The sequence below is a fragment of the Bacteroides sp. An269 genome, assembly GCF_002159755.1.
Taxonomy (GTDB): domain Bacteria; phylum Bacteroidota; class Bacteroidia; order Bacteroidales; family Bacteroidaceae; genus Phocaeicola; species Phocaeicola intestinalis.
Genome location: NZ_NFJG01000021.1, coordinates 1 through 46,593 on the forward strand (window position 1 = coordinate 1; position 46,593 = coordinate 46,593).

Sequence of the window (46,593 nt, forward strand, 5' to 3'; positions counted from 1 at the left end):
ACGAAGAACAGGAGCGAAAAAGACCAAAAAATCGCCCAAAGCACACACGAAAACGGATACATCAAGCCAAGAAAAACTTTTTGGAGAAATTCAAAACAGCTTCTAAGAAGATTGTTAGATGTAATCATAAAATGGAAGAATCTTGCATACGGGTTTTGTGATGTATGCAAGATTCTTCCTTATTTTTCTCAAATCCCGTGTGCGTTCGCTTCTTTGTTGATTTTCTTAATCAATCCCTGCAATACGGCACCCGGTCCGCATTCTACGAATTCGGTGGCTCCGTCGGCAATCATGTTTTGTACGGTTTGCGTCCAGCGTACCGATGCGGTCAATTGGGCTACTAAGTTGGCTTTGATTTCAGCCGGGTCTGTATGCGGTCTGGCATCTACGTTCTGGTAGATGGGGCATTTCGGCGCATGGAATTCCGTGGCGTTGATAGCCGCTTCCAGTTCTACTTTAGCCGGGTTCATCAACGGAGAATGGAAAGCACCGCCTACCTTCAGCGGAAGGGCACGTTTCGCTCCGGCTGCTTTCATCAGTTCGCAAGCCTTGTTGATGCCTTCGATAGAACCTGAGATGACGATTTGTCCCGGGCAATTGAAGTTGGCCGCTACACATACTTCGCCCTCCTGGCTTACCTGTGCACAGATTTCTTCCACTTTCTCGTCGGGCAAAGCGATGATAGCCGCCATGGTAGAGGGTTGCATTTCGCAAGCCTTCTGCATCGCCATGGCACGGGCATATACCAGCTTCAATCCGTCTTCGAACGACAAGGCTCCGGCAGCTACCAGTGCCGAGAATTCGCCTAATGAGTGTCCGGCGGTCATTTCGGGCTTGAACTCATCGCCTAAACACAATGCCGAGATAACCGAGTGCAGGAATACGGCAGGCTGGGTCACCTTGGTCTGGCGCAAATCTTCGTCAGTGCCGTTGAACATGATATCCGTAATGCGGTATCCTAAGATTTCGTTCGCTTTCTCGAATAATTCTTTCGCCAGTGGAGAGGTCTCGTAAAGGTCTTTTCCCATACCTACGAATTGTGCTCCCTGGCCGGGGAATACAAATGCTTTCATATCGATTGTTTTTTAAGTTAATGTTTGGGACAAAGATAGTGATTTTAATGAAGAATGAAGAAGGAAGAATGAAGAAACAACGTTCGGCGTTTGCCAATTCCGTGCGGAGAGGGAATACATAAGCCAATTCTTCATTCTCAATTCTTCATTCTCAATTCTTCATTCTCAATTCTTCATTTACCCTTAGGGGAACCGGTGCAAAGAAATGGTTCAGCGGTCCGTGCCCTTCTCCGATATGCACGTCTTTTCCCGACAAGATACCTTGATAGACGTATGCCTTGGCTTTCCGGACCGCTTCTTCCAAGGGTTCTCCCAAGGCAAGATACGTGGCAATGGCAGAGGAAAGGGTGCATCCGGTGCCGTGCGTGTTGCGGCTTTCGATTTTGGGTGAAGAAAACAGGTGAGGCCGGTCTTCTCCTTTTATATATAGCACGTCGCACATCTCCGCCTCGTTCAGGTGTCCGCCTTTGACCAGGACCGCCTGGCTTCCGAAGGCGAGCAATTCTTTTGCGGCTTTTTCCATGTCGGGTATCGTGGCGATGCGTTTTCCCGTCAGCACTTCCGCTTCGCTCAGATTGGGCGTGATAAGGGTGGCGAGGGGCATCAGCAAGGAGGTCAGTGCCTCGATGGCATCGTCTTCTATGAGCTTGCACCCGCTGGTTGAGACCATGACGGGGTCGAGCACGATGTATTTATAATAAGGTGTAAACCTGTGCAGGGATTCGGCTATGGCACGGATGGTTCCGGCGTCATTCAGCATGCCTATCTTTACGGATATAGGTGGGATATCCGTCATAACCGCTTGGATTTGCCCTTGGATATAGGTGGGAGGCACGGCGTGGATGCCTGTTACTCCGCACGTGTTCTGTACGGTGATGGCGGTTATGGCGCTTGCCGCATAGGCTCCCAAGGCAGAAATGGTCTTGATGTCTGCCTGTATGCCGGCTCCTCCGCTGCAATCGGAACCGGCGATGGTCAATATGCATGGGTAGTGTTTCATGTCTTTGGTGTCTGGATGATTCAGGTTGCAAAGGTAGGAAATTTCCCGTTATCTTGTTCGGACCTGCTTTAAAACGTCTGTCTGGGTGTGTGATATGTCTTATGCGGTTAGGTATGTTTTATATTCCGCCAGCCGGAACGTATATTCCACGGGCTGGAACGTATGTTCCATGGGCTGGAATGTACGTTCCAGCCCATGGAATATAAAAACAAGACGGCTTTGCCGGGAAATATAGCCTGTTGGGGGGGATAAACAGAGCCGGCTGAAAAGCAGGATGCAAGGAGCCGGAAGCGGTCTTTTACCCTTTTTGTATCTGATACGATAAAGCAATGCATGGTTGTTGTATGATGTACGAAAACTATTTGTTTGAAGAATAATGTTTAATAACATGATAAATAATTTATGTATTTGTGTACAACGTATGCAAAAAGTGCTTATATTTGCAGTGTTCAAAGAAAAATACTCATGGAAAAGCAAACCGGAAATAACCAGATAATAGACGTTCACGTGTCGGTCGACTGCGTGGTGATAGGTTTTGATGGTGAGCAGTTCCGTGTGCTTTTAGTCCGGCAGATCGGCAAGGGTGCAGGGAGTGGATATAACGACATGAAGCTTCCGGGGAGTCTGATTTATGCTGATGAGGATTTGGACGATGCAGCCAAACGGGTGCTTACGGAATTGACGGGTTTGAAGAATATCCGGATGAATCAATTCAAGGCTTACGGTTCGAAAGACCGTACGTCGGATCCACGGGATGTGTTGTGGCTGGAACATTTTCACCGGATAACGAAAAATAAGGTGGGACGGATTGTAACCATTGCCTATTTGTCGTTGTTGAAGATAGACCGCCGTAGCACGAATCTTTCGGCTACTTATGATGCTTGCTGGATGCCGGTATCAGAGGTGAAGGGTTTGGCTTTTGATCATTTGCGTGTCCTCAAAGATGCGCTGGTGGTTCTCCGCCATTATGTGGAAAGTTCGCCTTCGGTGATGTTTGACTTGCTTCCCCGTAAATTTACGGCAGCCCAGTTGCGCGTGCTTTATCAGCTGGTGTATGATAAAGAGTTTGATGTGCGTAATTTCCATAAGAAAATCGCTTTGTTGCCGTACGTGGTTCCATTGGAGGAAAAGGAAAAGGGAGTTGCGCATCGTGCCGCACGGTATTATCGTTTTGACAGGAAGATATATAATAAACATAAATAAACGTACTGTACTATGTATTTGTTAGGGTATGATATTGGTAGTTCTTCGGTGAAAGCCAGTTTGGTAAACGCCGGGACAGGTAAATGTGTGGCTTCGGCTTTCTATCCGAAAACGGAAGCGGAAATTATCGCCGTTCATCCGGGATGGGCTGAGCAGAAGCCGGAAATGTGGTGGGCTAACTTGAAGTTGGCTACAGAAGCTATTATGAATGAAAGCGGGACAAAGAAAGAAGAAATTGCCGCTATCGGCATTTCTTATCAGATGCATGGCTTGGTTTGTGTAGACAAACAGCAGCAAGTGCTTCGTCCGGCTATCATTTGGTGCGATTCGCGCGCTGTTCCTTATGGGGAGAAAGCTTTTCAGACATTGGGCGAAGAGAAGTGTCTTTCGCATTTGCTGAACTCTCCGGGTAACTTTACCGCTTCGAAATTGGCGTGGATTAAGGAGAATGAACCGGATGTCTTCTCGCAGATTTATAAAATCATGCTGCCGGGCGATTACATTGCCATGCGTCTGACTGGTGAAATCTGTACTACCGTTTCTGGTTTGTCGGAAGGTATGTTTTGGGATTTCCAGGCAAACGATGTCGCTCAGTTCCTGCTTGATTATTATGGTTTCGACCGTTCGTTGATAGCTGATATCCGTCCTACTTTTTCCGAACAAGGAAGAGTGACCGCCGTTGCCGCCGCCGAATTAGGATTGAAAGAAGGAACTCCGGTGACCTACCGTGCGGGCGACCAGCCGAATAACGCACTTTCTCTGAATGTTTTCAATCCGGGTGAGATTGCCTCTACCGCAGGTACATCGGGAGTCGTTTATGGTGTAAACGGTTCGGTTAATTACGATCCTCAATCACGTGTGAACACGTTTGCTCATGTAAATCATACGGCAGACCAGACTCGTTTGGGCGTATTGCTTTGCATTAACGGTACGGGTATACTGAATTCATGGGTGAAGCGTACGGTAGTACCCGCAGGTGTTTCGTATGCTGAAATGAACGACCTTGCTGCTCAGGCACCGATTGGGGCAGGTGGTATCAGTATCCTTCCTTTCGGTAACGGAGCGGAACGTATGCTTCAGAATCGGGAAACAGGATGCTCTATCCATGGCATTAACTTTAATCTGCATACGCGCAACCATATCATCCGTGCGGCACAGGAAGGTATTGTCTTCTCGTTTAAGTATGGCATCGACATCATGAGGAATATGGGAATGGATGTACAAAAAATCCATGCCGGGCATGCCAATATGTTCCTTAGCCCGATATTCCGCAATACGCTGGCTGGAGTGACCGGTGCGACTATTGAACTTTATGATACCGATGGTTCGGTAGGTGCAGCAAAAGGTGCAGGTATGGGCGCAGGCATTTATAAGAATAATGATGAGGCGTTTGCTACCTTGGATAAGCTGGCTGTCATCGAACCGGATGCGGCTAATAAATCGGCATACGAAGATGCCTACCAACGTTGGCTGGAATGCATGCATAAGGTAGGTTTTTGAGTTTTTTAGTTCTTTAGTTTTTTAGTTTCTTAGTTTAATGCTTCTTTGGGCATTATGTGTGCATTCGTTGGTATCATCATCGTAGAGACGATGTGCACATCGTCTCTACAGAAGGTGCGAAAACACAAGGAGGCTAAAAACTCACAAACTTAAAAACTCACAAACTTAAAAACTTAAAAACTTAAAAACTTAAAAACTCACAAACTTAAAAACTCACAAACTTAAAAACTCAATACATTAACTTTTAAACAAATAAAACTATGGCAACAAAAGAGTATTTTCCTGGTATTGGTAAAATCAAATTCGAAGGTGTAGAAAGCAAGAACCCGATGGCTTTCCGTTATTATGATCCTGAAAAAGTCGTAATGGGTAAGAAGATGAAAGACTGGTTGAAGTTTTCTATGGCATGGTGGCACACTCTTTGTGCAGAAGGTGGCGACCAGTTCGGTGGTGGAACAAAGAAATTCCCTTGGAAAGGAAATCCTGATAAGGTACAAGCTGCCAAAGACAAGGTGGATGCCGGTTTCGAATTCATGCAGAAAATGGGCATCGAGTATTATTGCTTCCACGATGTAGACCTTTGCGATGAAGCCGATACAATTGAAGAATATGAAGCTAACCTGAAAGAAGTGGTGGCTTATCTGAAGCAGAAACAAGCTGAAACTGGCATCAAACTGTTGTGGGGTACGGCTAATGTATTCGGTCATGCACGTTATATGAACGGTGCTGCTACCAATCCGGATTTTGATGTTGTAGCACGTGCTGGTGTTCAAATCAAGAATGCCATTGATGCAACAATCGAACTCGGCGGTAGTAACTATGTATTCTGGGGCGGACGTGAAGGCTATATGTCATTGCTGAACACCGACCAGAAACGTGAAAAAGAACACTTGGCACAAATGCTGACCATCGCTCGCGACTATGCACGTGCTAAAGGTTTTACCGGTACATTCCTGATTGAGCCGAAACCGATGGAACCGACCAAGCACCAGTATGACGTGGATACTGAAACCGTAGTAGGTTTCTTGAAGGCCCACAATCTGGACAAGGACTTCAAGGTAAATATCGAAGTAAACCACGCTACATTGGCTGGTCATACCTTCGAACATGAATTGTGCGTAGCTGTAGACAACGGCATGCTGGGTTCTATCGACGCCAACCGCGGTGATTACCAGAACGGATGGGATACCGACCAGTTCCCGATTGACAACTACGAACTGACCCAGGCCATGATGCAGATTATCCGAAACGGCGGTCTGGGCAACGGCGGTACGAACTTCGACGCCAAGACCCGTCGCAACTCTACCGACCTGGAAGATATCTTCATCGCCCACATCGCAGGTATGGACGTAATGGCACGTGCTCTGCTGAGTGCAGCCAAATTGCTGGAAGAATCTCCATACAAGAAGATGCTGGCAGACCGTTACGCTTCGTTCGATGCTGGTAAGGGCAAAGAATTTGAAGAAGGCAAGCTGACGCTGGAAGATGTTGTGGCATACGCCAAGACCGTAGGCGAACCGAAACAGACTAGCGGCAAGCAAGAATTGTATGAAGCTATTGTGAATATGTATTGCTGATAGTTGAATGAAGAATTAAGAATGAAGAGTGAAGAATAGGCGGATGTACCCCCGGTTCTTCATTCTTCGTTCTTCGTTCTTCATTTTTTTTGTTCTTCATTCTTTACCTTATTTGTTTTTATATCATGGATTACGCCGAAAAAGGAAGTAAAACTTATCTTTTTACGATTGTGCTTGTAGCCGTGTTGGGAGGGTTGCTGTTCGGATATGATACAGCAGTCATTTCGGGTGCGGAAAAAGGATTGCAGGCATTCTTCTTGGGAGCGGAAGATTTTGTATATACGGATGGATGGCACGGCTTTACATGTGCCAGCGCGCTCATTGGCTGCATTATCGGCAGTGCTGTTTCTGGTTATATGGCTTCGAATTGGGGCCGGAAAAAATCGTTGATATTTGCCGGTATCATGTTTTTTATTTCTGCATTGGGCTCGATGGTACCTGAATTCTTGTTTTTCGAGCATGGGGTGCCGACTTATCCGTTGCTTATCGCTTTTAATATTTATCGTGTCATAGGAGGAGTAGGGGTAGGGCTTGCTTCTGCAATTTGTCCGATGTACATCGCTGAAGTGGCTCCGTCTAATATCCGAGGTACATTGGTATCGTGGAATCAGTTTGCCATTATTTTTGGTCAGCTGGTCGTATATATGGTGAATTTCTTTATTCTGGGCGATCATACCAATCCTGTTATAGAATCTATCGGTCAGGGCATCAATGCTGTGGCTCCAGGAAGTGATCCGTGGACCATATCTACCGGATGGCGTTATATGTTTGGTAGTGAAGCTGTACCGGCAGGGTTATTTGCCTTACTGATTTGTTTTGTGCCCGAGACTCCGCGTTACCTCGTCATGGCTGGAGAAGATGACAAAGCACTTTCCGTGCTTTGTAAAATCAATGGAAAGACGGAAGGGAATAACATTCTGAACGAGATAAGAAATACCATTACGGAAAAAACCGAGAAAGTATTTACTTACGGTGTACTTGTTATTTTCGTCGGTATTATGTTGAGTGTGTTCCAGCAGGCTGTAGGTATCAATGCTGTGCTTTATTATGCTCCGCGAATTTTTGATGACATGGGTATGGCGAATCCTATGATGCAAACCATTATCATGGGTATTGTCAATATTCTGTTTACGCTTATTGCTATCTTTACGGTTGAAAAATGGGGACGTAAACCCTTGCTTATCACAGGTTCTATCGGGATGGCTATCGGTGCCTTGGGGGTAGCGTTTACTTTCGGACATGCCGGTGTGGAGCTGGTGACGATGTTGAGCATCATGGTTTATAGCGCTTCATTCATGATGTCATGGGGACCTATTTGCTGGGTGCTCATTTCAGAAATATTTCCTAATACGATTCGGGGAGCTGCTGTAGCCATTGCCGTGGCTTTCCAATGGATATTCAATTGGATTGTGAGTGCTTCGTTTGTCCCCATGTTCAATATGCAGACAAGCAATGACCCTGATTTCGGACATTGGTTTACTTATGGTCTTTATGGGGCTATCTGTATTATAGCTGCGCTGTTTGTATGGAGGCTGGTTCCGGAGACCAAGGGAAAGACACTGGAAGATATGAGTAATCTTTGGAAACGGAAACGCTGATTTCGGCTTTTCCGGACAGGAAATAATCTCAAGGAGTTAGAAGTCTTTACATTTTACTTCTAACTCCTTTTGTTTTTTTCAGGTGAAATGCTTTTATGGCATCGTTTCTGTTATGATAAAGAAGGAGCAGTCAGGTTCTTATGTTTGATAACACTTTGCGTTGGAAAAAGAGATAAAAAATTGTTGAATATGGCCTTAATGAAATTAAAATACATATATTTGCAACTGAGATTTAAAATAATAAATTCAGTATGAATTCGAATAACAATCATGTCGTCATTATGGCAGGAGGAGTGGGAAGTCGGTTCTGGCCGATGAGTACTACTGATTTCCCCAAGCAGTTCATTGATGTTTTAGGATGTGGAAAGACGTTGCTTCAGCTTACGGTTGAACGTTTTCGTGATGTGTGCGGAGTGGAAAATATGTGGATTGTCACATCGGCGGCTTATGCAGAGCTGGTGAAAGGACAGCTTCCAGATATTAATCCCGAGCATATTTTATTAGAACCTTGCCGTAGAAATACGGCTCCATGTATAGCGTATGTGAGTTGGAAAATCAAAGCGAAGAATCCCAAGGCAAATATAGTGGTTACTCCGAGTGATCACATAGTGATGGATTTGCGTGAGTTTGTAAGGGTAGTCAATTCTGCTTTGAAGTTTACGGCCGACTCTGATGCCATTGTCACTCTGGGTATGCAGGCTACGCGTCCTGAAACAGGATATGGATATATTGAAGGTGATCTTTCTATGGCATGTCCTTCCAATAAAGAAATCTACCGGGTAGATGCATTCAAGGAAAAACCGGATTTGGAAACGGCCAAACGATACTTACAACGGAAAAATTATTTCTGGAATGCCGGTATATTCATTTGGAATGTCAGCACCATCGTCAATGCTTTTCGGGTGTACCAGCCTACTATGTCGAACATTTTCGAAGGATTGCTGCCTTATTATTATACAGAGGTGGAACAGGAGAAAATAGACAAGCTTTTCCCTACGTGCGAAAACATTTCTATCGACTATGCCATCATGGAAAAAGCAGAAGAAATTTATGTGTTCCCGGCTTCATTCGGTTGGAGTGACTTGGGTACATGGGGATCGTTGCACGATAACTTGCATAAAGACGCTCATAATAATGTATGCATCGGAGAAAACATTCATTTGCACGAAAGCCGTAATTGCATTGTACATACTACCGAAGAAAAGAAAGTGGTGGTACAAGGACTTGACGGTTACATCGTTGCTGAAAAAAATGACCGTCTGCTGATTTGCCGCTTGAGTGAAGAACAGCGCATCAAGGAATTTGCTGTAGAATAAAAAAACACTACGGATTACACAGATAAAAAATCTGCTTATGAGATTTTATCCGTGTAATCCGAGTGATGGATTTAGCCTTTCAGGGCGGCAAGGGCTGCCTCGTAATCAGGCTCTTGGGTGATTTCAGGTACCAGTTCGGTATAAACTACTTTGCCTTCCGGATTGATGATAACCACCGCCCGTGCCAGTAGTCCGCACAATACACCGTCAGTCATCAGTACGCCATATTTTTCTCCGAAATCGGACGTATAGCGATAGTCTGATAGTGGAATGACGTTCTCAATGCCTTCTGTCGTGCAGAACCGTCCTTGGGCAAAAGGCAGGTCTTTCGAGATTGCCAATACAATGGTATCACTCATTTGGGCTGCCAGTTGGTTGAATTTACGTACCGATGCTGCGCATACTCCTGTATCCATGCTGGGGAAGATGTTCAGCAGGGCATATTTCCCTTTGGTGTCTGCCAGGGTGAAACTACTTAAATCCCCTTTTACCAGTGAAAAATCAGGAGCTTGCGTTCCTGTTTTTACAAATTCACCTGCCAGGGTGACAGGGTTTCCTTGAAATGCTGTTTTTGCCATATTTACTTTGTATATCAATTAAACTTCTATGTAAAGTTAACAAAAGAACCTCGATTTTGGTTGTGCAAGTTTATGCTTTTTGCTATTTTTATGTTTTTCGAATAGTTCTTTTTATTCTCCTTCTACTTTACATTCATGAAAATGCATTTCGTGTTCGGCTTTTTCACGTGGAAAGGCAAAGTAGGTACAGACGGCTTGTGTGCATACTTCGCCTGCTTCATTGGTGAGGGTTGCTTCGATGGTGATAATGTTTCTTCGTTGCTCACGGATGGAAGCGCGGATGGTAAGCAGCTTGTCAGTGGTATGTACTGGTTTCAGGTAACGGGTTTCCATTTTTGAAGTGACGCCTGCGGTTTGTAGTTTACGCATGACGACCCATCCGCATGTTTCGTCGAGCAATAAAGCCTGGATGCCTCCATGCAGTGTGTCCAGCCATCCCTGGTATTTTTCATCAGGTTTCCAGTAACTGACGATACTGTCTCCATCTTCATAAAATTCCATTTTCAGTCCTGAAGGATTTTGCGGAGCACATCCGAAACAGTTATATCCCTTCATGCCTTCCCATGGGTTGATAATTTTTTTCATAACTTTGTCAATTGATGATATAATCTGTGCAGGCGCGGTCTTGTCTGTATCCATTCAGGATTCCGGCAGCAGCCAGGTGGTCGGGGTGAATTGAATAGGCTTTCATATCTTCCAGTGTGTCAAATTCACTTTCCAGGCAGATGTCCCATTTTTCATCCGGATTGATGTTCAGTCCTACAAAGATGTGCCGGATAGTCGGTATGTGGGCCGGTAAGGCTTCGATGGCTTCCTTGAAGCGGTGCATAACGTCTTGTTTTTCGGTTTGTGTCAGTGTCTCTTTCAGCTTGAATAATACAATATGTTTTACCATGATGTAAAAGTTTTAAAATTTATGCTTGTGTCTATTGCTACAAATGTAAGTATTTTCCGGATTACGGCGATTGTTTCAAGGGGCTTTTTTCATTTCGGATTTATGGATTTTATTTTTCATGGATGTCCTCATTCAGCCAATGTCACATTCTTGTAAATTCAAGGTATAAAATATGCTGAAAAAACGTTTTTTTGATGCGGGCAGGAGAAAAATGTGTATATTTGTGCAAATTATCCACATCTAAAAACCAGTAAAGCATGATTATCATCGGTATTGCCGGAGGAACAGGCTCCGGAAAAACAACAGTCGTAAAAAGTATAGTCGATAGTTTGCCTGCCAACGAAGTGGCATTATTGCCTTTGGACTCGTATTATAAGGACAGCAGCCATGTACCTGTAGAGGAACGCCAGAACATAAATTTCGACCATCCTGATGCATTCGATTGGGAACTTTTGTCGAAACAGGTGGAGATGCTCCGGCAGGGAAAAGCGATAGAACAGCCGGTTTATTCTTATCTGACTTGTACACGACAACCTGAAACCATTCATATAGAACCGCGTAAAGTGGTGATAATCGAAGGTATTCTGGCATTAAGTGATAAGCGCTTGCGGGATTTGATGGATTTGCGGGTGTTTGTGGATGCAGATTCGGATGAACGGTTGATCCGGGTTATCCAGCGGGACGTGATTGAGCGCGGACGTACAGCCGAAGCCGTGATGGACCGGTATGTAAAGGTGCTGAAACCGATGCATCAGGAGTTTATTGAACCAGCCAAGCAATATGCAGACTTGATTGTTCCACAAGGTGGACACAACTGGAAGGCTATCGAGATACTGAAGCTATATATAGAAAAAATCATTGGCCGATGAAAACAGTTGTTTTCTGGAGTTGGATAGGACTGATATGTTGGCTGTCGGTAGCTTGTAGTGGCAGGCAGTCGGCAGGAGGTGAGGCGAATGTTGATTTGCCTGTCATTAAAGAACGTGGAGAACTGGTGGTGCTTACTGCCAACAGTTCTACTTCCTATTTCAATTATCGGGGCGAACCGATGGGATTTCAATATGAGTTGGCACAGCAGTTCGTGCAGTCGCTGGGATTGAAAATGAAGCTGAAGGTGGTGAACAATCCTTCGGAAATGGTGCGATGCCTGCTGGAAGGTAAAGGCGACCTCATAGCTTATAATCTGGATATTACACAGGCGTGGAAAGACAGTCTGATTTATTGTGGTGAGGAGAATATTACGCATCAGGTCGTAGTACAACGCAGAGGTAGAGATGCAGTGAAAGATGTGACCCAGTTAATTGACAAAGATGTGTATGTAAGTCCCGGAAAGTACTATGAACGTCTGGTTCATTTGAATGAAGAGCTGGGAGGAGGCATACGTATTCATTTGGTAGATGCTGACAGCTTGTCGACCGAGGATTTGATTACGCAGGTGGCTGAAGGTAAGATAGATTATACCGTAGCTACCAATGAAGTGGCAAAGATAAACCGTACATATTATTCTAACTTGGATATCAGGCTGGTGGTCAGTTTCGACCAGCGTGCTTCGTGGGCAGTACGTAAAACATCGCCTTTGCTTGCCCAGGCAGCAGATAAATGGCACAAGGAAAATATCAATTCACCGGAATTTAAGGCAAGTGCACGCCGTTATTTTGAACTTAACAAGCAGCCGGTGCATGGTTCTATTCTCTCGGTGAAGGATGGAAAGATATCGCATTACGATGATTTGTTCCGTAAGTATGCTAAAGAAATCGGATGGGATTGGCGGTTGCTTGCAGCATTGGTTTATACGGAATCGAATTTCAATCCGGATGTAGTGTCGTGGGCCGGTGCTAAAGGACTGATGCAGCTGATGCCTGTTACGGCTCATGCTATGGGGATTCCAAGGGGCAAGGAGCAAGACCCGGAAGAGAGTATCAAAGGAGGGGTAAAGTATATAGCCCAGTTGCAGAATATTTTCCGGAAGGTGGATGACAAGGATGAGCAGGTGAAGTTCGTATTGGCGGCTTACAATGCAGGAGCAGGACACATAACCGATGCCATGGCTTTGGCGAAGAAATATGGAAAAGACCCTTATCGGTGGGAGCACCATGTAGACCATTATATCTTGCTGAAGAGCAATGAGGAATATTATCAGGATCCGGTTTGTAAAAACGGTTATTTCCGTGGTACGGAAACTTATAATTTTGTGCGTGATGTAATGGGGCGTGCCGACCTTTACAAAAAGAAAATCAAAAGGTAAACATCATTTGAATTGTTCGATGATTTGGTTTAGTTCATGGATGTTCACAAATCCGCTTTGTCTCCATAGCTGTTTGCCGTTTTTGAATATCATAAGTGTAGGCACAGAGTGTACTGCATAATGCTGGGCTATTTGAGGATTCTTGTCGATGTTTATTTGGATAATCCGGATGGCATCTCCTTGCATTGCTTTCAGTTGTTTCAAGATAGGTGTCATAGCCTTGCAAGGTGTACACCATTCTGCGTAGATGTCTACCAGTACAGGAGTGGATGATGTAACTAAATCTGCAAACGTTTCCATAATCGTAATGCTTTTAGTGGGTCATAGTCTGATTGGGCGAATGTATCTGTTATTATAACATTTCCGGCTCTTGTTTTGTTCGGTAGGAACCGGGGATTTTTTGATAAAGATGAGGCACGGCCCGGAAAGAGAATGTTTTTCTTTCCAAGTCGTGCCTCGTCTTTGTATATAAAAAGGTTTATTTCTTGCTCGGATTGTAACGGGCGTTCAGTCCTTCAACAATTTCATCGGTGATGTTGAATGCGTCGTCTGCATACAGCAGATTGTCGAATCCGGTATTGCTGATGATCAGGCTATATCCTTTGTCTTTGTTATAGATTTTCAGGAATGAATTGATGGAGTCGCGCAATTGCAAGCTGTTCTTTTGGTTTTCTGTCTGTAGTTCGTTGGTTAATTTTTCTTGCAGTTCTTGCAATTTCTGCTGTTTTTGGACAATACGTACTCTTTCTTGTTCGGCACGCTCTTGACTTACAAAACCATTGTTTTCCAATTTGCGTTGGAATTCGCGCATATCGTTGTCCAAATCTTTGGCTTTTTCGTTCAAGGTAGTACGGATATTTTCCTCCTTCTGAATCATCTGTTCGTTCAGGTCGTTCCAGAACTTGTATTTAGTCAGCAATGAGTCTATTTCGACGTATGCTATTTTCATACTTCCCGGTACGGTAGCTGTAATTTCCGTCGAGTTTCCATTCTCTGCTTTCTTGTCAGTGCATTGTGTGAACATCAGCGCAAGAGCCAATGCCAAAAATCCATTCAGGACATACTTCATTTTTTTCATCATGTTTTTTTCAGTATCTTAGTTATTAATTGTTTTCCTGTTCTTTTCCGTTAGGCATACGTTCGGCAATGGCATGCGGATTCGTTTGCCTTGCCTCGCGATCTTGCGATTGTACGCACCCGATACCCTTCCTACGCAACGCCTTGTTGCCGCTGACGTGGGTATTAGGGAATCTTCCGTTTTTTGTAAAGAGTATCTTTACAGAGAATAGTGCTATGCTGATAGCAACTATTAACACAGTAAAGAGGATAGTCTTAAGCATTTCTATTAATTTTGTGCTGCAAAGATATACTTTTTGTTATCGAAATTGGATGTTTGTCCTTGAAAAAAGCGGGGAGTATCCTCATTAATTCGTATTTTTAACTTATTTTTACGGAAGTAGAAAAATAAACACTTGATTTATGGAGAAAAAAGATTTGAAACCTGTTATTGTCTTCCAATATTTTGAAGAAGTGTGCCAGGTGCCTCGTCCTTCCAAGAAGGAAGAAAAAATAAGAGCTTATCTGTTGGATTTTGCCCAGAAGCACGGGTTGCATGCCCGGACCGATGATGCTGGAAATGTATTGATAGAGAAGCCGGCTTCGCGGGGCAAGGAGAATTTGAAAACGGTAATTCTCCAGTCGCACATGGATATGGTGTGTGAGAAAAACAAGGATACACAGCATAACTTCGAAACCGACCCGATAGAAACATATATTGACGGGGAATGGTTGAGAGCCAGAGGAACCACGTTGGGAGCCGATAATGGAATCGGAATGGCAGCCGAACTTGCCTTGCTGGCTTCGGATGATGTGGAACACGGACCTGTACAATGCTTGTTTACGGTGGACGAAGAAACAGGACTGACCGGTGCTTTCGCTTTGAAAGAAGGTTTTATGAAAGGGGATATCCTGATAAACCTGGACTCGGAGGATGAAGGGGAGTTATTTATCGGTTGTGCCGGAGGGGCGGGTACAACAGCGGTATTTCCTTGCCCGATGACGCATGCACCCGAAGGATATTTCTTTTTCCGTGTAGTTGTAAAAGGACTTACTGGAGGTCATTCAGGGGATGATATAAATAAGAACCGTGCGAATGCTAACAAACTGTTGAACCGTTACTTGGTGCAACTGATGCGGAAATACGACCTGCGTCTGTGCGAGATAGACGGAGGGAATCTGCATAATGCCATTCCGCGCGAGGCTTATGCTGTATGTGCAGTCCCGATGGAAAACAAGGAGTCGGTGCGTGTGGACCTGAACGTGTATTTGTCGGAAGTGGAAAACGAATATGCTGTAACTGAACCTAATTTGCAGATGGACCTGGAATCGGAAGCACCTCGTGCGGAAGTGATGGAAGTTGCTGACATGAAGCGTTTCTTGCTTTCTATTTATGCTGTGCATAATGGAGTGTATGCCATGAGCCAGGACATTGCAGGATTGGTAGAGACTTCGTCTAACCTGGCTTCGGTGAAACAAGGAAAAGGGGAACTGACAGTGGTGACCAGTCAGCGCAGTTCCATCCTTTCTTCGCGTGAGGATATGTCGATGATGGTAAGTGCAGCATTTTTGCTGGGTGGTGCTTCTGTTTCAACAGGTGACGGATATCCGGGTTGGAAACCCAATCCTTCTTCAGAAATATTGCACATTGCCGTAGAGAGTTACAAGCGCTTGTTTGGAACAGAACCGAAAGTAAAAGCCATTCATGCCGGATTAGAGTGCGGATTGTTTTTGGAGAAGTATCCTTCGTTGGATATGGTATCGTTCGGACCTACTTTGCGTGGCGTGCATTCGCCCGATGAGCGCATGCTGATTCCTACAGTAGATAAGTTCTGGCGTCATCTGCTGGATGTTTTGGCACATATTCCTGCGAAATCTTGATAAAAAATGATTGCACACCCATGGCACAGGCACACGTAAGTTCATATAGGTTTACCGGATGCCGTATCGGCAGGAAAGTAAGTAGAATCAGTGGCTTTTTATGTTTGTCTGTGTTAGGTGTGTGCTTTTTCTGTTTGCGGGTCAGTGCACAGGAATCTTTTCGGGTGATGCACTATAATGTAGAGAATTTCTTCGATTGCCGTGATGATTCCTTGAAACAAGACGAAGAATTCTTACCACATGCCGTCCGTGGATGGAACTGGAACCGTTATCATGCAAAGATGAATAAGATAGCCAAGGTGGTGTTGGCTGCTTCGAGTAATCAGGTTCCTGATTTGGTAGGACTGTGTGAGGTGGAAAATGCCTATTGCCTGGATGGACTGACCAGGTATTCGCCTTTGCGTGATGCCGCTTATCGGTATGTGATGACTGATTCGCCTGATGAACGTGGCATTGATGTAGCTTTGCTTTATCAGCCTGCTACGTTCCGGTTGCTTGGTATGCAGTGCATCCGTATTCCTTCTTTCCGTATCGGGCGAAAGCCTACCCGTGACTTGTTGCATGTAAGCGGGCGTGTCATTTCAGGCGATACCCTTGATGTATTTGTTTGTCATTTTCCTTCCCGTTCTGGCGGAACAAGGCAAAGCGAACCATACCGTTTGTTTGTTGCGGATGTATTGCGTCATACGGTCGATTCGTTGCTCTCCGTACGTCAATCCCCTTACCTTATTATAATGGGCGATTTCAATGATGAACCGTCCAGCCGTTCAATATCCCAAGTGCTGGGGGCACAAACGCCAGAAGAGGAGAATGATGTCTCATCTTTTCTTCTTTATAATTTAATGGCGGGAAAAGAACCCGGAACTTATCGTTACCGTGGAGAATGGGGAGTACTCGACCAGTTCATCGTTAATGGCAGTATGCTTCTTCCTTCAGCCTCACTTCATACCGGTACTGCGGAAGCCCATGTGCTTGACTTTCCTTTTTTGCTTGAAGAAGACGAACGATATGGAGGTATTACTCCTTTTCGCACTTACAAGGGGATGAGGTATCAAGGCGGATACAGCGATCATCTGCCCGTATGTCTGGATATCCGAATCAGATACTGATTCCCATAATATAGTCGTTCATATAAAAGCCGTTGCCGATGTGCGTGTCTTCTTCACGTACTTTTTCCATTCCCATGTGTTGGTAAAATCCAAGAGCCGGATTTTCCCGGTTTACGTTCAATTCCATTCGGCAGGGAGCCGGATGCAGTTCCTTGATACCCTTGATGGCCTGTTGGTACAGGAGTTTGCCTAGATGACTTTTTTGGTAATAGGGAATCACATAGATTTTCTGTAAGTGATACAGGTCTTCCCCTTCGGGTTGGATGGATACGTAACCTGCAGGCTCGCATTCTTCGTAGGCAATATAGTAGATGTGCCCTTCTTCTGTCATTTGTTTTTTCAGATTTTCGGGCGAATACATCCAGTCCATCATATAGTCGATTTGTTCCGGAGTCAGGATATCTTTGTAAGTGGCGGGGAAGACCTCTTTTGCCAATTGGTTGATTAAGTGAATGTCTTCAAGTGTAGCTTTTCTGATTGTAAACATTGTTCTTGATTTTTCTTACAAAGTTATTGTTTTTGCTTGAAAAAGAAGAATAAAGACAGGATAAATTCTGTTTCAAAAAGTATGATTGCATACTTTATTTTGTTAAAATAGATAAAATAAAAGTACTATGTAATACAAGGTATTTATATAATACATATATTTGTGCCATACAAAGAAATAAGGAGGAATGACAGATGAATGTTGATAATGTGAAATCTCAAATGCGCAAAGGGATGCTTGAGTATTGCATCTTATTGCTGCTTCATCGGGAGCCTCTGTATGCATCGGATATCATCCAGAACCTGAAAGAAGCAAAACTGATTGTGGTGGAGGGTACTTTGTATCCGTTGCTTACACGCCTGAAAAATGATAATTTGTTGTCGTATGAATGGGTGGAATCCACGCAAGGACCTCCACGGAAATATTATCGCCTCACTTCCGAAGGGGAAGAGTTCTTGAAAGGGCTGGAAACGGCATGGGACGAACTGGCGGCTACGGTAAATCATTTAAGAACGAAACTAATAACCTGTAAAGACAATGAAAAAGACACTGACTGTTAATTTGGGTGGAACCGTTTATCATATAGACGAGGACGCCTATATTTTGCTTGACAATTACTTGAATAATCTTCGCTATCATTTCCGGAAAGAAGAAAGTGCCGACGAGATTGTACGTGATATGGAAATCCGCATTTCGGAGTTGTTTAATGAATACCTTGCCGGAGGCATTCAAGTCATTACCGTCGTGCAAGTGGAAGAGGTTATCGCCCGTATGGGAAAACCTGAAGACCTGAGTCCGGATGAGGAAGAAACGGTCGAGAGAAAGACCGATGAATCGTTGCAAGGAGTGCAACGGCGCTTGTTCCGTAATCCGGACGACCGTATTCTGGGCGGTGTACTTTCGGGATTGGCTGCTTATTTCGGCATCGATTCTACTCCTTTACGTATTTTGTTGCTGATATTAGGCTTTATCCTGCTCAGTGTGGGAGGATTTTTCCCGTTGATGTTGGCATATATTATCATGTGGATTATTATTCCCCAGGCACGCACCGCCACCGAGAAACTTCAGATGCGAGGTGAACCCATCAATATGGAGAATATCGGGCGGACAGTGACCGACGGGTTCGAACGGGAAGGCGATAAGATACGTTCTGCCGGGTCTCGTTCGTTGCTGGCACGTTTTTGCGATGCTGTGATACAAGTGGCAGGTTTCCTCATCAAGGTAGTGCTGGTATTGGTTGCCATTTGTTGTGTGCCGGCATTGCTTGTCGGGCTGGCTGTAGCCTTTGCATTGTTGATGGCTGCCACGGGAGTATTGGCAAGTACGCCTGCCCTGCTTTATTATGCATTGCCAGAAGTGGATTGGAGCATGCTGACTACGAGCCCTGCTCCTGTTATCGGGCTCGCAGTCTGTGCACTGTTGGTAATAGGCATTCCCGTAGTCGGTTTGTTGCAGGTTATCTTGCAGAGTTTCAAGGTCTGGCGTCCGATGGCTACGGGAGTCAAGGTGACTCTGATATTGTTATGGATTATAGCGGTAGCAGTAGGTTCATTCTTTGTGTTCCAGCTTCCCTTTGTTATCCATAGTGTCACCGACTGGGTTTGAACTTTGTGCCAGTCTGTATACAGTTTCCTATTGTAGAAAAGTATGACGCTCCATTTCTACTCCACCCGAACGGATGATTACTTCGTATGGCAGGTTGTCACCGTCTGGGTGGAATGAGGGGGGCAGTATAAGTTCGGATACTCCGTAAGGTTCCAGGCTTTCTACAGTACCTTGTGCTATGGTTTTATCGTTCAGGCGCACTTCAACTTCAGCTGGTTGTGAGGTAGAAAGTCCGAAGTTTTCCACTTTTACTTTCAGGGTTCCTTGCGAGGAGTCGTATTGTGGGCGGCGTGCCGAGAGAAGGGCAGGAGTATAGTTGACATAGGGCAGGTAGGCATAGCCGAACAGTAACTCACCTTTTGTTGTGTGTCCAATAAGTTTGGGCGCAAATTCATCGGGAGTGATACCGCTTCCTTTTCCGTCAAAGGTCACTATCAGGTCTTTTCCGTCTTTGCGTGTCTTTACTGGCAGGCAACCTCGTCCGTAATTGACTTCTGTGTATGCACCGAAGCGGAGGGATTGAATGTCTATGTCTGTTTGAGGATTGAATCCCGGTTCGGCCTGTATCCGTACTTCAATACGTCGGGTAGAGTCATCAATGGGTCGGGTGTTGAGTACCGAAAGCAGTATTCCTTTGTTGAGTGGGATACAGATGTTTTTCGATGAATGCCGGTCACCTGGAAGATCATTCCATTTAATGGTATCGATGACTGCAAAATTCATTTGTATGGCTCGTCCGTTGTGGTCTTGGAAAACTTTCGGTCGTTCGTATTTGAACCAATGCTCTATTTCTCCATCACGATGGAAAGATACGCCGGGCATGTAGGCTTCGCCTTGTTCCGTTACCCAGTGTATGCCGTCTTTCGAACGTTGGTAATAGGCTATGCGTCCTAGCCAATCGTTGACAATCAGGTGATACTGTAGGCTGTCTTTCCATACCACTGGGTCTTCGAATTTGCCTTCTACAGCAGGATAGACCCGTTTGCCTGTCAGTTGCCGGTAAGGGGAGATGCCGTCGCGGCTAATCCATACACCTCCACCACGGCATACCATCAGGCGTGAGCCGTCTTGCCGGCGGGCAAAGGTGAGGTTGGACAATCCTTCGATGATTGGTCGGTCGCGTGGGTCGAAATCAAATTTCTGGTAATACCATATCGGGCTATCTTCATTTGTTGCGATGTAGTATCCGTCGATAACATAGACTACGATACGTCCGTCGTCCAGTCGGAAGGCTTCAGGGTTATGCCCTTTCCCGATGGAGTTCTGGATGTGATAGGGACCGGTCAGTTTATCGGAGGTGGCGTGAAAGACGGTCGAATTAGACCAGAACATGTGTCCTTTGGGTGAGTTTTCCGGCCATCCGCATACATATAGATGATACCGTTTGTCGGGAGTCTGGAGGATATTGCCTCCCCAAAAAGAGATGTCTGGCAGTTCGATGCCGTTGTCTGTATATCGGTTCTGCACGCTGTCTGTTCCCCATGTCTGTTTTCCTTGGGTTCCTTCAGGCATGGCAAGGAAGCGGTCCATAAACCGGGCTCCGGGAACCAGTTGTTGCCATTCGGCAGGACGTTCGCGTTCGACGGTTTGTGCATAGGTGCTGGTGCTGCATGCTAGTACAGACAGTCCCAGGAGTATTTTGGTTGCGATGTTTTTCTTCATATTCTTCTGTGTTTGGTTTTAGTATATTAGTTTAAAGTATTCTGTCTTTTCGATATCAGATAATTCTTTCCGGCATGAAAGATTCCGTTGATAATGTTATTGGAACGTGTAAGCAGTTTCTTAATACTTAAAAAGGTCATATCAATCACTGCTTTGAGTAATGATACGACCTTTTTGGGCTGATTTCATCGACACTGTTTGTGTCGCGGAATTTACGCTGTTTGTATGTATCCAATCGGCTTCTGCATTGGTTTACAAGTCTGTCTTGTCATTGTTTTTCCAGTGCGAAGCCTAGCTGCAGGCCGTCGTATTCGTCCAGCAAGGAATTGGCGGTGCTTACCACCGAATTGGAGGAATTGCTGCTTAAGGCACTGCCTATTGTCTGCATCAGCGACATGACTTTGTCTGCCTTAAAAAGCAGGCTCATCTTCTTGGGAGCCAGTACATTCTGCGAAACGATGGCGTTGAATTTCAGTCCCAGTTTTGTCTTCAGTTGCAATTCTTTCGTTTCACTGTCATACGTATAGGTTCCAGATGTGGTACGCCCTTTTACTGTCGAGGTGTAGGTACCACCGGAATTGAAGGTGTATGAACATCCTTCTGTAAAGCCCAGCTTTTCCAGAATGCCAGTCATCTTCTCTTCTACTTTCTTTGACGCTACTTCGCCTCCCGCTTTTGCCAACAGATTGTCACTGGTAAACTTGCAATCGGGTCCCGTATAATTCCACGTGCCTTCTATCGACCACGAAGCAAGGTCGCTTCCTTTTCCTTCCGTTATCGCATTGGCTACTCCGGAAAGAATCGATTTCCAGTCTTGTGCCTTGCCTGTGCTGCAAAATACAAAGCATAAGGCAAACACCAACATTCCTTTTATGAAATTGTTCTTTTTCATTTTGTTCATCCTTTCATTATTCTAGTATGGCAGAAGTCACAGTGTACAGCAAAACGACTCTGTGACTCTGTGATGAAAAGGAAAATCAACAAGCTTTGAAGCTCATATCCAATCCTTTTACCGAATGGGTCAACGCACCTACCGAAATGAAGTCGACACCACATTCGGCATAATCACGAAGAGTATCAAAGGTGATGCCTCCTGATGATTCGATTTCGTAGCGTCCTCCTACCATTTCTACAGCTTTGCGTGTGTCGGCAGGCGTAAAGTTATCCAGCATAATGCGGTCTACACCACCCAAGTCGAGCACTTGTTGCAGTTCGTCGAAGTTCCGTACCTCGATTTCTATCTTCAAATCCTTTCCTTTCTCCTTGCAATATTCTTTTGCACGCAAAATGGCCTTGTCGATTCCTCCGGCGAAATCTACATGGTTGTCTTTCAGCAGAATCATATCGAAGAGACCGATGCGGTGATTCACTCCGCCACCGATTTTTACTGCCATCTTTTCCAGAATGCGCATGCCCGGAGTAGTTTTACGCGTATCCAGTACGCGGGTTTTTGTGCCTTCCAGACGCTCTACGTATTTATGGGTCATTGTAGCGATGCCGCTCATGCGTTGCATGATATTCAGCATCAGACGTTCGGTTTGCAGAAGCGACTGCACTTTTCCCGATACTATCATGGGTACATCTCCCGATTTCACAGGAGTGCCGTCCTGAATGAACACTTCCACTTTCAATGTCGGGTCGAAACGGCGGAATACTTCCTTTGCCACTTCAATGCCTGCCAGTATGCCTTCTTCTTTTATCAGCAGCTTCGATTTTCCCATAGCATCGGCTGGAATGCACGATAATGTAGTGTGGTCGCCATCACCTATATCTTCGGCAAACGACAAGTCGATAAGCCGGTCAATCAAGTCTTTTACAATTTTCTCGTCCATATTCGTTCTGTTTTTTAATTGTACTATCAAATCGGGGCAAAGGTACGGATTTATTCATACCTTTGCAAAAAGAAAATGTTTAAAACCCGATTAAAGATTATGAAATTTGTACTATTGGTTGTAGGAAAGACAGTAGAGAAACATTACATTTCCGCCATAGGTGATTATGTGCAGCGGATAAAGCATTATATTCCGTTCGACATTGAAGTGATTCCGGAACTGAAGAATACCAAGAGCCTTAGTACCGATCTGCAAAAAGAAAAGGAGGGCGAACTGATACTGAAAGCACTCCAGCCAGGAGACGTGCCGGTCTTGCTTGATGAACACGGCAAGGAGTTCCGCTCGACAGAATTTGCCGCTTGGATAGAACGCAAGATGCATTCCGTCAAGCGGTTGGTGTTCATTATCGGAGGTCCGTACGGGTTCTCGCCTGCCGTCTATCAGGCGGCGCAAGAAAAACTTTCACTTTCGAAAATGACTTTTTCGCACCAGATGATACGTCTCATCTTTGTCGAGCAATTATATCGTGCGATGAGCATCCTGAACAACAGTCCGTACCACCACGAATAGATGGATACATATTACTGTTTTTGCAAAGTCAAACGGCTGCCCAGTCCGGGACATCCCAGTCCTCCCTCAATCCCATATTGCTAGGACTGCAGTCCTAAGCTTATTAGGACTGGAGTCCTGACCTATCGGGACAGCAATCCTGACTGCACGGGACTTTTTACGCAATCCAATGGCTTTAATTATGCAGTTTGCCGCATCCGGCAACGCAGCCTACTGTATCCGAATTACCTCTTCATTCCCCGTATCACGTCTTTTGTGGCGGCATCTACCCGGTATGACTCTACGATTTTCTGTAATGCCTTGTTGTAAGTGAAGTTGTCCAACGAATTTTGTTGCAGGTATGCCATCGTCTGTTGGGGAAATTTCACGAAGCAGACAGAGAGTGCCCATGCCACTCCCATCCGTACGTAATAGCCTTCGTGGTGAATCATATTATATAAGGAGAGAAGTTCACCGATGTGCTCCTTGTCGATGAAGAGCTGCATCGCCATCACCACTCCGAAACGGATTTCATACTCGCCCTCGGCTTGCATCCAAGTCTTCAGGTACTCCCACAGCCGTTCTTTGTTCGTTTCGACGAACCGCTTTCCTCCTCCGAACTTGAATGTGTCGCACACCGACCAGCTGTTGATGTTCCATACAAAACGGGTCACTCGGTGCAGGTACACCTCGATGTCGGCATCGGGACGGATGCAGCCCAATACCATTCCATGCAACATCCGCTCTTCCATATAATAGGTGTCGGCGGTGTCGAGATACGTTTCCCAATCGCTTTTGGCGATGCGTGCCGCCAGTTTCCGCAAGTGGGGCACACGGATACCCAACACATGTTCCACGCCCGGATTCAGGCTTTCGGTAAACTTTTTGTTCCCCTGCTCTGCCAACCGGAGCAGATGCTCTTTGATGGTCAAGCCTTCGAGTCTGTATTCTTCCATATCTTTTGCTTTGTTGTCATATTTCCTGCAAAAATACGCATTGCTATCCCCATAAGTAGGTATTTAACATCTTTTTTTACCTAAAAGTAGGTATTGCCGCTATAAAGCAAGCTCCATACCTTTGCGGTAGTTAAAAATCAACAAAAGATAAAGAGAAATGAAAACAACGAAACTCCTATTCTCACTCTGTCTGGCGATGCTTGCCCCGCACGCTTTCGCTACAGGTGAAGCAGAGCAGGCAAGTAAAGGCAATGCGGACATGACCGCAGAGAGCGCATCGGAAACGGTCAAGACAGAAAAGAAGAAATCACGTTTCACCATCGGCGGTTATGGTGAGGCGGTGTATAGCCGGAACTTTTATAGCGACAATTATTTGCGCTATGACAGTCCGCAGGATTATAAAGACGATAAACACGGACGTTTTGACCTGCCACATGTTGTCCTGATGTTAGGATATGATTTTGGCAAAGGCTGGTCAATGGGGATGGAAATCGAATTTGAACACGGAGGTACAGAAAGTGCCGTTGAGATAGAAGAACATGAAGGAGGTGAATACGAAACCGAAGTGGAACGTGGAGGTGAAGTTGCCCTCGAGCAATTTTGGATCCAGAAATCTTTCTGTCCGGAGTTCAACATTAAATTAGGGCACATGGTCATCCCGGTAGGTGCTACGAATGCCCATCACCTTCCTACCGAATTCTTTGGTGTATATCGTCCGGAAGGTGAAAATACCATTATGCCTTGTACGTGGCATGAAACCGGATTAAGCATTTGGGGACGTGCAGGAGATTGGCGGTATGAAGCTATGTTGCTTCCTGGACTTGACTCTGACCGTTTTAATGATAAGGAATGGATAAAAGGCGGTGCCGGAAGTCCTTACGAATTCAAGATAGCCAATGCTATGGCTGGTGCTGTCCGTGTAGATAATTATTCGGTAAAAGGCCTTCGACTTTCTGTAAGCGGATATGCCGGAAACACATTCAGCAATACGCTGAAGAAAGCGACCAATGCCATATACGACAATGTAAAGGGAACAGTATTAATCGGTTCATTTGATTTTCATTACAACGACCATAACTGGGTGGCACGTGGAAATTTTGATTATGGACACTTGTCGGATGCTGCTTTGATAACCCGTTATAACCAAAGTTTCTCCAATGACTCGCCTGCGAAAAAGAGACCCGTAGCTACATCAGCAATTTCTACAGGGGTAGAAGTGGGCTACGACTTATTTGGCTGGCTTGGCAAAAAACAGCAAGAAAAAGGACGCAAATTCTATCTTTTCGGTCGTTATGAATATTATGATTCAATGTATAAAACGGAAGATGCAGTGACTGATTATGAAGAATATGGACGGCAACGCATCGCTTTCGGTGTCAACTACTATCCGATGAAAGACATTGTACTGAAGGGGGAATATTCATTGGGTATCCTTAAAAGCAAATTTAATAATGAACCTGCCGTCTCATTGGGAGTAGCATATTCCGGTTTCTTCAATTTGTAAAATCAAAAACAAGATACAAACAAAACACTAATTTAAAAATAAGACAATGAAAAAGTATTTGAAATTCCCGCTCTACATGGCATTTACCGCCATGATAGGCATGAGTGTTACCGCTTGTAGTGATGACGATAATCCTGAAAACCCGGAAGAAACCGGAGGGCTTTCCGTTCAGGAGCAAGCGTTGAAAGATGTAATAACCGACTATACGGACAAAACTGTAATACCGACTTACAAAGGCATGGCAGACGCCGCTATGCAACTGCATAGCCTGTGTATTGATATTCGTACCAAAAAAGCGGACGGAACCTTATCTACCGCAGATGTAGAAGCAGCCGGCGAAGCTTGGAAAACCGCACGCGATTATTGGGAAAAAAGCGAAGCCTGGCTGTTCGGCCCAGCCGGAGACTACTATATAGACCCGCACATTGACTCTTGGCCGCTTGATAAGACCGGTATGGACGCTCTGCTAAACAACCCAGCGCAGATGGCACAAATGGATGATGAAGGTGTATACGTAGGTAACTATTTAGGATATGCATTACAAGGATTCCACGCCATCGAATATCTTTTATTCGAATTGACAAATACAAACGCTAACGGCAATGCTACAGCTGATTCCAAAAGCGTGGCACATAACCTGAACTATAGCACTGAAGAATTAAACTATTTAGTAGGTTTAGCTGCGGACTTGCGTAATCAATGCATCTTATTGGAAGCATGCTGGGCAGGCACCGAAAATGTAACGGCTGAAAAACAACAGATTCTGACCGATACCGAATTGGACAAAGGCATCAACTTCGGTGAACGTATCAAAAATGCAGGCAACGCAGGCAGTGAATACGTAAACTATCTTGATGTGATGTACGACATCATCACCGCCGGAATCCAAAACATCGCAAACGAAGTAGGTAATATCAAAATCGGGAACCCGACAGGTAAAGGACTTCCTTCGGGAGGTATGGAATACGACCCGAACTATATTGAATCGCCTTATAGCCTGAACTCCATCCGCGACTTCCTGGGCAATATCCAAAGCATCCGCAACGCCTACCAGGGTTCTCCTTCGGTAGACGGAACCATCCAAGTGCCAACGAATACGCTTAGCACATATATCGCTACACTTGATGCCGACCTGGACAACCGTGTGAAAGCAGCCATCCAAGATGCATACGATAAAATTTCGTTGATGGGTGAACCGTTTGCATATACGTGCGGAGCATCTGAGTATGATACCGTTAACCAAGACGCAATCGATGCCTGCAACGTAATGAATGACATCTTCGACGAAGTGAAAGCTTTGCTACAAGCAAACCATTAATCCACTTTGTGCTAACACAAAGGCATAGGTGTCCATCTTCGGAAGAATGCCTATGCTTTTTGAACATAACATACTACTAACTTTATATTACTTTTGGATGATGAAAAAACATTATTATTTAGCTGCATTCTTGTCAATAGGCATGATAACGGCTTGTAGTGACGATGAAGTGAAAACAGACAATCCGTCACCGAATCCAGAACCGTCAGAACTTCCTGATTGGTATTATACAGGTGGAGAACTGGGTACAACATTCAATTCTTCTTCTACCGCTTTCGAAGACCCGACTCCTGTAGTAGACGGCGATGCCGACATGACCGCCTCTTTTAACCGAGGAGAACAATTCTTCGAGAAACCTTATACATCTAATTTCTCTGGTATGCGTCACGGTTTGGGACCTGTCTATATCCGCACCTCTTGCCAGCATTGCCATCCGGGATACGGACACGGACAAAGCCAACCTGCCGGTTCTTTTAATACAAACACAATAGGCAACGGTTACTTATTAGTTGTATACAACCCTGCAACCAATGCCTACGTTTCTTGGCTTGCAGGTATGCCGCAGACCCATGCCGTAGCCCCTTTCAAGGCTCCGCTGGACGAAAGCCAGATTATGCTGACCTGGCATGAATATACCGACCAGAACGGGAACAAGTTCCCCGACGGTGAGACCTATTCGTTGCGCTATCCGGAAATAACGATTCCCAAGAGTGCCATTTATGTAGCCAACAAGGGGTATGATGTGGGCACATACGAAGTCCGCCTCGAATCCACCATCGGCATTTACGGTACGGGCTTGCTGGATGCCATTTCGGATGAAGACCTGAAAGCGCAATACGTGCAGGAAGAAAAAGACGGTTATCTGAAGAATGGGCTGAACCCCAACATCTTTGCCAACGGAGACTGGACGGGGCAATATGCCAATACGGCACAGGGAGGTGACGGGACGAAGTATCCTTATCGGTATACGTATGCTCTGAGCCGCGGCCCGTTGCAGGATGCAGCCGGAGCCAACGCTTTCTGGAACATCACCAACGCTACACGTAGCGACCGTCGCTTCCATTACCTGGATGCGGCAGGTACGTATGCCCAGTATTCTTCGGAAGACCCCGAAGTGCAGGCAGGCTTCCGTGACTACATCGAGCAGGCAGACCCCGACAAGAACCATCCCGACTGGCACATCCAGAACGAGGACGGCACGTACGACGAGCAGCAGAACATCTACAACTACCTGACATCGAAGGAACTGGACGTGGAAGTGTCTGACCAAGACTACATCGACCTCATGGTATGGCACCGCGGACTTGCCGTGCCCGCCGCACGCAACGTAGACGATGAAGAAGTATTGAAAGGCAAGGAACTCTTCGAACAAATCGGTTGTACGTATTGCCACAAGCCCAGCTGGACTACGGGCGATGACGAGATACGCGACCCGGCACGTTTCTTCGTAGGAGACAAGGCAGACCAGTTGCCCCGCTATCCGAACCAGAAGATATGGCCTTATACGGATATGGTACAGCACAAGCTGCACATGCAGAACGATATCCGCACGGGCTGGTGCCGCACCACTCCGCTTTGGGGACGCGGCCTGCACCAGCGTTGCACCGGAGCCGAATATGCCGACCGCTTGCACGATTGCCGCGCACGCACCACGCTGGAAGCCATCATGTGGCACGGCACCAGCACCGAGAGCGACGCTTACGAGACTGTGGAACAGTTCCGCCAGCTCTCGAAAGAAGACCGTGACGCCATCGTGAAATTCATCGATTCTATTTAAATCAGTAGACTAGGTACTAGGGACTAGGTGACTAGGTATTAAACACCTCGTTTTAAAGACTATTTAAAACATGGTACCTAGTCAACTAGTACCTAGTCAACTAGTCACCTAATAAAAAACAAATGAAACTGATAAAACGCATTGCTTTCGGGAGCGCAGGACTGCTCGTCTTGCTGATGATGGCCGCCACCGTTGTAGAAAAACTGCAAGGAACCGGTACGGCTTGGACGGCTATCTATGGCTCTCCGTTCTTTACCATACTGTGGGGAATCCTGGCGGTATGCGCTTTGGTTTACCTGATAAGCCGGAAACTGCAACGGGATTTTTTTACGTTCCTGCTGCACATAGCGTTTCTGATTATCCTGGCAGGAGCGCTCACTACGCGCCTTTGCGGAAAGCAAGGAAGCATCCATTTGCGGATGAACGATACGCCTGTTTCGGCTTTCGTCACTTCGGGAACGGAGGAAGAGCCGCTTCCTTTCGATGTGCGGCTGCACGATTTCCGCATCGACTATTACAAAGGAAGCTTTGCGCCCATGGACTTTACCAGCCGCATCCGAATTGAGGATAACGGAATGCAGGCAGAGGGAGAAGTGTCGATGAACCGGATATTCACCTATCGCCATTACCGTTTCTACCAGTCGGCATACGACAAGGACGGGCAAGGAACTACCCTTGCGGTGTCTTACGACCCGTGGGGCATCGGCATTACCTATACCGGATATGCTTTATTGCTGCTCTCTGTCTTGGGCTTCTTTTTTCAGAAAGACAGCATGTTCCGCCAGCTTCTCCGTCATCCCGCGTTGCGTAATAAAACCGTTCTGTTAGGTGTCGCGCTGCTTTCATCCGTCGCTGGCATGGCTTCGGGACAACCCAAGCACTTATCCCGTGAGGCAGCATCCGCGGTAGGCAACCTCTACATCTATTACCACGACCGCATCTGTCCCTTGCAGACCTTGGCGAAAGACTTTACCGTAAAGCTTTACGGCAAAACGACCTACAAAGGACTGACTGCCGAACAGGTGTTTACGGGCTGGTTCTTTTATTACGATGACTGGAAAGCCGAGCCTGTCATCCGCATTAAAAGCAAGGAAGTGCAACGCCGGCTGGGTATCGGAGGGGATTATGCTTGCCTGAACGATTTTTTCGGAACGGAAGGGTATAAGCTGAAAGAGAATGGAACGGGCAGTTCCCAATACAAACGTGAATGGAACGAGGCGAACGAGAAGTTCAACCTGATTAGCATGACCGCTACGGGCAGCATCCTGAAAATCTATCCGTGCCGGACGGAGCATAACCGGACAGGCTGGTTCGCTCCCGTAGACGACTTGCCTCAAGACTTGCCCGACGAGCAATGGCTGTTCGTCCGCAAGAGTCTGGGATTGCTGAGTGAACAGGTGATGAAGAAAAACGATGCTGCCATACTCGAACTTACGGGGAAGATACGGAAATACCAACAAAAGACTGCGGGTGAAGTGCTTCCTTCCGATGCCTGTTTCCGGGCGGAAAGGCTATACAACTGTTTGGACTATACCCGGTCTTTGGCGATGGCTTGCCTTACCGTCGGCATTCTTTCCTTTATTTTCTATTGCCGGCGGATGAACCGTCCGGTATGCGGCAAGACCCGTGTGAATGTCTTTTTGCTTGTCGCATTGGGTATCATTGCGGTTTATCTCTTGTCGCTTATCGGCCTGAGGGGATTCGTCAGCGGACACCTCCCGCTGTCGAACGGCTACGAGACGATGCAGTTTCTGGCATTGTGCGCCACCTTGCTCACTTTTATTTTCTACCGCAAGTCCGAAGCCGTCATTGCTTTCGGCTATATGCTGTGCGGGCTGGCATTGCTGGTGGCGATGCTGGGCGAGGCAAATCCGCCTATTACCCAACTGATGCCGGTATTGGCATCGCCCTTGCTTAGCCTTCATGTGGTGACCATTATGATTGCCTATTCGCTTACCGCATTTATCATGCTGAACGGCATTATGGCAATTGTGTTGCGCTATACTCATAAGGATTATCAGGATGCCGTTGTCCGGCTGCAAGTCATGAGCCGGCTTATTCTTTATCCGGCGGTGTTCTGCCTGGCGCTCGGCATTTTCATCGGTGCCGTATGGGCGAATGTTTCATGGGGACGTTATTGGGGCTGGGATCCGAAAGAGACTTGGGCGCTTATCACCTTATTTATATATGCGGCAGCCTTGCATGCTTCGTCGCTCCCCGCATTCCGTCGGCCTATGTTCTTTCACTGGTTTGCCGTTGTCGCGTTTTTGAGCGTATTGATTACTTATTTTGGCGTCAATTTCATCTTAGGCGGCATACATAGCTATGCTTAAAAAAGAAAGCATCATTTGTTTTTACTTGTCATTCTGTTGAGAATGAAAACAGAGGCTGATGCGCGAGCACCGGCCTCTGTTGCTATAAAAGATTGTCTTGTATGATGGGGATTCAATATCAATATACTTCCACCTTGGCAGCCAGCGACTTGCACTTGTCGCGCAAGGCATCGAGGTCGCCGTCCGGTTTGTCGTAGCAAACCACTACGCCCATCCGGCGGTTCAGCTTCGTAAACGGTTTGCCGAAGATGCGTAAGTACGTATCGGGTTGTGAGCAGACCAGTTCTTCACCCCGATAACGCGGAGCTTCCTTGCTGGCTATGGGCGAAAGAATCACGGCACTGGCACCGATATGCTCTTGTGTAATGCCTGGGATAGGTAATCCCAGCACAGCGTATAAATGCAATTCAAATTCGTTCAGGTTCTGGGTATTTGCCAAAGTTACCATACCCGTATCGTGCGGACGTGGAGAAAGTTCGGAGAAGTACACGCCGTTTTCGTGACTCAAGAAGAACTCTACGCCCCAAATGCCATAGCCGGTCAATGCTTCGGTTACTTTTGCTGCCATGCGTTGCGCTTCGGCAAGATGTTCGGGAGCGATGTGTGCAGGCTGGAAGCTCTCGCGGTAGTCCCCTCCTTTCTGTACATGTCCGATAGGCGGGCAGAACAGGGTAGGGCCGTTCTTCTGCGTCACCGTAAGCAAGGTGATTTCACTGTCAAACTGGATGAACTCTTCGATAATCAGTTCCTTGATATCGCCCCGGCTTCCTTCGCAACCGTAATGCCATGCGTGTTCCAGGTCTTCCGGACCTTTCGCTACCGACTGGCCTTTGCCCGATGAGGACATCAAGGGTTTGATGACACAGGGGAAACCGATTTTTTCTGCCGCTTCCTTCAATTCGTCGAATGATTTGGCATAGAAATATTTCGCGGTCTTTAATCCTAATTCTTTTGCGGCAAGGTCGCGTATCGCCTTGCGGTTCATCGTAAAGTTTACGGCACGCGCACTGGGCACCACCTGAATGCCTTCTTTCTCCAAATGGTACAACCGTTCGGTACGGATGGCTTCAATTTCAGGCACAATAATGTCCGGATGATATTTTTCAACTACACGGTCGAGCGCATCGCCATCCAGCATATTGAATACTTCACAAGCATCTGCCACCTGCATGGCAGGAGCTCCTGCATACGAATCACACGCAATGATGTACTGTCCCAAACGTTGGGCAGCAATCACAAACTCTTTTCCTAATTCGCCGGAACCCAGCAACAATATTTTCTTCGTCATACGATTAACTTTTTTCTATGTGGACAAAGATAACACAAATTTTGCTTTGCTTGCATGGAAACTATGAAAAAACAGTATCAATTCTTTTCATAGAGTATCCGACTTAGTTATCGCGTCATGCACTTTCTTCTGGTGTGGCTGTCTGGCTTTGAGATGATGTTTCATTATTTTTATCATTTTCATTTTCATCCGGTTCATTTTGTGGCTGTTCGGATTGGGTTTCGTCTGGTTCTGAAAGTTCGTTGTCTACATTTTCTTCTTCCTCTTCTGCTGGTAAATCACGGAATGCCTGCATGTACTCTTTAGGTGTTTGTCCAAACAAATCTTTAAAAGTATTCGAGAAATGAGACAAGTTGCTATAACCTACAGCATAGGCAACATCCGAGATAGACAGTTTCTTCTCTTTCAGCAATTTGGCTGCCTGCTGCATACGGATGTTGCGAATGAAATCGCGTGTAGAAAGATTGGTAAGTTCTTTCAGTTTCCGATACAGATGGACACGGCTTAAACCAATGCTGTTGGCAAGCATTTCTACGCTGAGTGATGGCTCTGCTAAGTTGTCGTTAATGATTTTCATAATGCGGCTCATCAGCATTTCATCGGATGATGGAACTTTTACTTCCTGCATCTTGTCATTTTGTTCTTGAGCTCCGCTGAATTTGTTTTTCAGTAAACGTCGTGTTTCTATCAGATTGGTAATGGTGCTCCGCAACACTTCGATGCTGAAAGGTTTGACGATGTAGCTGTCAGCTCCGGTTTCGATGCCTTCCGCTTGTTCTTCATTCCTTCCTTTGGCTGTAAGCAGAATGATAGGGATGTGGTTGATATTCGTATTCGACCGTACCTTTTTGCACAATGTGATACCATCCATTTCGGGCATCATTACATCGCTGATGAGCAGGTCTACCGGATGGTTTAGCAAGAAATCGTATGCTTCGGATCCGTTGCTGCACGTATCTACTTTGTATTCGTCAGACAGTTCGTTGCATAGATATTCGCGTATTTCTTTTTCATCATCAACTATTAGAACGTGAAGATTGTATTTCGTTTTCGCTTTCTTTGTTCCTGCTTCTGGTTCAGATGTTTCAGAGTCATTCTTTCCGATATATTGTTTTTCTTTGTTCTGTTTGAAGGTTTTCAGATTAAGATTGTTGTGCGAGATATCCAGTTCTTCCATCTTCAAATGATTACTGCCTTGAGGAATGCGTACGATGAACTTGCTGCCCTGGCAATCAGTGCGATTGCAGGCAGTGATAGTTCCATGGTGAAGTTCTACGAGCGAACGGGTCAGATGAAGTCCTACGCCAGTACCTGCCTGATTGCGGGTAATGTCATTGTTTATCTGATAGAACCGTTCGAAGATACGTTCTATTTGTGCATCATCCAATCCTATGCCTGTATCAGAAACTGTTATCTCAATGTATTTTTTTAGAGGAGCAGGTGCAGCTGCATCTTCTCCTACGGTGAGGGTAATGTCTACACTTCCTCCTTCGGGAGTATATTTGAAGGCATTTGAAAGTAGATTCATCAGTACTTTGTCGAAGTTGTTCAGATCTATCCATGCTTTAAGCCGTTCATCGTTATGATGAAAGGTAAATGTGATGTGTTTGTTTTGTGCCAGATAGCCGAATGTGTTGACGACATCATTGATGAAGCCGACGAGGTCTGTTTCGCGGAATTTCAGACTCATTTGTCCTTTATCTATTTTGCGTATGTCCATCAGTTGGTTTATCAGCCGCAAGATGCGTATCGAGTTACGATAGATCATTAAATAGGTTTTATTTAACTCCGGATTGTCACAGTTGGCTATTAACTTTTCCATCGGATTGATGATGAGTGTAAGCGGTGTGCGTATTTCGTGTGAGATATTGATAAAGAACTGTAGTTTGGCTTCATTGATTTCTTCTGTATGTTTGCGTTCTACCATTTCTTTCCGTTGTTTGAGCTGTGTGCGGGCATAGCCGATAAAGGCAAGCACAATAAGTACAATCAATGCACTATATAACAAGTATGCCCACCATGACTGGAACCAGGGAGGTGTGATGAGAATACTTATTGTCTTTATGTTCGAATGGTATCCATGGTCGATGGCATAGACTTCGAAGGTATATTTCCCGGAAGCCAAGTTGTTGTAGGTGACAAAGTTGGTTCCGGGTGCAGTCGTTTGCCATTCTTTATCCAGCTCATGGATGCGGTATTTGTAAATAACCTGTCCCGCCTGTGCAAATTGTAAGGTAGAGAACGAAATGCTGAACGTATTGTCGGTATAGTTCAACTTGAAACGGTTGGCATCCGTTACAGCAGTATTGATGATGGGGTGTCCTCCCGATAAGGTGTTGGTGTTGACAGACTGTCCGGACACCTTGAAATCTGTGATGACTACGGGTGGAACAGTACGCTCGTTGATGATTTGTTCAGGTACGAAACTGGTGATTCCGTTGATACCGCCAAAATGGATGGTACCATCGGATGAGTGGAAATAAGAGCCTCGTGTAAATTCGTTGCCTTGCAGTCCGTCTCCAGAGTGATAGACTGTAAAAGTTTGCGTTTTTTGGTCAAGCCGGTTGATGCCGTTGAATGTACTTACCCATATATTTCCCAGTTTATCTTCGCAAATGCCGCATATGATGTTGTTGCTGAGTCCTTCTTGTTGGGAATAACGTTTCAGTTTTTTGTTTTTTTTATCGAATTTGTACAGTCCCTTTGAGGTACCTGCCCAAATGTTTCCCATATGGTCTTCTGTAAGGGTATATCCGATACATCCTTGCAGGATATAGTTCTTTTGTGTGAAGTTTATGAAACTTTTAGTTTTAGGGTTGAAACAAGTCACTCCTTTGAAGTGTCCAATCCAAACCAGTCCTTCACTGTCGCAATAGAGGCTGTTAATCCAATTGTTTGGCAATTCGTCATAACTATGTGCAGATGTACTCTTTTCTGTTGACTTGTACTGTGTGAACTGTTTTGTTTCTTTATGATAGACAAACAGTCCGTTGCCGTATGAACTGAAGTACAGGTGCCGGTCGTGGTCTTCGGTAATGGCAAATACCCGCTCGTTATATAGTTCGGGTATGAAAGTGCATGAATTCATGCTTGGATTTAGTTGGGCAACGCCTTTTGTATAGGAGCCTAACCATATCGTATTGTCCGAGTCTTGGAATATGCTCAGTATGGTATTTGCTACGCTATGCGGTCCTTTGTCCGGTGTCAGGTGTTGGAGCGTATGAAAATGGTTGTCCAGGATGTATAGTCCGTCGTTGTCGGTCCCGACAAGCAAATTCTTTTTATTGTCTTGGAATATCGACATGACGCATTGTTTGCCGAAAGGACTTCCGTGCATGGATTTGAATCCATGGTATTGGAATGGATTATGTCTCATCGGGATGAAAGCTACTCCCTGCTGGAATAATCCTAACCATAGGTCATTGTTACGGTCAAAAAGGATGGTATGTATCTTTTTGTTTTTCAGATTGAACTGTGTATCCTCTAATTCTTTGTCTGTTATTTCATGTTTTTCCGTCGTATATACTTTCAGTCCTTCTCCATCAGTACCGATATAAAGTTGTCCGTTGGCATAAGTCAGAGCTTTTACGGGCAGGTTGTATCTGTCTTGATAGGGAATTTGTCTGAATTTCCGGGTCGAGTTGTTATAAATATTCAGTCCGCCGGTCAGAGTGCCGATATAAATATTTCCGTACGGGTCTTTAGCCAGGCTGGATATATTATTTTCGCTGATAAGAGGAGTCTTGAATGTCTTTATGGTTTCTTTGATTATATTGTAACAGATAAGTCCATCATTTTCTGCGCCAATCCATAAGTTGCCTTTCCCGTCATCCAGTATTGTGCTCAGATGCCGGAATCCTAATTGGTTGATGGCCATGATGCATTCTCCCTGTTCTTTTTCGGGATGAATACGGAATAAACCTTCTCCTGAAGTCGATGCCCATAAAGTGCCTTCTCGGTCTTCGATGATGTGGGTTACATCTGTATAAATCTGTCGTTCTTCTTTATATAGCGGTATGCTTGTGAAAGAATCGGTGTTCCGGTTGTATTTTACCAGTCCTCCCATAGTGCCTACCCAGATATTTCCTTTGCTGTCTTCGAAAGTCAGATGCACGTAGTCATTATTTAGCGAGGTAGTATCATTGTCCTGATGTCTGTAGGTATTGAATTTGTTTCCGTCAAAACGGTTGAGTCCATATTCTGTTGATATCCAAATAAACCCGCTTCTGTCTTGATAGATGTCGTTGATAAGGCTACTCGATATTTGATTATCAGTTGAATAGAGAACGGAAATTTGCGCAAAAGCTTCCGCTACAACAAAACAGTAAAACAAACCGGTATATAGAATCTTTTTTAGCATAAGTATAAATGATAGTCATAATGAATGATAGCCAGTGGATTGTGTGCATTGGAAATTACTTTCCTCCGCTGGCTGTCATCTGTTCATTTGAGTTGTTATAAAACTTTAACCTGAATCTTGTGCAGAGAGTCGATGTCCGATGTTCCTCCATATAGAAGTTCGTAATTTCCTTCTATCAGATTCATCGCATTGGTTTGAGTATCGAACCATAAGAAATTGTCATCTGAAAGCGTCAAGACAACTTCTTTGGTTTCACCTTTCGGAATATATACACGTTGAAATGCGCGTAGGGTATGCGAAGGAGCATCGGTGTCTCCCGGACGGCGCAGGTATATTTGTACCACTTCTTCTCCGTCTTTATTCCCATTGTTGGTGACAGGGACAGTCAGTGTCAAAGTATTGCCTTTGCTGAATGTCGGACTGCTTATCCGTGCTTTCCCATAAACGAACTGAGTATAGCTAAGTCCATGTCCGAAACAAAACAACGGAGCTTCGGTCATATAACGGTAGGTACGTCCTTTCATCGAATAATCTTCGAAGTCGGGCAGTTGCTCTGTACGGGTATAGAACGTTATCGGTAATTTGCCCGAAGGGTTATATTCGCCTAGCAGGACATCGGCGATGGCTGTTCCTCCGGCTTGTCCTGGATACCAAGCCTGAAGGATACCGTCACAGATTTCACTTTCAGGAGCAAGTCCCATTGCAGAGCCTGAAAAATTGATGAAAACAATAGGTTTGCCAAGCTTTTTCAATTCCCGGATCATTTGTCTTTGGATGGCAGGCAGTTCGATGGTGGTACGGTCTCCACCTTTGAAACCTTCTACATTGACCGGCATTTCTTCTCCTTCCAAAGTGGGAGAGATACCACCGGCAAAGACAATTACATCGGCATTTTTCACTTTTTCTACTGATGCCTGCAGGTTTACAGGGATATTTCGTCCCATATCGAAATCCAGCTGAGCCGCACGGTCTTTGCTGTTGAAGATGAAATCAATTCGGATATCGTATGATTTTCCTGCTTCAGCTTTTAGGGTATAAAGATTGGCATTATTTTGAAGATATTTGCCTGAGGCTACTTCTTTGCCGTTGACCGACAAGCGTATGATGCCTTGTGTCTGGAAATGAAAACCTATATTTTCTGTCTTGTCTGCTGTGAATACGGATTCATAGCGTGCCGAAAAATCGGTAATGTTTACTCCCGGTGCAAATACAGTTGCACCTAAAGTCGTAAAATGGAACGGAGTAGTGGTTTGTACTATTGCCGCAGGAGTTCCTTCCTGTCGGATGTTGTTCCAATAAGTAGATTTGAATCCTTGTTTTCCTTGTAGGGAGCATTGGCTGAATACGCTTTCCAGTGTAACAGAAGTTGTACGGTCGCAGCCGGTATCGTAAATCAGTTGTTCAGCGGGAAGACGTTTCTTCATTGCTTCATATAAGGTCTCTGTATGGGAAGGGTAACCGTTGTAATTGCCCCAGTGCATGACTGAATCTGCTGCATTGGGACCGATAAGGGCAATTTTCAAGTCTTTTTTTAAAGGTAAGACATTATTCCGGTTTTGGAGCAATACAAGGCTTTCACGTGCCATTTGTAAGGCCAATGCTTTGTGCTTTTCACTGTCGACAACCGAATAAGGAATACTGTCCCAACATACATTCTGGTCCATTTCTCCCAATTCGAAACGGGCTTTCAGCAAGCGTTTTACAGAAGTATTTATCTGTTCTTCACTGATGAGGCCGGAACGGACGGCATCAGGTAAAGAGGCATAATTGTTCCCACATTCCAGGTCTGTGCCACTTAATACGGCTCCAGCACTGGCATGTGCTTTATCGGGATGTGTTTCATGGTCGCCTTTGCGCCAAAAGTCGCTGATGGCTCCACAGTCGGATACAATGATTCCCTGGTATCCCCATTCATTCCGTAGAATTTGGGTTAGCAGACGGTTGTTTCCGCAGCAGGGTTCGCCTTCCAACCGGTTATAGGCACACATCACCTCTTTGACATGGGCTTTTTGTACCAAATCTTTGAAAGCGGGCAGATAGGTTTCCCATAAGTCGCGCGGGGATATGTTTTCTGCATTGAATTCATGCCGGTTCCATTCTGGTCCGGAATGTACGGCAAAGTGTTTGGCACAGGCGTGCAGCTTGTTATATTTTGCGTTTTCAGGACCCTGTAAGCCTCTCACTACAGCCATTCCCATTTGTGAAGTAAGATAAGGGTCTTCTCCATAAGTTTCTTGTCCGCGTCCCCAGCGTGGGTCTCTGAATATGTTGACGTTTGGAGTCCAAAAAGTCAATCCTTGGTAACGTTTCAGCTCTCCCTGTTCTCGTGCTTTTACATATTTGGCCCGCGCTTCATCCGATATGGCAGTAAAGACTTGGTATAACAGATTGTCGTCAAATGAAGCTGCCATGCCGATGGCTTGAGGAAAAACGGTGGCTGTGCCTGCCCGTCCCACTCCATGTAAAGCTTCATTCCACCAGTCATAAGCCTTAATGCCCAAGCGCGGAATGGCGGGTGAGGCATTTTGCATCAAAGCGACTTTCTCTTCCAGTGTCAGCCGGGTGACAAGATCGGTTGCCCGTTGTTCGGCTGTTAATGTCTGGTCCTGATAAGGATACTTTTGCCCCATTATGGGAAGTGCGGCGATAAATGTTGCCATGCACACCCATTGTTTCATTTTGTTTTTCATGTTTTCAAATAGCATTAAATATTACACTAACCCTTTGTTGGTGTTAATGAAAAATGAAGAATAAAGGAATGTGTCGTACAGCCTCATTCTTTGGTTCTTATTTTTCATTGAGTAGTTTCTCTTTCAAGAATTGTCCCGTATATGAAGCCCCGCATGCCGCCACTTCTTCTGGTGTACCGCATACTACAATGTTTCCTCCCTGTTCTCCTCCTTCCGGTCCCAGGTCGATGATATAGTCGGCACATTTGATTACATCCATGTTGTGTTCGATGATAACCACGGTGTGTCCTCGTTCTATCAGTGCGTCAAAAGCTTCCAGTAATTTCTTGATGTCGTGAAAATGCAGTCCGGTAGTAGGCTCGTCAAATACGAAAATGGTGGGTTGCGATTTTTCTATGCTTAAGAAATAAGCAAGTTTTACACGCTGGTTCTCTCCTCCGGATAATGTGGAGGAAGATTGTCCCAATTTGATGTATCCGAGTCCTACATCCTGAAGAGGAAGCAGTTTCTTGACAATCTTTTTTTGTCCGTGTGTATCAAAGAATTCAATGGCTTGGTTGACTGTCATTTCCAGCACCTCATAGATATTCTTTCCTTCATAATATACTTCCAGTATTTCTTTTTTGAATCTTTTTCCGTGACATGATTCGCATTCCAATACCAAATCAGCCATAAACTGCATTTCGACGGTGACGGTACCTTCACCTTTACATTCCTCGCAGCGTCCGCCGTCGGTATTGAAGGAGAAGTAACCGGCTGTATATCCCATTTGCTTGGCAAGAGGTTGGTCGGCAAATAGTTTTCGTATTTCATCGTATGCCTTCACATAGGTGACAGGATTGCTGCGCGATGATTTGCCTATAGGGTTCTGGTCTACAAATTCTATGTCGTTGACCATTGATGTGTCACCCCCCAATGATACGAATTCGCCAGGGCGTTCGCTTATTTCACTGTATTCCCGTTTCAAGGCTTTATAGAAAATGTCGCGCACTAGCGTACTTTTACCAGAACCGCTGACCCCTGTTACTACCGTCATGACATTGAGCGGAAAACGGACATCAATCCCTTTCAGGTTATTTTCACGTGCTCCTTTTATTTCGATGTAATTGTTCCAGGCGCGATGTTGCAAGGGGCGTTCGATGGTTTCTTCACCCAACAGATACCTTACGGTATAACTTTTGCTTCCACGTTTCAGGTCTTTCAGGTCACCTGAATAAACGATTTCGCCTCCCAGCCGTCCGGCTTTCGGACCTATGTCGATGATATAGTCGGCTGCACGGATGATTTCTTCATCGTGTTCTACGACCACTACGGTGTTGCCTAATTGTTGGAGTTGGCGTAACACTTTAATCAGCTTTGCTGTGTCACGGCTGTGTAGTCCGATACTTGGTTCGTCTAGGATATAGAGCGAGCCTACCAGACTGCTTCCTAGCGAAGTGGCAAGGTTGATACGCTGGCTTTCTCCTCCCGAAAGCGAGTTGCTCAGGCGGTTTAAAGTGAGATAGCCTAGTCCTACGTCTTCCAGAAATGTCAGGCGGCTGTTGATTTCGCTCAACAGTCTTTTGGCTATCTGTGTATCGTGGTCGTTTAGCTTCAGGTTCCGGAAGAATTCTTTCAGCTTGCTGACAGGCATTTCCACTAAATCGGCAATGTTATATCCCCCTACCTTTACGTAAAGGGCTTCTTTCTTCAGTCGGCTTCCGTGGCATTCGGGGCAAGTGGTCTTTCCCCGATAGCGGGCAAGCATTACGCGGTATTGGATTTTGTATTGATTCTCTTCCAGCATACTGAAGAAAGAGTCAATGCATACTTTGTCCCGCGGACCATGCCACAGATAGTCTTTCTGTGCTTGAGTCAGTTCATAGTAGGGAGCAAATATGGGAAAATCGTGTTCTGGGGCTTCCCGTAAGAATGCTTGCAGCCATTCACTCATTTTTTCCCCTCGCCAGCACATCACAGCTCCATCATATACGCTCAATGAGCGGTTGGGAATGACCAGGCGTTCATCAATTCCAATGATTTTACCGAACCCTTCGCATGTCGGACAGGCCCCTAGTGGAGAGTTGAAAGAAAACATCTGGTCACTTGGTTCCTCAAACTTGATGCCGTCTGCTTCGAATTTGGTACTGAAGCGGTACAGGCTGGTCGAACCGTCGGGTTGATAGAAACGGAGCAAGCATGCACCGTCGCCTTCGTACATAGCCGTTTCGGCAGAGTCGGTCAGGCGGCTGATGGCATCTTTGCTGTTATCACAGCTCATACGGTCTACCAGCAGGTAAACCGTATCTTTGGGATTATACTGGTATTCTTCGATACGTATGGTCTTTCCGTTCACTTCCAGACGGGTGAATCCTTCTTTCATATCCGTCTCTATTTGCTCTGCCATATTGCGCCCTTCTCGGGGAAGAATGGGGGTAAGTACTGTATAGCGTGTACCCTGAGGATACGAGAGCATACAGTTCACGATATCTTCTGGACTATCCTTTTTCACCAGTTGTCCGCTTATGGGCGAATAGGTTTTTCCGATGCGGGCAAAAAGCAGGCGTAAATATTCATAAATCTCAGTAGAGGTCCCTACTGTAGAGCGCGGGTTGCGGCTGATGACTTTCTGTTCGATGGCAATGGCGGGAGGAATACCTTTGATAAAATCACATTCCGGTTTGCTCATCCGCCCTAAGAATTGGCGGGCGTATGCAGAAAGGCTTTCCACGTAACGGCGTTGTCCTTCGGCATATAACGTGTCGAAGGCAAGTGAGGACTTGCCCGACCCCGACAAACCGGTAATGACTACCAGCTTGTTGCGTGGGATGTTAACGTCGATGTTTTTCAGGTTATTCACCCTGGCGCCTTTGATGGATATGTAGTTGGTTTCAGACATGCTAATGATTTCGTAAGTTTACCTGGACAAAATTAGGTAAAATCTATGAAATAATTGCAAGAAACGTACAGTTTCTTAGAAGCTGTTTTGAATTTATCGTGCGATGATTTGGGATGAGTTTTTGAGGCATTTTCGCTTCTGTGATGAGGAAGATAGCGGGCTATCTGACGAAGGACAGGAGCGAAAAGGACCAAAAAATCGCCCAAAGCACACACGAAAACAGATACATCAAGCCAAGAAAAACTTTTTGGAGAAATTCAAAACAGCTTCTTAGATACGTCTGTCTCTCCAACAGGTTTTAACCAATGCCTTTTCGTGCTATCAATAGTGCCTGTACGATGCCTCGCAAAGCCAAGTAGACGATAAAGCCCATCCATAAGGCATGATTCTGGAGCGAGTCATGCAGGGTATAATAAATAAGGAAGAAACTTGCTGATGCGGCAAACATTCCTTTCAGCATGATGGATGTAGCGGTGGCTCCGATGCAGATACCGTCGAGTAGGAAGGCAGAGAAACCGGCAAGTGGGATGGCAAGCACCCAATAGAAATAAGTGCCCGAAGCATCAATTACTGTCTGTTCGTTGGTGAGCAGGCCGAGGAATCCTTTTCCTCCGATGCCATACAGGAGGGTGAAAGCCAGCGAGAGCATAATACCCCAGCCGAAGAGGTGGCGGACGGTGCGGAGAAGTTCTGTACGGTTTCGTGCACCGATGTATTTTCCGGTCAAAGCTTCGCCAGCGTATGCAAATCCATCCATAATGTATGAGAACAGGGTGAAAAGCTGCATCAGCAGGGTATTGACTGCCAATGTAACATCGCCATACGCAGCTCCTGTAGAGGTGAAGAATACGGTGACTGCTACCAGGCAAAGTGTGCGCAGGAAGATGTCACGGTTCACTTGGAAGAAGCGTGACATTGCTTTACGGGTGAAAACGGCTCCTTGTCTGACATATTTGCGCAGGGGACGGTAATACCGAAACCACAGCAGGCATGCCATAAAGAGTCCGGCGTATTGGGCAATGAGGGTTCCAAGTGCTACTCCTGCCACTTTCATATCGCAGGCAAACACGAAAAACAGGCTGGCGACAATGTTTACCACGTTTTGTGCGATGGCTATGAACATCGGGAAGCGGGAGTTCTGCATCCCGATAAACCATCCGGTGAACCCATACAGTCCCAATGTGGCTGGTGCTCCCCAAATACAGATATGAAAATAAAGTGATGCGAGTTCTCTAACTTCCGGGCTGGCATCAATCAGGTGGAAAGCGATGATGCGGATGGGATATTGCAATACCAATAAGGCAAGTGCCAATAAAAGGCTGATGCCTAACGAGCGGAGCAGGATGCGGGTCACTTCAGGAAGATCGTGTGCACCGTACGATTGTGCCGTGAGTCCGCTTGTTCCCATGCGCAGGAAACCGAATATCCAGTAAATCATATTAAACAGCATGCCGCCTATGGCTATGGCACCGATGTAGGAGGCCGAGCCTAAATGGCCGACAATGGTGACATCTACCAGTCCCAGCAGGGGAACGGTGATGTTCGAGACAATGGAAGGAAGGGCAATATGCAGTATGCGTTGGCTTGTGAATGGTATATTGAGTGACATGTGTTATCTTATAAAGGTGGTTTACAATTCGAATGAAACTTCTTTGAACAGGTATTTCCGGAGGGTGCCTTTTTCGTCTTCCAAGACCAGCCTTCCCGAAGGTTCTATATCGTGTATGCGGGCAATGAAGCGACCTTTACCATCAAGGTAAGGATGGAAACCTGCTTTGCGGTACAGCATCTGTTTGTATTGTTGGGCAATTTCATCAGTGCATCCCGCTTCCAGCAGACCGTAATACCAGCTTGTACGTTCCATTACTTGTTCCAGGATTGTAGCCGGATTATAAAGTAGACCTGTGATTTGCGTAAGCGAAACGGGGTTGGGAGCATTGCTTACAAACCGTTTTTGGTTCAGGTTGATGCCTGTACCTGATATGGAGCGGCTGACGTATGCACCGTCCCAGTCATTCTCGATGAGGGTACCGCATAGTTTCCGGTCTCTCCAATAGATATCGTTGGGCCATTTGATGGAGATACTGTCGGTATGTGCCGAAAGTGCATCGGCAAGTGCCAGTGCCGTGACTTGTGAGAGAAGAAACTGCTGTTCGGCTTTCAGAGAACTGGGATATACCACGAAGCTGAATAGCAAATTGGCTCCCGGTTCAGATTCCCATGTATTGCCACGTTGTCCGCGTCCTGCTGTCTGGTATGCGCTGTACACGCAGGTCAGGTTGGCTTGAGGCTCGTGGTCGCATAAGGCGGCAAGATAGGAGTTGGTCGAAGTAGTTTCTTGCAGATATATAGGTTTAGGATATTTCATAAAGTAATCAGAATTAAATGATATTATCTTTTGAGGAGTTAAGAAGCTATTTTGAATTTCTCCAAAAAGTTTTTCTTGGCCTGATGTATCCGTTTTCGTGCGTGCTTTGGGCAATTTTTTGGTCCTTTTCGCTCCTGTTCTTTGTCAGATAGCCCGCTATCTTCCCATAGTAAAGACGCAAGATTTTGCGTCTCTACAAAAACTCATCCCAAATCATTGCACGATAAATTCAAAACAGCTTCTAAGAAGTTCCATGCCGGCTCATTTACTTATATGAATGTCCGCATTTCACCAATAAGGAGTTAGAAGCCAATACATTTACTAAATGGAAATCCTAACAGAACTATTGTCTTTTAACTCCTGTGAGCGAAGCGGGCATAACTCCTTTTAACTCCTTTTCATACCATTGGCATTTTGCGGATATTCAAATAAACTAAATACGAACATCTACTCATTATTATATATATTATAAGGTGTTACCAAATGGGCGGCAGGAATGCATTTTCGATATGCTCAATGTGGAAGGGAGGCTTTTCGCCTATTACCGTTATTACATCGAAACGTGCCGGGAGGTCGAGTTCGAACTTCTTGATGTACGAGTCTGCCAGTGAGACCAGCGTGCGTATTTTCCGGTCGTTTACCGCATCTTCGGCGTGTCCGTAGGTCTCGTTCCTTCGGGTCTTTACTTCCACAAAGACCAGCTGTCCGTCTTTTGTCGCTATAATGTCCAGTTCGTTTCTTCCCCGTCGCCAGTTGCGGTGGAGGATGCAGTATCCCTTTTCGGTCAGGTAGCGCACCGCTTCGTCCTCCCCTTCCTTGCCCAGGTCGTTATGTTCTGCCATATTTGTACGTTTTTTGTGTGCAAAGTTACGTAATCTTGTTGTATTTTCTTTGCTTTTCTAATTTTAATCTTGGTCTGCTTTGCAGAAGAGAAAAAAGTGAACTAATTTTGCACTCAAGATGATGAACAATGGAAAAAAACGGAAGAAAGTGCCGGCGTCGGTTCCTCCGCGCAGGCAACGGATGGTGTGTCTGCTCAGCGAAGAGGAGGCACAGATTATTGAGCGCTACCTGAAACACTATCAGATAACCAATAAGGCACGGTGGTTCAGGGAAACAGTCTTGACGTTTATTCATCAGAAAATGGAAGAGGATTACCCTACTTTATTCAAAGAACACGATATGCGGAGGTAACGGGATATGGCAGATGATACGTTTTATATGAAACAGGCGTTGGCTGAGGCAGAGAAAGCATCGGCAAGGGGAGAAGTGCCTGTAGGTGCGGTGGTAGTATGCCAAGGCCGTATCATTGCCCGTGCACATAACTTGACCGAAACCTTGAACGATGTGACGGCACATGCCGAGATGCAGGCCATTACGGCTGCGGAAAATGCATTGGGAGCCAAGTACCTGAATGATTGTGCGCTTTACGTAACGGTAGAACCGTGTGTGATGTGTGCCGGAGCCATAGCGTGGGCACAATTGGGCAAGCTGGTGTTCGGCACCGAAGACGAGAAGCGCGGGTATATGCGTTACGCACCTGCGGCATTACATCCGAAGACCGAGGTGGTTCAGGGTATCTTGAAAGACGAGTGCGCCGGTTTGATGAAGGAGTTTTTCCGGAGACGCCGGTGAAGGTCGTTACTGGTTATAGCTCCTTTTATTAAAGAACCATACTACCCTTATGATTCTTTTTTATTTTACAGATAGTCTGGTGTAAGATTAATAATCTTCCGCTTGTAAGATTAATAATCTTGCAGCGGATGGACTTATATGCGTGTGAAATTTTCAAATCACAGAGGCAGAAAATGCACATTTTAAAATACCGTTTAAAGTATAGAGGGAGTTAGAAGCTGTTTTGAATTTCTCCAAAAAGTTTTTCTTGGCTTGATGTATCCGTTTTCGTGTGTGCTTTGGGCGATTTTTTGGTCCTTTCCGCTCCTGTTCTTCGTCAG

At 45.6% G+C, this 46,593-nt stretch carries 39 protein-coding genes; 19 read left to right on the forward strand and 20 right to left on the reverse strand.

Going from position 1 to position 46,593, the window contains the following annotated elements; genetic code table 11:
• Positions 1-188 precede the first annotated feature (188 nt).
• Both fabD and thiD read right to left on the reverse strand, forming a co-directional pair.
• The gene (fabD, locus tag B5F71_RS06280) at positions 189-1,073 is read right to left on the reverse strand and encodes an ACP S-malonyltransferase (RefSeq protein WP_013618893.1); all 885 of its coding nucleotides are present in this window, start codon (positions 1,071-1,073) and stop codon (positions 189-191) included.
• A 151-nt stretch (positions 1,074-1,224) separates the two neighbouring features.
• Positions 1,225-2,073: a bifunctional hydroxymethylpyrimidine kinase/phosphomethylpyrimidine kinase gene (gene thiD, locus B5F71_RS06285; protein WP_087208555.1), complete on the reverse strand. Its 849-nt coding sequence runs from the start codon at positions 2,071-2,073 to the stop codon at positions 1,225-1,227.
• Between the two features lie 465 nt (positions 2,074-2,538).
• Here thiD and B5F71_RS06295 point away from each other — a divergent pair, with 465 nt between their 5' ends.
• From B5F71_RS06295 to B5F71_RS06315, 5 genes are all read left to right on the forward strand, one after another.
• Positions 2,539-3,276 carry an NUDIX domain-containing protein gene (locus B5F71_RS06295; protein WP_087208559.1) on the forward strand — a complete coding sequence of 246 codons (738 nt, stop codon included), beginning with the start codon at positions 2,539-2,541 and terminating at the stop codon, positions 3,274-3,276.
• Positions 3,277-3,288: 12 nt separating this feature from the next.
• Positions 3,289-4,776 (forward strand): FGGY-family carbohydrate kinase, encoded by a 1,488-nt coding sequence (locus B5F71_RS06300; protein ID WP_087208561.1) that lies wholly within the window; start codon positions 3,289-3,291, stop codon positions 4,774-4,776.
• 260 nt (positions 4,777-5,036) lie between these two features.
• Positions 5,037-6,353, forward strand: coding sequence for a xylose isomerase (xylA, locus tag B5F71_RS06305; protein WP_022039388.1), 1,317 nt, complete (start codon positions 5,037-5,039; stop codon positions 6,351-6,353).
• Positions 6,354-6,478: 125 nt separating this feature from the next.
• On the forward strand, positions 6,479-7,951 hold the full coding sequence (gene xylE / locus B5F71_RS06310; RefSeq protein WP_022039387.1) for a D-xylose transporter XylE: 1,473 nt from the start codon (positions 6,479-6,481) through the stop codon (positions 7,949-7,951).
• Between the two features lie 251 nt (positions 7,952-8,202).
• The gene (locus B5F71_RS06315; RefSeq protein ID WP_087208563.1) at positions 8,203-9,267 is read left to right on the forward strand and encodes a mannose-1-phosphate guanylyltransferase; all 1,065 of its coding nucleotides are present in this window, start codon (positions 8,203-8,205) and stop codon (positions 9,265-9,267) included.
• A 71-nt stretch (positions 9,268-9,338) separates the two neighbouring features.
• On the opposite strand, the gene tpx is transcribed toward B5F71_RS06315, so the two are convergent.
• From tpx to B5F71_RS06330, 3 genes are all read right to left on the reverse strand, one after another.
• Complete coding sequence (gene tpx / locus B5F71_RS06320) at positions 9,339-9,845, reverse strand: thiol peroxidase (RefSeq protein WP_022039385.1); 507 nt, start codon at positions 9,843-9,845, stop codon at positions 9,339-9,341.
• 111 nt (positions 9,846-9,956) lie between these two features.
• On the reverse strand, positions 9,957-10,430 hold the full coding sequence (locus B5F71_RS06325) for a PaaI family thioesterase (RefSeq protein ID WP_022039384.1): 474 nt from the start codon (positions 10,428-10,430) through the stop codon (positions 9,957-9,959).
• Positions 10,431-10,437: 7 nt separating this feature from the next.
• Positions 10,438-10,740, reverse strand: a complete 303-nt coding sequence (locus tag B5F71_RS06330; RefSeq protein ID WP_087208564.1) for a Dabb family protein — start codon at positions 10,738-10,740, stop codon at positions 10,438-10,440.
• Positions 10,741-10,997: 257 nt separating this feature from the next.
• On the opposite strand from B5F71_RS06330, the gene udk reads away from it, so the two are divergent.
• On the forward strand, positions 10,998-11,609 hold the full coding sequence (gene udk / locus B5F71_RS06335; RefSeq protein ID WP_022039382.1) for a uridine kinase: 612 nt from the start codon (positions 10,998-11,000) through the stop codon (positions 11,607-11,609).
• Positions 11,606-12,985 carry a transglycosylase SLT domain-containing protein gene (locus B5F71_RS06340; RefSeq protein WP_087208566.1) on the forward strand — a complete coding sequence of 460 codons (1,380 nt, stop codon included), beginning with the start codon at positions 11,606-11,608 and terminating at the stop codon, positions 12,983-12,985. Before udk ends, B5F71_RS06340 begins: the two co-directional genes overlap by 4 nt.
• A 3-nt stretch (positions 12,986-12,988) precedes the next feature.
• On the opposite strand, the gene trxA is transcribed toward B5F71_RS06340, so the two are convergent.
• The 3 genes from trxA to B5F71_RS06355 form a co-directional block, all read right to left on the reverse strand.
• Complete coding sequence (gene trxA / locus B5F71_RS06345; protein WP_022039380.1) at positions 12,989-13,285, reverse strand: thioredoxin; 297 nt, start codon at positions 13,283-13,285, stop codon at positions 12,989-12,991.
• A gap of 178 nt (positions 13,286-13,463) precedes the next feature.
• Positions 13,464-14,063 (reverse strand): OmpH family outer membrane protein, encoded by a 600-nt coding sequence (locus B5F71_RS06350; RefSeq protein WP_022039379.1) that lies wholly within the window; start codon positions 14,061-14,063, stop codon positions 13,464-13,466.
• 25 nt (positions 14,064-14,088) lie between these two features.
• Positions 14,089-14,325, reverse strand: coding sequence for a hypothetical protein (locus B5F71_RS06355; RefSeq protein WP_022039378.1), 237 nt, complete (start codon positions 14,323-14,325; stop codon positions 14,089-14,091).
• A 139-nt stretch (positions 14,326-14,464) separates the two neighbouring features.
• On the opposite strand from B5F71_RS06355, the gene B5F71_RS06360 reads away from it, so the two are divergent.
• Together B5F71_RS06360 and B5F71_RS06365 are read left to right on the forward strand one after the other, a co-directional pair.
• Positions 14,465-15,922: an aminoacyl-histidine dipeptidase gene (locus B5F71_RS06360; protein WP_022039377.1), complete on the forward strand. Its 1,458-nt coding sequence runs from the start codon at positions 14,465-14,467 to the stop codon at positions 15,920-15,922.
• 167 nt (positions 15,923-16,089) lie between these two features.
• A complete protein-coding gene (locus tag B5F71_RS06365) occupies positions 16,090-17,031 on the forward strand; it encodes an endonuclease/exonuclease/phosphatase family protein (protein ID WP_239414146.1) in 942 nt (313 codons plus the stop codon).
• Here B5F71_RS06365 and B5F71_RS06370 read toward each other — a convergent pair.
• Complete coding sequence (locus tag B5F71_RS06370) at positions 17,021-17,518, reverse strand: GNAT family N-acetyltransferase (RefSeq protein WP_087208568.1); 498 nt, start codon at positions 17,516-17,518, stop codon at positions 17,021-17,023. The two genes, B5F71_RS06365 and B5F71_RS06370, sit on opposite strands and share 11 nt — an antisense overlap.
• 194 nt (positions 17,519-17,712) lie before the next feature.
• Here B5F71_RS06370 and B5F71_RS06375 point away from each other — a divergent pair, with 194 nt between their 5' ends.
• On the forward strand, positions 17,713-18,078 hold the full coding sequence (locus B5F71_RS06375; RefSeq protein WP_022039374.1) for a PadR family transcriptional regulator: 366 nt from the start codon (positions 17,713-17,715) through the stop codon (positions 18,076-18,078).
• Positions 18,056-19,123 (forward strand): PspC domain-containing protein, encoded by a 1,068-nt coding sequence (locus B5F71_RS06380; RefSeq protein WP_087208570.1) that lies wholly within the window; start codon positions 18,056-18,058, stop codon positions 19,121-19,123. The genes B5F71_RS06375 and B5F71_RS06380 overlap by 23 nt, the downstream gene beginning before the upstream one ends.
• 27 nt (positions 19,124-19,150) lie before the next feature.
• Here B5F71_RS06380 and B5F71_RS06385 read toward each other — a convergent pair whose 3' ends face one another.
• From B5F71_RS06385 to nadC, 3 genes are all read right to left on the reverse strand, one after another.
• The gene (locus B5F71_RS06385) at positions 19,151-20,785 is read right to left on the reverse strand and encodes a glycoside hydrolase family protein (protein ID WP_087208572.1); all 1,635 of its coding nucleotides are present in this window, start codon (positions 20,783-20,785) and stop codon (positions 19,151-19,153) included.
• 268 nt (positions 20,786-21,053) lie between these two features.
• Positions 21,054-21,677: a DUF4923 family protein gene (locus tag B5F71_RS06390; protein ID WP_087208599.1), complete on the reverse strand. Its 624-nt coding sequence runs from the start codon at positions 21,675-21,677 to the stop codon at positions 21,054-21,056.
• An 85-nt stretch (positions 21,678-21,762) separates the two neighbouring features.
• Positions 21,763-22,617 carry a carboxylating nicotinate-nucleotide diphosphorylase gene (gene nadC, locus B5F71_RS06395; RefSeq protein WP_087208574.1) on the reverse strand — a complete coding sequence of 285 codons (855 nt, stop codon included), beginning with the start codon at positions 22,615-22,617 and terminating at the stop codon, positions 21,763-21,765.
• Between the two features lie 99 nt (positions 22,618-22,716).
• On the opposite strand from nadC, the gene rlmH reads away from it, so the two are divergent.
• Entirely contained in the window at positions 22,717-23,187 is a 471-nt protein-coding gene (gene rlmH, locus B5F71_RS06400; RefSeq protein WP_087208576.1) for a 23S rRNA (pseudouridine(1915)-N(3))-methyltransferase RlmH, read from the forward strand.
• Between the two features lie 224 nt (positions 23,188-23,411).
• On the opposite strand, the gene B5F71_RS06405 is transcribed toward rlmH, so the two are convergent.
• A complete protein-coding gene (locus tag B5F71_RS06405; protein ID WP_087208578.1) occupies positions 23,412-24,122 on the reverse strand; it encodes a DNA alkylation repair protein in 711 nt (236 codons plus the stop codon).
• Between the two features lie 157 nt (positions 24,123-24,279).
• On the opposite strand from B5F71_RS06405, the gene B5F71_RS06410 reads away from it, so the two are divergent.
• The 4 genes from B5F71_RS06410 (at position 24,280) to ccsA (ending at position 31,054) form a co-directional block, all read left to right on the forward strand.
• The gene (locus B5F71_RS06410; protein ID WP_087208580.1) at positions 24,280-25,626 is read left to right on the forward strand and encodes a hypothetical protein; all 1,347 of its coding nucleotides are present in this window, start codon (positions 24,280-24,282) and stop codon (positions 25,624-25,626) included.
• A gap of 46 nt (positions 25,627-25,672) precedes the next feature.
• On the forward strand, positions 25,673-26,944 hold the full coding sequence (locus B5F71_RS06415) for an imelysin family protein (protein WP_087208582.1): 1,272 nt from the start codon (positions 25,673-25,675) through the stop codon (positions 26,942-26,944).
• Positions 26,945-27,041: 97 nt separating this feature from the next.
• Positions 27,042-28,721 carry a di-heme oxidoredictase family protein gene (locus B5F71_RS06420; protein ID WP_087208584.1) on the forward strand — a complete coding sequence of 560 codons (1,680 nt, stop codon included), beginning with the start codon at positions 27,042-27,044 and terminating at the stop codon, positions 28,719-28,721.
• A 122-nt stretch (positions 28,722-28,843) separates the two neighbouring features.
• On the forward strand, positions 28,844-31,054 hold the full coding sequence (gene ccsA, locus B5F71_RS21190; protein ID WP_087208587.1) for a cytochrome c biogenesis protein CcsA: 2,211 nt from the start codon (positions 28,844-28,846) through the stop codon (positions 31,052-31,054).
• A gap of 118 nt (positions 31,055-31,172) precedes the next feature.
• On the opposite strand, the gene purT is transcribed toward ccsA, so the two are convergent.
• The 4 genes from purT to uvrA all read right to left on the reverse strand — a co-directional run bounded on the left by purT (position 31,173) and on the right by uvrA (position 42,270).
• Positions 31,173-32,342: a formate-dependent phosphoribosylglycinamide formyltransferase gene (purT, locus tag B5F71_RS06430; protein WP_022039361.1), complete on the reverse strand. Its 1,170-nt coding sequence runs from the start codon at positions 32,340-32,342 to the stop codon at positions 31,173-31,175.
• Positions 32,343-32,457: 115 nt separating this feature from the next.
• Positions 32,458-36,702 (reverse strand): hybrid sensor histidine kinase/response regulator transcription factor, encoded by a 4,245-nt coding sequence (locus tag B5F71_RS06435; protein WP_087208589.1) that lies wholly within the window; start codon positions 36,700-36,702, stop codon positions 32,458-32,460.
• 95 nt (positions 36,703-36,797) lie between these two features.
• Positions 36,798-39,362 (reverse strand): xylan 1,4-beta-xylosidase, encoded by a 2,565-nt coding sequence (gene xyl3A, locus B5F71_RS06440; protein ID WP_241148567.1) that lies wholly within the window; start codon positions 39,360-39,362, stop codon positions 36,798-36,800.
• Between the two features lie 127 nt (positions 39,363-39,489).
• The gene (uvrA, locus tag B5F71_RS06445; RefSeq protein ID WP_022039358.1) at positions 39,490-42,270 is read right to left on the reverse strand and encodes an excinuclease ABC subunit UvrA; all 2,781 of its coding nucleotides are present in this window, start codon (positions 42,268-42,270) and stop codon (positions 39,490-39,492) included.
• Positions 42,271-42,373: 103 nt separating this feature from the next.
• Here uvrA and B5F71_RS20175 point away from each other — a divergent pair, with 103 nt between their 5' ends.
• Positions 42,374-42,544: a hypothetical protein gene (locus tag B5F71_RS20175; protein ID WP_158098048.1), complete on the forward strand. Its 171-nt coding sequence runs from the start codon at positions 42,374-42,376 to the stop codon at positions 42,542-42,544.
• A gap of 24 nt (positions 42,545-42,568) precedes the next feature.
• Here the strand turns inward: B5F71_RS20175 and B5F71_RS06450 are convergent, their stop codons facing one another.
• The 3 genes from B5F71_RS06450 to B5F71_RS06460 all read right to left on the reverse strand — a co-directional run bounded on the left by B5F71_RS06450 (position 42,569) and on the right by B5F71_RS06460 (position 45,480).
• Entirely contained in the window at positions 42,569-43,879 is a 1,311-nt protein-coding gene (locus B5F71_RS06450) for an MATE family efflux transporter (RefSeq protein WP_087208592.1), read from the reverse strand.
• Positions 43,880-43,900: 21 nt separating this feature from the next.
• Complete coding sequence (locus B5F71_RS06455; RefSeq protein ID WP_087208594.1) at positions 43,901-44,638, reverse strand: biotin--[acetyl-CoA-carboxylase] ligase; 738 nt, start codon at positions 44,636-44,638, stop codon at positions 43,901-43,903.
• Positions 44,639-45,114: 476 nt separating this feature from the next.
• On the reverse strand, positions 45,115-45,480 hold the full coding sequence (locus B5F71_RS06460; protein ID WP_022040681.1) for a YraN family protein: 366 nt from the start codon (positions 45,478-45,480) through the stop codon (positions 45,115-45,117).
• A 118-nt stretch (positions 45,481-45,598) separates the two neighbouring features.
• On the opposite strand from B5F71_RS06460, the gene B5F71_RS06465 reads away from it, so the two are divergent.
• The gene (locus B5F71_RS06465; RefSeq protein ID WP_022040680.1) at positions 45,599-45,832 is read left to right on the forward strand and encodes a hypothetical protein; all 234 of its coding nucleotides are present in this window, start codon (positions 45,599-45,601) and stop codon (positions 45,830-45,832) included.
• Positions 45,833-45,838: 6 nt separating this feature from the next.
• Positions 45,839-46,273 (forward strand): nucleoside deaminase, encoded by a 435-nt coding sequence (locus B5F71_RS06470; protein ID WP_087208596.1) that lies wholly within the window; start codon positions 45,839-45,841, stop codon positions 46,271-46,273.
• Positions 46,274-46,593: the final 320 nt, after the last annotated feature.

Coding starts and splice junctions, on each gene's coding strand:
- fabD (WP_013618893.1), bottom strand. CDS start 1,073: ATGAAAGCATTTGTATTCCCCGGCCAGGGAGCACAATTCGTAGGTATG.
- thiD (WP_087208555.1), bottom strand. CDS start 2,073: ATGAAACACTACCCATGCATATTGACCATCGCCGGTTCCGATTGCAGC.
- B5F71_RS06295 (WP_087208559.1), top strand. CDS start 2,539: ATGGAAAAGCAAACCGGAAATAACCAGATAATAGACGTTCACGTGTCG.
- B5F71_RS06300 (WP_087208561.1), top strand. CDS start 3,289: ATGTATTTGTTAGGGTATGATATTGGTAGTTCTTCGGTGAAAGCCAGT.
- xylA (WP_022039388.1), top strand. CDS start 5,037: ATGGCAACAAAAGAGTATTTTCCTGGTATTGGTAAAATCAAATTCGAA.
- xylE (WP_022039387.1), top strand. CDS start 6,479: ATGGATTACGCCGAAAAAGGAAGTAAAACTTATCTTTTTACGATTGTG.
- B5F71_RS06315 (WP_087208563.1), top strand. CDS start 8,203: ATGAATTCGAATAACAATCATGTCGTCATTATGGCAGGAGGAGTGGGA.
- tpx (WP_022039385.1), bottom strand. CDS start 9,845: ATGGCAAAAACAGCATTTCAAGGAAACCCTGTCACCCTGGCAGGTGAA.
- B5F71_RS06325 (WP_022039384.1), bottom strand. CDS start 10,430: ATGAAAAAAATTATCAACCCATGGGAAGGCATGAAGGGATATAACTGT.
- B5F71_RS06330 (WP_087208564.1), bottom strand. CDS start 10,740: ATGGTAAAACATATTGTATTATTCAAGCTGAAAGAGACACTGACACAA.
- udk (WP_022039382.1), top strand. CDS start 10,998: ATGATTATCATCGGTATTGCCGGAGGAACAGGCTCCGGAAAAACAACA.
- B5F71_RS06340 (WP_087208566.1), top strand. CDS start 11,606: ATGAAAACAGTTGTTTTCTGGAGTTGGATAGGACTGATATGTTGGCTG.
- trxA (WP_022039380.1), bottom strand. CDS start 13,285: ATGGAAACGTTTGCAGATTTAGTTACATCATCCACTCCTGTACTGGTA.
- B5F71_RS06350 (WP_022039379.1), bottom strand. CDS start 14,063: ATGAAAAAAATGAAGTATGTCCTGAATGGATTTTTGGCATTGGCTCTT.
- B5F71_RS06355 (WP_022039378.1), bottom strand. CDS start 14,325: ATGCTTAAGACTATCCTCTTTACTGTGTTAATAGTTGCTATCAGCATA.
- B5F71_RS06360 (WP_022039377.1), top strand. CDS start 14,465: ATGGAGAAAAAAGATTTGAAACCTGTTATTGTCTTCCAATATTTTGAA.
- B5F71_RS06365 (WP_239414146.1), top strand. CDS start 16,090: ATGCACTATAATGTAGAGAATTTCTTCGATTGCCGTGATGATTCCTTG.
- B5F71_RS06370 (WP_087208568.1), bottom strand. CDS start 17,518: ATGTTTACAATCAGAAAAGCTACACTTGAAGACATTCACTTAATCAAC.
- B5F71_RS06375 (WP_022039374.1), top strand. CDS start 17,713: ATGAATGTTGATAATGTGAAATCTCAAATGCGCAAAGGGATGCTTGAG.
- B5F71_RS06380 (WP_087208570.1), top strand. CDS start 18,056: ATGAAAAAGACACTGACTGTTAATTTGGGTGGAACCGTTTATCATATA.
- B5F71_RS06385 (WP_087208572.1), bottom strand. CDS start 20,785: ATGAAGAAAAACATCGCAACCAAAATACTCCTGGGACTGTCTGTACTA.
- B5F71_RS06390 (WP_087208599.1), bottom strand. CDS start 21,677: ATGAAAAAGAACAATTTCATAAAAGGAATGTTGGTGTTTGCCTTATGC.
- nadC (WP_087208574.1), bottom strand. CDS start 22,617: ATGGACGAGAAAATTGTAAAAGACTTGATTGACCGGCTTATCGACTTG.
- rlmH (WP_087208576.1), top strand. CDS start 22,717: ATGAAATTTGTACTATTGGTTGTAGGAAAGACAGTAGAGAAACATTAC.
- B5F71_RS06405 (WP_087208578.1), bottom strand. CDS start 24,122: ATGGAAGAATACAGACTCGAAGGCTTGACCATCAAAGAGCATCTGCTC.
- B5F71_RS06410 (WP_087208580.1), top strand. CDS start 24,280: ATGAAAACAACGAAACTCCTATTCTCACTCTGTCTGGCGATGCTTGCC.
- B5F71_RS06415 (WP_087208582.1), top strand. CDS start 25,673: ATGAAAAAGTATTTGAAATTCCCGCTCTACATGGCATTTACCGCCATG.
- B5F71_RS06420 (WP_087208584.1), top strand. CDS start 27,042: ATGATGAAAAAACATTATTATTTAGCTGCATTCTTGTCAATAGGCATG.
- ccsA (WP_087208587.1), top strand. CDS start 28,844: ATGAAACTGATAAAACGCATTGCTTTCGGGAGCGCAGGACTGCTCGTC.
- purT (WP_022039361.1), bottom strand. CDS start 32,342: ATGACGAAGAAAATATTGTTGCTGGGTTCCGGCGAATTAGGAAAAGAG.
- B5F71_RS06435 (WP_087208589.1), bottom strand. CDS start 36,702: ATGCTAAAAAAGATTCTATATACCGGTTTGTTTTACTGTTTTGTTGTA.
- xyl3A (WP_241148567.1), bottom strand. CDS start 39,362: ATGGCAACATTTATCGCCGCACTTCCCATAATGGGGCAAAAGTATCCT.
- uvrA (WP_022039358.1), bottom strand. CDS start 42,270: ATGTCTGAAACCAACTACATATCCATCAAAGGCGCCAGGGTGAATAAC.
- B5F71_RS20175 (WP_158098048.1), top strand. CDS start 42,374: ATGATTTGGGATGAGTTTTTGAGGCATTTTCGCTTCTGTGATGAGGAA.
- B5F71_RS06450 (WP_087208592.1), bottom strand. CDS start 43,879: ATGTCACTCAATATACCATTCACAAGCCAACGCATACTGCATATTGCC.
- B5F71_RS06455 (WP_087208594.1), bottom strand. CDS start 44,638: ATGAAATATCCTAAACCTATATATCTGCAAGAAACTACTTCGACCAAC.
- B5F71_RS06460 (WP_022040681.1), bottom strand. CDS start 45,480: ATGGCAGAACATAACGACCTGGGCAAGGAAGGGGAGGACGAAGCGGTG.
- B5F71_RS06465 (WP_022040680.1), top strand. CDS start 45,599: ATGATGAACAATGGAAAAAAACGGAAGAAAGTGCCGGCGTCGGTTCCT.
- B5F71_RS06470 (WP_087208596.1), top strand. CDS start 45,839: ATGGCAGATGATACGTTTTATATGAAACAGGCGTTGGCTGAGGCAGAG.